This window comes from Amphritea sp., assembly GCF_048266285.1.
Lineage (GTDB): Bacteria > Pseudomonadota > Gammaproteobacteria > Pseudomonadales > Balneatricaceae > Amphritea.
Map to the genome: position 1 here is coordinate 1 of NZ_JBLWZV010000021.1, position 57,671 is coordinate 57,671.

At 46.9% G+C, this 57,671-nt stretch carries 45 protein-coding genes and 1 pseudogene (1 of these 46 running past the window's edge); 27 read left to right on the top strand and 19 right to left on the bottom strand.

Features of this window, described 5'->3' with window-relative positions:
• Positions 1 to 190 precede the first annotated feature (190 nt).
• Positions 191 to 289: pseudogene (locus ACN0T0_RS16865) on the top strand (IS5/IS1182 family transposase); the annotation flags it as partial.
• 229 nt (positions 290 to 518) lie between these two features.
• Here the strand turns inward: ACN0T0_RS16865 and ACN0T0_RS16870 are convergent.
• From ACN0T0_RS16870 to ACN0T0_RS16885, 4 genes are read right to left on the bottom strand one after another with little or no spacing between them, the layout of a single operon-like run.
• A complete protein-coding gene (locus ACN0T0_RS16870) occupies positions 519 to 2,018 on the bottom strand; it encodes a TniQ family protein (RefSeq protein ID WP_417227899.1) in 1,500 nt (499 codons plus the stop codon).
• An 18-nt stretch (positions 2,019 to 2,036) separates the two neighbouring features.
• A complete protein-coding gene (locus tag ACN0T0_RS16875) occupies positions 2,037 to 2,969 on the bottom strand; it encodes a TniB family NTP-binding protein (RefSeq protein WP_417227900.1) in 933 nt (310 codons plus the stop codon).
• A gap of 11 nt (positions 2,970 to 2,980) precedes the next feature.
• The gene (locus tag ACN0T0_RS16880) at positions 2,981 to 4,936 is read right to left on the bottom strand and encodes a hypothetical protein (protein ID WP_417227901.1); all 1,956 of its coding nucleotides are present in this window, start codon (positions 4,934 to 4,936) and stop codon (positions 2,981 to 2,983) included.
• A 45-nt stretch (positions 4,937 to 4,981) separates the two neighbouring features.
• Positions 4,982 to 5,590, bottom strand: a complete 609-nt coding sequence (locus tag ACN0T0_RS16885) for a TnsA endonuclease N-terminal domain-containing protein (RefSeq protein ID WP_417227902.1) — start codon at positions 5,588 to 5,590, stop codon at positions 4,982 to 4,984.
• Between the two features lie 1,194 nt (positions 5,591 to 6,784).
• Here ACN0T0_RS16885 and drt3a point away from each other — a divergent pair.
• The 13 genes from drt3a to ACN0T0_RS16950 all read left to right on the top strand — a co-directional run bounded on the left by drt3a (position 6,785) and on the right by ACN0T0_RS16950 (position 21,478).
• Positions 6,785 to 8,131, top strand: coding sequence for an antiviral reverse transcriptase Drt3a (drt3a, locus tag ACN0T0_RS16890; protein WP_417227903.1), 1,347 nt, complete (start codon positions 6,785 to 6,787; stop codon positions 8,129 to 8,131).
• On the top strand, positions 8,124 to 10,175 hold the full coding sequence (gene drt3b, locus ACN0T0_RS16895; protein WP_417227904.1) for an antiviral reverse transcriptase Drt3b: 2,052 nt from the start codon (positions 8,124 to 8,126) through the stop codon (positions 10,173 to 10,175). Before drt3a ends, drt3b begins: the two co-directional genes overlap by 8 nt.
• Before the next feature lie 1,298 nt (positions 10,176 to 11,473).
• Entirely contained in the window at positions 11,474 to 12,439 is a 966-nt protein-coding gene (locus tag ACN0T0_RS16900; RefSeq protein WP_417227905.1) for a bifunctional helix-turn-helix transcriptional regulator/GNAT family N-acetyltransferase, read from the top strand.
• A complete protein-coding gene (locus ACN0T0_RS16905) occupies positions 12,436 to 13,191 on the top strand; it encodes an AzlC family ABC transporter permease (protein WP_417227906.1) in 756 nt (251 codons plus the stop codon). The genes ACN0T0_RS16900 and ACN0T0_RS16905 overlap by 4 nt, the downstream gene beginning before the upstream one ends.
• The gene (locus ACN0T0_RS16910; protein WP_417227907.1) at positions 13,184 to 13,504 is read left to right on the top strand and encodes an AzlD domain-containing protein; all 321 of its coding nucleotides are present in this window, start codon (positions 13,184 to 13,186) and stop codon (positions 13,502 to 13,504) included. Before ACN0T0_RS16905 ends, ACN0T0_RS16910 begins: the two co-directional genes overlap by 8 nt.
• Positions 13,505 to 13,746: 242 nt before the next feature.
• The gene (gene hypF / locus ACN0T0_RS16915) at positions 13,747 to 16,101 is read left to right on the top strand and encodes a carbamoyltransferase HypF (RefSeq protein WP_417227908.1); all 2,355 of its coding nucleotides are present in this window, start codon (positions 13,747 to 13,749) and stop codon (positions 16,099 to 16,101) included.
• Positions 16,092 to 16,346, top strand: coding sequence for a HypC/HybG/HupF family hydrogenase formation chaperone (locus ACN0T0_RS16920; RefSeq protein WP_417227909.1), 255 nt, complete (start codon positions 16,092 to 16,094; stop codon positions 16,344 to 16,346). Before hypF ends, ACN0T0_RS16920 begins: the two co-directional genes overlap by 10 nt.
• On the top strand, positions 16,343 to 17,491 hold the full coding sequence (hypD, locus tag ACN0T0_RS16925) for a hydrogenase formation protein HypD (RefSeq protein WP_417227910.1): 1,149 nt from the start codon (positions 16,343 to 16,345) through the stop codon (positions 17,489 to 17,491). Before ACN0T0_RS16920 ends, hypD begins: the two co-directional genes overlap by 4 nt.
• A gap of 88 nt (positions 17,492 to 17,579) precedes the next feature.
• Entirely contained in the window at positions 17,580 to 18,626 is a 1,047-nt protein-coding gene (gene hypE, locus ACN0T0_RS16930) for a hydrogenase expression/formation protein HypE (protein WP_417227911.1), read from the top strand.
• 223 nt (positions 18,627 to 18,849) lie between these two features.
• On the top strand, positions 18,850 to 19,092 hold the full coding sequence (locus ACN0T0_RS16935) for a hypothetical protein (RefSeq protein ID WP_417227912.1): 243 nt from the start codon (positions 18,850 to 18,852) through the stop codon (positions 19,090 to 19,092).
• 187 nt (positions 19,093 to 19,279) lie between these two features.
• Positions 19,280 to 19,753 (top strand): peroxiredoxin, encoded by a 474-nt coding sequence (locus ACN0T0_RS16940; protein WP_417227913.1) that lies wholly within the window; start codon positions 19,280 to 19,282, stop codon positions 19,751 to 19,753.
• 57 nt (positions 19,754 to 19,810) lie between these two features.
• Entirely contained in the window at positions 19,811 to 20,212 is a 402-nt protein-coding gene (locus ACN0T0_RS16945) for an SMI1/KNR4 family protein (protein WP_417227914.1), read from the top strand.
• Positions 20,213 to 20,521: 309 nt separating this feature from the next.
• Complete coding sequence (locus ACN0T0_RS16950; RefSeq protein ID WP_417227915.1) at positions 20,522 to 21,478, top strand: acyltransferase family protein; 957 nt, start codon at positions 20,522 to 20,524, stop codon at positions 21,476 to 21,478.
• Between the two features lie 141 nt (positions 21,479 to 21,619).
• On the opposite strand, the gene ACN0T0_RS16955 is transcribed toward ACN0T0_RS16950, so the two are convergent.
• Together ACN0T0_RS16955 and ACN0T0_RS16960 are read right to left on the bottom strand one after the other, a co-directional pair.
• Positions 21,620 to 23,422 (bottom strand): transposase, encoded by a 1,803-nt coding sequence (locus ACN0T0_RS16955; protein WP_417227916.1) that lies wholly within the window; start codon positions 23,420 to 23,422, stop codon positions 21,620 to 21,622.
• Between the two features lie 110 nt (positions 23,423 to 23,532).
• On the bottom strand, positions 23,533 to 24,726 hold the full coding sequence (locus tag ACN0T0_RS16960; protein WP_417227917.1) for a YbfB/YjiJ family MFS transporter: 1,194 nt from the start codon (positions 24,724 to 24,726) through the stop codon (positions 23,533 to 23,535).
• Positions 24,727 to 24,907: 181 nt separating this feature from the next.
• On the opposite strand from ACN0T0_RS16960, the gene ACN0T0_RS16965 reads away from it, so the two are divergent.
• A complete protein-coding gene (locus ACN0T0_RS16965; protein ID WP_417227918.1) occupies positions 24,908 to 25,768 on the top strand; it encodes a LysR family transcriptional regulator in 861 nt (286 codons plus the stop codon).
• Positions 25,769 to 25,828: 60 nt separating this feature from the next.
• On the opposite strand, the gene ACN0T0_RS16970 is transcribed toward ACN0T0_RS16965, so the two are convergent.
• Positions 25,829 to 27,574 carry a DEAD/DEAH box helicase gene (locus ACN0T0_RS16970; RefSeq protein WP_417227919.1) on the bottom strand — a complete coding sequence of 582 codons (1,746 nt, stop codon included), beginning with the start codon at positions 27,572 to 27,574 and terminating at the stop codon, positions 25,829 to 25,831.
• A 309-nt stretch (positions 27,575 to 27,883) separates the two neighbouring features.
• Between ACN0T0_RS16970 and ACN0T0_RS16975 the strand changes: the two genes are divergently transcribed.
• On the top strand, positions 27,884 to 28,693 hold the full coding sequence (locus ACN0T0_RS16975; protein WP_417227920.1) for a mechanosensitive ion channel family protein: 810 nt from the start codon (positions 27,884 to 27,886) through the stop codon (positions 28,691 to 28,693).
• 61 nt (positions 28,694 to 28,754) lie between these two features.
• Here the strand turns inward: ACN0T0_RS16975 and ACN0T0_RS16980 are convergent, their stop codons facing one another.
• The 3 genes from ACN0T0_RS16980 to ACN0T0_RS16990 all read right to left on the bottom strand — a co-directional run bounded on the left by ACN0T0_RS16980 (position 28,755) and on the right by ACN0T0_RS16990 (position 32,896).
• The gene (locus tag ACN0T0_RS16980) at positions 28,755 to 30,968 is read right to left on the bottom strand and encodes a sodium:solute symporter family protein (RefSeq protein WP_417227921.1); all 2,214 of its coding nucleotides are present in this window, start codon (positions 30,966 to 30,968) and stop codon (positions 28,755 to 28,757) included.
• A gap of 105 nt (positions 30,969 to 31,073) precedes the next feature.
• Positions 31,074 to 31,343: a membrane protein insertion efficiency factor YidD gene (gene yidD / locus ACN0T0_RS16985; protein ID WP_417227922.1), complete on the bottom strand. Its 270-nt coding sequence runs from the start codon at positions 31,341 to 31,343 to the stop codon at positions 31,074 to 31,076.
• 167 nt (positions 31,344 to 31,510) lie between these two features.
• The gene (locus ACN0T0_RS16990) at positions 31,511 to 32,896 is read right to left on the bottom strand and encodes a PhoH family protein (protein WP_417227923.1); all 1,386 of its coding nucleotides are present in this window, start codon (positions 32,894 to 32,896) and stop codon (positions 31,511 to 31,513) included.
• A gap of 132 nt (positions 32,897 to 33,028) precedes the next feature.
• Here ACN0T0_RS16990 and cobB point away from each other — a divergent pair, with 132 nt between their 5' ends.
• The 10 genes from cobB (at position 33,029) to ACN0T0_RS17040 (ending at position 45,875) form a co-directional block, all read left to right on the top strand.
• Positions 33,029 to 33,736 carry a Sir2 family NAD+-dependent deacetylase gene (gene cobB / locus ACN0T0_RS16995; RefSeq protein ID WP_417227924.1) on the top strand — a complete coding sequence of 236 codons (708 nt, stop codon included), beginning with the start codon at positions 33,029 to 33,031 and terminating at the stop codon, positions 33,734 to 33,736.
• 193 nt (positions 33,737 to 33,929) lie between these two features.
• Positions 33,930 to 35,312 (top strand): nucleotide 5'-monophosphate nucleosidase PpnN, encoded by a 1,383-nt coding sequence (gene ppnN, locus ACN0T0_RS17000; RefSeq protein WP_417227925.1) that lies wholly within the window; start codon positions 33,930 to 33,932, stop codon positions 35,310 to 35,312.
• A gap of 294 nt (positions 35,313 to 35,606) precedes the next feature.
• On the top strand, positions 35,607 to 36,548 hold the full coding sequence (locus ACN0T0_RS17005; RefSeq protein WP_417227926.1) for an AEC family transporter: 942 nt from the start codon (positions 35,607 to 35,609) through the stop codon (positions 36,546 to 36,548).
• Positions 36,549 to 36,570: 22 nt separating this feature from the next.
• A complete protein-coding gene (locus ACN0T0_RS17010) occupies positions 36,571 to 37,320 on the top strand; it encodes a TIGR00266 family protein (RefSeq protein ID WP_417227927.1) in 750 nt (249 codons plus the stop codon).
• A gap of 117 nt (positions 37,321 to 37,437) precedes the next feature.
• Positions 37,438 to 38,397 (top strand): peptidoglycan DD-metalloendopeptidase family protein, encoded by a 960-nt coding sequence (locus tag ACN0T0_RS17015; protein WP_417227928.1) that lies wholly within the window; start codon positions 37,438 to 37,440, stop codon positions 38,395 to 38,397.
• Positions 38,337 to 38,798, top strand: coding sequence for a bactofilin family protein (locus ACN0T0_RS17020; RefSeq protein ID WP_417227929.1), 462 nt, complete (start codon positions 38,337 to 38,339; stop codon positions 38,796 to 38,798). The genes ACN0T0_RS17015 and ACN0T0_RS17020 overlap by 61 nt, the downstream gene beginning before the upstream one ends.
• Positions 38,799 to 38,801: 3 nt before the next feature.
• Positions 38,802 to 39,596 (top strand): class II glutamine amidotransferase, encoded by a 795-nt coding sequence (locus ACN0T0_RS17025; RefSeq protein ID WP_417227930.1) that lies wholly within the window; start codon positions 38,802 to 38,804, stop codon positions 39,594 to 39,596.
• A 31-nt stretch (positions 39,597 to 39,627) separates the two neighbouring features.
• Positions 39,628 to 43,548, top strand: coding sequence for an ATP-dependent RNA helicase HrpA (gene hrpA / locus ACN0T0_RS17030; protein ID WP_417227931.1), 3,921 nt, complete (start codon positions 39,628 to 39,630; stop codon positions 43,546 to 43,548).
• A 487-nt stretch (positions 43,549 to 44,035) separates the two neighbouring features.
• Positions 44,036 to 44,983 (top strand): porin, encoded by a 948-nt coding sequence (locus tag ACN0T0_RS17035; protein WP_417227932.1) that lies wholly within the window; start codon positions 44,036 to 44,038, stop codon positions 44,981 to 44,983.
• 193 nt (positions 44,984 to 45,176) lie between these two features.
• A complete protein-coding gene (locus tag ACN0T0_RS17040; RefSeq protein WP_417227933.1) occupies positions 45,177 to 45,875 on the top strand; it encodes a VacJ family lipoprotein in 699 nt (232 codons plus the stop codon).
• A 141-nt stretch (positions 45,876 to 46,016) separates the two neighbouring features.
• On the opposite strand, the gene tal is transcribed toward ACN0T0_RS17040, so the two are convergent.
• Genes tal through ACN0T0_RS17055 form a run of 3 tightly spaced genes read right to left on the bottom strand, consistent with a single transcriptional unit; the run spans position 46,017 to position 48,629 of the window.
• Complete coding sequence (gene tal / locus ACN0T0_RS17045) at positions 46,017 to 46,973, bottom strand: transaldolase (protein WP_417227934.1); 957 nt, start codon at positions 46,971 to 46,973, stop codon at positions 46,017 to 46,019.
• Between the two features lie 20 nt (positions 46,974 to 46,993).
• Positions 46,994 to 47,983 (bottom strand): tRNA dihydrouridine(20/20a) synthase DusA, encoded by a 990-nt coding sequence (gene dusA / locus ACN0T0_RS17050; protein WP_417227935.1) that lies wholly within the window; start codon positions 47,981 to 47,983, stop codon positions 46,994 to 46,996.
• A gap of 28 nt (positions 47,984 to 48,011) precedes the next feature.
• Positions 48,012 to 48,629 (bottom strand): hypothetical protein, encoded by a 618-nt coding sequence (locus tag ACN0T0_RS17055; protein ID WP_417227936.1) that lies wholly within the window; start codon positions 48,627 to 48,629, stop codon positions 48,012 to 48,014.
• A 40-nt stretch (positions 48,630 to 48,669) separates the two neighbouring features.
• On the opposite strand from ACN0T0_RS17055, the gene ACN0T0_RS17060 reads away from it, so the two are divergent.
• Positions 48,670 to 49,065: a diacylglycerol kinase gene (locus tag ACN0T0_RS17060; protein ID WP_417227937.1), complete on the top strand. Its 396-nt coding sequence runs from the start codon at positions 48,670 to 48,672 to the stop codon at positions 49,063 to 49,065.
• A 5-nt stretch (positions 49,066 to 49,070) separates the two neighbouring features.
• On the opposite strand, the gene ACN0T0_RS17065 is transcribed toward ACN0T0_RS17060, so the two are convergent.
• The 6 genes from ACN0T0_RS17065 to ACN0T0_RS17090 form a co-directional block, all read right to left on the bottom strand.
• Positions 49,071 to 51,719: a molybdopterin-dependent oxidoreductase gene (locus ACN0T0_RS17065; protein WP_417227938.1), complete on the bottom strand. Its 2,649-nt coding sequence runs from the start codon at positions 51,717 to 51,719 to the stop codon at positions 49,071 to 49,073.
• A 70-nt stretch (positions 51,720 to 51,789) separates the two neighbouring features.
• Positions 51,790 to 52,125 carry a nitrite reductase small subunit NirD gene (gene nirD, locus ACN0T0_RS17070; protein ID WP_417227939.1) on the bottom strand — a complete coding sequence of 112 codons (336 nt, stop codon included), beginning with the start codon at positions 52,123 to 52,125 and terminating at the stop codon, positions 51,790 to 51,792.
• Positions 52,126 to 52,141: 16 nt separating this feature from the next.
• Positions 52,142 to 54,688, bottom strand: coding sequence for a nitrite reductase large subunit NirB (gene nirB / locus ACN0T0_RS17075; protein ID WP_417227940.1), 2,547 nt, complete (start codon positions 54,686 to 54,688; stop codon positions 52,142 to 52,144).
• Positions 54,685 to 56,019, bottom strand: coding sequence for an NAD(P)/FAD-dependent oxidoreductase (locus tag ACN0T0_RS17080; RefSeq protein ID WP_417227941.1), 1,335 nt, complete (start codon positions 56,017 to 56,019; stop codon positions 54,685 to 54,687). The genes nirB and ACN0T0_RS17080 overlap by 4 nt, the downstream gene beginning before the upstream one ends.
• 441 nt (positions 56,020 to 56,460) lie before the next feature.
• Complete coding sequence (locus tag ACN0T0_RS17085) at positions 56,461 to 57,390, bottom strand: ABC transporter ATP-binding protein (RefSeq protein ID WP_417227942.1); 930 nt, start codon at positions 57,388 to 57,390, stop codon at positions 56,461 to 56,463.
• A gap of 22 nt (positions 57,391 to 57,412) precedes the next feature.
• Positions 57,413 to 57,671 carry the final stretch of an ABC transporter permease gene (locus ACN0T0_RS17090; RefSeq protein ID WP_417227943.1) on the bottom strand. It continues 725 nt past the right edge of the window, so the window shows 259 of its 984 coding nt (coding positions 726-984); the start codon falls outside the window, past its right edge — the gene reads right to left on this strand; its stop codon occupies positions 57,413 to 57,415.

Genomic DNA, 57,671 nt, shown 5'->3' on the forward strand with positions numbered 1-57,671 from the left:
CCTTATTGCAAACTTTCCGCTTCAGAGAAAGACAATTATAAATGCTCAATAGATGCGTTGGTAAACTGTTATGAGAATTTCTGTGATGAAGCGTTTTGTGGTACGGCAAAGTAAATTGATGCCACCCGACTTGATAAAGTTCAACGCTAGACTTGGAAAGTTGCTACGTCACCGTCGAAGAATAATCGATGTTATTGAACCCTTCTATCCCAAAGCAGGGAAAGGAAGGAGACCTGATCCGCTATCAACGATGTTTTGTATTCACTGCATGCAGCATAGACATTCCATAGAAAGTCTTGGCGATGCGCCTAGACAAAAAGTTGTATCTTCCTGCCTCTAAGATATTGTGACTTATTCAGTGCTATAGAGGTTTTTCGAAAAGGGGTAGCTTGTCACTAACATGTAAGCGTAATAGTTTGGTCGTATCAGTCTTTTTCGTTTGGTTGGTTTCATTGCCTGCATCAATCTCATCTCGCATTACCGTAGCTAGGTTGTGTGGGAAAATTCTTATTGCTCAGTCAATCATTAGCCCCTGCGGGCACAGATAGATCCATAGGGCGTTGCAGTGACTTAATTAATTGATATTGAGCACCCGCCATACCCATCACTCCTTCTGTTGTATACATGTAATGCAGAAACTCATCATTAGGGCAGCCAAAAGTGCGTTTCATTTTTTTAGCGCTAATGGGGGCGGAGCATGCTTTTTTTAATTGCACATCTAGCCAGTTGCGATAGTTCTCCGCTGAAATATATACCCGCTTGCTATCCAGTCTTTCGAGCGATCCCTCAACGACATCGATTAAAACATCTAAGATTAAATGGTTAATATTGGTTAAATGTTGCGACAAGCCAATGGACTTAGGTTCTACAATGATTTGCTGCGCTGATCTATGACGTACTTTATTGGCTAATGTCGAAGCAATGAACTTCAGATCGATAATCTCAACGGGCTTTTGAGGGGGCTGATGAATGATGCTTTCATTATGCGTCGTTATAAAGCGTTGAAAGGCATGAGGACTCAACGGCAATAGTTCTCTAAGGAACCTTTTAGGTATTTGATAACGTCTATCATCAACTGAAGTCGTAAGTCTCAGGCGTAAGGGCTTCAAAAATTCTTGGTATTCCGGTAGCAAGGAAAGTGGTTCACTTTTTTTATCTGCGATAAAAGGCGTCAAAGACATTGGGTAATGACCTAGCTGTCGGAGCCAATTATTGATTGGAATATATATGGCTTTATCGCCTAGTGGCATCAGACCGCTTCGTTGCTCAAAACAGGTACGTTGCCAATGTTTACGTGCCTTATCTGAAAAAATAAGTTCATATGATTTTGATACATGATGGGAGTATTCGCTGAAATGAAATACTCTTATTGTTTCTTGGTGGACTGAATCGTAAGGTCTGGCATAAATAGCAATGGTCGATGTAATGACATCCAAGAGAAATTGATGATCCGCTTGGGGGGTTGTCAATACTTGCCATAATTGCATTTCTAATGAAGATATCTTATGGCTTTCTAGAGGGCTATCTGACCAAGGATGATAGCAGTGAGGACATCCAACAAACAATTCACTAGAGAGTGAAAACGGCTGATCACAAAGGGGGCAACTGTCTAACAGTAAGCTATGGTGCTTAGGGCAGTGAGCAATATGAGCCATAGACCATTGAAAATCTAAATAGCCGTCGCTCACTATACAATGTGGGCATATACGAATATGTTGTGTTCGTAAATCTTGTATCATTCTACTAGGTTTATATAGCAGCGAGGCATCCGCTTGATTTTTAAAAGCGCTAACAATATCCGCAGCATCGCGTTTTAACAGCGGTGCTAATGCATCAGCCATTGATTCAAGCTGGTAAGGGCGAATGTGGCAAAGTTTCTTTTCGGAACTCTGAGAATAACCAAGTACTCGTAACATTGCTGTTATGTTGGGTATACCATTCAAACTAGCTAACCTTAACAGGTAGCTCGAAAGTGATTCTGATGGTTCGGGATAAGGGCGGACGCCAAAATGGCTCATAAGCAATACACCAGCTTCTTATTTTCGGTTAGACTTATCAAGCCTATCTCTGACCTTTATGATATCCGCCTTAAATGGATTAAATGTGCCTAAGTCAGGGTTAAGTTGGGCCTTATTATAGGCTTGTACAAAATCGTTAATTCCTAGTGTCTTGTCTAGGTCTCCAACAGATAATACTTTCTCCAATAAACGGTTTATTAGCCGGGGGACTCCTTGGGTAGCCAGCATTATTCGCTCCTGCATGGGTTTGCTTGAAAGGTCAATCGTGACGATACCTGACTCCTTTAAGATACGCTTATAAGTGTTGAGGTAGCCGCTGAACTGCCATTGGTCTTCTTTACTCTGTAAACTGAATGGACGAAGCTCAATATGTTCAGCAGTAAATCGTTGATACAGCTCCTCAAATTGAGTGATTGAGCTCTTCGCTTCGGGAAGGCCCGACATCACTATCGCTAACTTATGTTCATCCATTAACGTTTTGATATAGTTTACGACATTGCGGGTGATGACCTGCGCCTGTTCTTTCAATAAGTGTTGGCACTCATCAAATATAAGCATTTCCACACCTTGCTTCTGAATAAAACAGCCGAGGCGCGCATCTAATTGTGCTTCCGAACCCGATAAAGCAGGATGCCCAACTGTATTTAGAATCTTAATGATTAATCCTTTAACAGTCGGCTTGGAGGGTATTGATATCTTCACAATGGGGCATAGCGTTAGAGTGTCACTTTCGGTCTCTCCGTAGCCCTTCATATAGGTTTCTATATATTTTTCTATCGTCCTAGTTTTACCAACCCCAGGCATGCCTAGTAATAACATTCCAGAGCCTTCGGTACCCGACATATCATGTGTATTGCCAATGGCTTTTAATACAGAAAGGTGCATTTCGTATTGTATGGTGTGTAATTTAAGAGCTTTAATTATTTTGAGTCGCCGCTGCTTTTGATCCATCATTTTCTTTCCTACGAATAATTGAATTCATGATTAGAGTCGTATTTGGCCCCTTCATGTGGTGAGGTATCAACATCGTTTTTGTTTGAGTTGTTTGTTACATCAGGTGGTAGGTTTGAGTTGTCGCGACCTTCATGCATGGTTTTAGTCATTTCATCAATCTTGGCGGGTTTTGAGCGTTTCGCCTTCGGTTTTGTTTTTTGTGCATGCTGTTTTTTAACATCGTCTAGTACTTTACTTTTCGCTGCCACACGAGGGTGTCCAAAGCCTTTGTCTTTTCGCTGAGGCGGATACTTCGCTTGGTATTCGATCAATGACATACCTTCTGTAACCTTTTGATCAACACAATAGGCAGTATGAATTTCATCGGTCAACGGGTTAACAATACTGATTGAAGATATATCATTAGAGCTATAGTCACAGGTGATGACTGGCTTTTTATTCATGCTTGTAAGGCGATAGTAAATCTCTTTCAGATGGCCTTCAGAGTCGTTGTAGTGGATATTATTAATAACGACGCCTTGGTTGCCATGATCCCCTTGAATCGTTCGCTGGAAGGTCTCTCCTTTCACATAGCGAATCGCTTCAAAATTAGCAGGTAGCAGTGGAGGGAAATCCATAGCCCCCTTTTTCCATGTAGCATAAGGCGTCGGTGTTTTTGCACTTAATCCACTATGTTGAGATTGATGATATTCATCAATAATCCAATGGGTCAGCAATGATTCGAACTGATCGAGCGTAAGGCTAGCTTGCTCTTGAACATTTTTATCGATTTTTTGTTGGTTGGTATATTTTCCACAGTAGCCCGGTAGGCTGCTTGCAAATTGAACGCGTAGTGTGTTGAAAAATCGTTCGATATATGGTTTTTTCCACCCCTTCCCAGTAGGTACAATTTCGACTTGCGATTCGACCTGCATACAAAAGGACATCGTATTATTTGCGACATATCCTGTGCCGCCATCAACCACAAATTTTTCCGGTGACCCATACATCGGCCAGTCGTTGATTGCTTCGATTGAATAGCTGTCGCGAGGTTTAGGGCTGATAGCATGACGGTAACATTCGATGACGGATGCAGCAGATTCACCTCGACCGACTTGAACATTAATGCCGGTGATCGCTCGCGAATAGCAATCAATTACGGCATACAGCGTTACAGTTCCTAAGTAGTTAGCTTGATCATCAATGATTCCGACGGCTAAATGTACAGCATCGGCTTCTGCTCGTTCGTGGATACGATGAACAACGAGTTGCCTTTCCTGCTTTCTTTCCGCAGCCCGAAGAGCTCTGGTGCCTTCACGCGCCTTGATGATCTCTTGATAGCTAACCATCTCATTTATCCACATATTGAACGTCCCATAACAAGGGCGTGGAGTATCATTTCCTAGCGCCTCAATAAGATCTGGGATAAAGCAGTCATATGCGTACTGAACAGATGGCTTACCGGGACGTAAGTAATATTTATCAATTGATCCCAGTGCAATATCTCGGATTTCAGCTGAGAAGTTTGACCGACGAGTACGAGCTTTAAGGGGGAGCGTAGAAGCGCCACCCAAAGAGCTTTCGGTAGCTTTTTTATACCAACGGGCTAGCGTGGCAGGAGATGGCTTCTGGGTATCGCCTATCTTACGGCTAATATGTGCAATAACGGCCGACCGTAACGCCACACCGCCACAGCCACCGTTTGTTGAGACTCTCTTTAGTTCATTAATATAAGCATTACGACGATTCAGTTCTGAATGGTCTTTTTGCGTCAGTCCTTGCAGCTTCGGCTCGGGCTTTTTGTTGCTCCTCATGAATAACGTAGAATCGTAGCATTCATAAACTTGATCCTCAGTGAGGAACGCAGGATCTTTACCGGGAGCACTAAACGTTAGACAGAGGCCTTTATTAGGTAAGGCTGTTGCAGTGGCTTCAAGACCTAGGTAGATCACAGGCGTGTTAGGCGTATAAAGTGCTTTTAACATTGAGGTGCTCCAGTATAGAAATAAGATATAACTATCTTGCTAGGGTCACCAGCTCAGAACGATATCGGTCCATTTTTGGGTTAAGTCGGCGTTTATTAACTTGTGCGCGACGGCTCGGCCGCATAGATTTGGGTCTTGACCTGCTTGTTGCAATGCTTGCTGAAACTCAGATACCGTGCATTCTTGATAGGATAATGAATCCAGAAACCCAAGGATTTCTTGTGTTGGAGGCACTTGTTGAACTGCTCTTTGTAGATAACGGAGATTTTCAGCGCGCTCACCAAGGCGGATGTCTGTTTCGGTTATAACACGAAAGGTTTTATTCTTTTTTTTAAAATACTCCGTTAAGACGTAAACCTTGTCTATGAATGCAGGTTCAAGGGTGTCCTCGACATACTTAATCTCATCGACATAGACGGCTTCTACCATTTCAACTTCGAAATCTGGTGTATACCGTCGCTCTTTACCATTGATGGTGTAATAGATAGAAAACGGCTGGGCATTAAATCCTATGGCGCTTCGCTCAAAATTCAATAGGTTGAAATAATCGACTTCTAGTTGGCTCTCAAGTGCGTGAGCACATTGGGTTAGCTCTGAGAAGCCATAATGTGTCGATTTTACATAGGATTGCTTGCCGACTTTACGATCCTTCATAGAGGGTATCCTAGCTTCATGTTAGCCATCGTTTGATGGCCGAATGCCATGATCTGGTATATGGAGGAGAGCGCCAAGGTGAAAATACGGGGAGGCACATCAGGATTTGATAGTCGCTTACGACATAAGGGGATCTGATGAAATTTTCCTGTTGAACAATCAAATCGAACCGGGATGTATCGTTGTTGATTTTGCATAGCTAACGATCTCTTGATACTTGTGATACTCGTTGGGTTGCTCGATTCTGCTCTCCCTTCCGTTTTACTGAACAACAGTTGAGCATAAAGTATAAATTTGAGGGGTACGGTGTCAACTAGGCACCAGTATCCACTATGTAGAAATAAGCCTTTCCAAACAGACGCTTGCATCCTGTTTTCAAACACTAACTAGGGCTACAGATATCATTGCCTCCATGTAAGTAGATGCCATAGAGGTACAGCCCTCGGGGCTTCGTTCAGGTTTTGAACTGGGAATAATAGATAGAACTACATAAGGGAAATTGATTATTTAATATTAAATAAATTCACCAAAATTAAAGAAAAGATGAATTTAAATCACTCAAAAATAGGGTGGTTTTCCTAGATAAGGTACCGATTTTGCTTTTTTTAGGAGTATCTGATCATCATTCAACGCGGAACAATGTTTAAGGAACAGCCATGTGAGTTGAAGCTATACATCAATAGACTTAGGTGTTTCAGGTATGAATAATACTCGGTGAGAAGATGATAGTGAGGATCAAGACAATCAAGGAAAGCTCAAAATAGTTTGCTCGGTTCATTAGCCTTATTCAAGAGGGCCTTTCCTATGAATTCGAATAGTATTGAGCTAACACTTTGATTTGTCAGCATGTGGCTATTATGATTGTGGAAAGTTTATGACGTGGAAGCTGCATCGATAGGCGCTATAGTTATATGAACTGTCCGTTTATTAAGTTAAGGACCACTACGCAGGAGGAAATGGGAAAGGTTATGACCAAGGTTGTTATGCCGAAAATATGAACCACAAGCACTTTATTCGGAGCAGGCGACCAACTGGTCGCCTTTTTAACGTCAAACCAACGAAAAATCTGCCGTTGGAGTTATGCAGTATATCTATTACTGTAACGAGAATGGTAAAGTGATAGATAAGTGAAAATCATTATATTTTAACGCCATATGTATTTAGCGGGCTAAGGATAGAGTAAGGTGAGCGATTATGGAACAGTCTTTTTCAGTTAAAAATTTCCGGAGTATTTATGATCTTGATCTGCAAAATAGTGGAGATTTAGAGCGTGAATACTTCGAAGAAGCATATGCTGAAAGACTGAAAATTAGAAATTTAAAAAAATTGAAATATCGCATTTTATCAAGGTTTAGAAGATTTTTGATAACAAGAGAACTCTATGAAAAAAAAGTGGGATTAATCCGTGAACTATTGGAGATAAGAAAAAGTAGATACAATAATTGCGTAAATGATGAGATTGAAAAAATTTGCAATAAAGTAAATAGGAAGGGATATAATCTCCCATTATCGACGCTGCCCAATCAGATTGCTGGTAAAGATGTGTTTACAATTGGGAAAAGCGTGGAGAGTGTATTTGTTACAAGGCATTTACATAATATAATAAGAAGCACGTATAATATAAAGCAATCGCATCGAGACTTAATTGTTAGCAGAGTTAAGAGTGTTTGCTTAGATAAAAGCCCTAAATATATTATCAAAGCTGACGTAAAAAATTTTTACGAAAGTATTGAACATGAGCTTATTATAAAAAAGCTGCACGCATCCACAAGGCTGTCTGTATTGCCTAAGAGAATACTCACTCAACTTCTTAGATCATATGCTAAGTTGGTGGGGTGTGATAAAGGGCTTCCAAGAGGTGTTGGTTTAAGTGCCTATTTATCAGAAGTATATATGAAAGACTTGGATGATGAGCTGGTGAATAATCCGGATTTAACGTTTTATTCTCGTTACGTCGATGATTTAATATTGATATACTCTCCAGATATTATAAAGAATAAGTCTTTTTATCTTCAGATTGTAGATGAAGCTGTTGATAGGAAGAAATTGCAATTAAATAATAAAACAAAAAAAATTGATCTGACAGTAGGTAAAGCTCAAGAATTTGAATATTTGGGGTATAGATTTTCATTTAAAGATAAAGATGTAAAAATTCGGCTCAGCAGTAAAAGGGTTGATAAATATAAAGACCGTATCAATCAGGCGTTCGATAATTATTTTAAAAAATGCAAATACAATCCTGATGAAAAAGCTGACCTTCTAATAGATAAAATTCGGTTTTTAACTGGAAATACTCGGCTTTTACATGCAAAAAGCAAAGCGTTCACTGGTGTCTATTTTAATAATATGTATATAAATGACATTAGTGATCTGGAAGAGATTGATAAGTACCTGAAAAATAAATTGCTAGCAATAACAGATCAGAGATTGCGTAGGCGTCTAGATAAATTTTCTTTTATTGAGGGGTTTAAAAATAAAGTCTTCAGAAGTTTTACTACTGCTGACTTGAAAAATATAACTAGAGGATGGAAGGATGCCTAAGAAAATATTATCGATCAATTTCCCAATTGAGAGAGTGGTCCTTTCAGACTTGCTTCCATATGAGGTTCCGATAACATTTTCGAACAGGCATTTTTATAACTTCATAGTTGACAATAAAATAGAATGCTTGGGAGATTACTTTGTTTGGAGGAGGAAGGATGATGCATTCGATAGGTTGGTAATGCTCTTGTTGGGTGTTCCTAGCAAAAAGGAAGTTAAGATAATTGAGGAGGAAGGGCACAAATACAGCAAGGTTAAGTTTAAAGAAAACAAAGCAGCTACATTTACTGTTCCATTTGTATTCGGAATCTCACATAAAAAAGATCAATACAGACATCTCTCTTTGATTCATCCAAGATCTCAAGTTATTGCTGTAGAGTTTTATAAAAATAATAAAGATTTGATCACTTATTATTGCGACAAAAGCCAGTTTAGTCTTAGGTCGGCGAAGCGAGTTGCTGGTTGTACATATGTAGATAAGAAGTCACTTATTGAACAGTTTGATACTGATGGTGAAGTAATAGAGGTTGAAGGCGAGAATTACGAGAATTTGAAATCGTTTTTTGTATACGATAAATATAGCAGTATATTTAATTTTTACGAATCCGATGAATATCATGATTGCGAGGGAAGGTATAGCTTTTTATCAAAGCTTGATATCTCGAATTGTTTTGATTCCATTTATACCCACTCGATAGCTTGGGCTGTATACAGTAAAGAATATGCCAAAAATAATCTTAGTCAAATTAAGTCGACTTTTCCAGATGTCTTTGATAGTTTGATGCAGCAGCTTAACTATAATGAGACAAATGGAATTGTAATTGGTCCTGAATTGTCTAGAATATTTGCCGAAATTATACTTCAAGCTATTGATAATGATGTTGTCTCAGACTTGGAGGGAAAGAATGTTTTCTTTGGGGTTGACTACCATGTATTTAGGTATATTGATGATTTTTTTGTTTTTTATAATGACCAAGAGGTTTTCTCTAAAATAAAGTCTTCTATTAGTCTTTGTTTGACAAAATATAAGCTTAACCTGAATAAAAGTAAAGAGTGTTTTTTTAATAGGCCTGTGATAACGCCTATCACAATAGCAAAAAAGAAAATTGCTAATCTTTTGTCAGATAAGCTGAAGTATAAAGTGGAATATATAGATGGAACTAAGGAAATAGAGAAAGCTAGTTTGTATTTCAGGAAATCAAGTTTAATTACAGACTTTAAATCTATCCTCCATGCTTCAGATGTTTCATATGAAGATATACTCAACTACACCCTTTCTATTTTAGAGAAAAAATTAAGAAAGATATTGCTTGTTTATACTAAGATTTCTGAAAATGAAAATGAAAATGCTGATAAGCAGCTTGTGAACGCACTAGTTAGTTTGATTGAATTTTCATTCTTCATATATTCAATGTCTCCAAAAGTTAATGGAACCATTAAAATCTGTAGGATTATGCAACAGATTATTCTGTTTGTTAATGATCGTACTCTAGGTATTGAATATCGTGATGTAATATTTCGCTCTATATTTAATGGTTCTTGTTCTGTATTGGAAGACATAAAGGTAGGAAGTGAAACTCCAGTTGAGACATTGTACTTGCTTGTTCTAATGCGTCAGCTAGGGAAGTTCTATTGGCTTGATGAGTTTTCCTTATGCAAATACTTTGGGATTGTAAAAAAATCAGAAGGCATGACTGTTGAGAAAAATTTGAACTACTTTTCTATTATTGTCTTGCTTTTTTATATTGAGAATAAAAATCGGTATGATTTTATAAAAGAACCTATTGAAAAATACGTTTTGCAAAAATATATACAGAAGAGTGCGACTATAAATATTGATAGTGAGATTACACATATGACACTTGATTTAATTACGTGCCCATATGTGAGTGATAAGCTTAAGAATGAAATTCTAGAAAAAAGTGATGTACCTAAAGAGTCTAGAAAAAAAGTTATCAGCTATTGTTCGACTTGGTTCACTAAGTGGTCAGGGTATAATTTCGCTAAAGAGCTAGACGCTAAAGTGAGCCAGGATGTATACTGAGTGAAGTGCATCGTGCGACTTAATGGCTGTTTGCAGCTCACACACCAGCGCGCATGGGTACACATTGTCCTACGCATGGAGATGTATACCTGAGCGGTCCGCATGAGCCGCTCTGTCTCGGCAGTTCCACCCGACATTGAGGCGAGGCGAAAGCTAAGTCGCATGGAAGGTGGGACTGCTTAGAATTCTCTTATGTAGCCCTTGCTTGTATGACGCATAGTTTAGATAAACCTTCCCTCCCTGATTTTGGTTCTGATAGAAAAGAAGCTAAGGTGCGCATGCTAACCCCCGAATTATTTTATTCAGGAGTGGGGGAGCCATACTTGGGACGTAGCCGAAGAGAGTCCAATTACTAAGACGATGTGGTTAATTCTACGGACTTGACGATTGCTAAACTTGATGAGGGTTTTTTTAGAGTACGATTTGATAGGTTAACGCCCAAGGAAAAGACATACCTTAATTAAATGGCCATACTTAGGGCTGGGCTGCATCGTTCAGGCGATATTGCTTCTTCGATGAAGAAAAAAGTCTCTGATGTGGCTCCAGTTCGAAATAGCTTAATTAAGAAAGGAATGATCTGGGCGCCTAATCATGATGATACCGCTTTCACTGTGCTGTTATTTGATGAGTTTATACTGCGAATTATGGAAGAGTAGAGGAAGCGCAAAAGTAAGTCCTACTCTAACCAGCCAAACCATTAAAAAGCCCGCTTTCTAGCGGGCTTTTTTGTGCCTCCTAGTTTAGTTATTGGGCTGTGACTTGGCGTTTATGTTTCGGTAAGCCTATCGATATCAGCGTGGTGGCAATGAGAAAGGCAAATGACACCCAGAGGCAGGCGGAGAATCCTCATACTTGAAAGACCCAGCCGGAGAGTACGGCGTCGATCAAGCGTCCCAAGGCGTTGGCCATGTAATAGAAGCCCACGTCAAGGGGCACGCCATCTTCTTTGGCATAGCTTACGATTAAGTAAGAGTGCAGCGATGAGTTAACCGCAAACACAGCGCCAAATACTATTAAGCCGATAATAATCACCCTTAGTCTTTAATCTACCATCAGAGAAGAATCTCACATTAAATTTAAAAACGTTATTTTGAAAGTCAGTTAAAAAACGCCTACAGGTATTGGTATATATAGCCTGTAGCGATTTAAATAAGAGTGAGATCGAATCTCAATCTTAATTGAAATCAACAGGAGGATTCCATAATCCTCCTTTTTTATAGTAATATGCGTAACTAGTTACGTAATTGGTTTTGATTGTGTTTTATGTGCTGCTTGATACAGCGGAAAAGGTTGGGTCTATGGATTACATGAAAAGTTTTGGCAGCCTGTCGCTCGGCAGTCGGCTAAAGCGGCTGTCCGATAAATTAGTGCAAGATGTGATTCGGCTCTATCAAAGTCAGGGTATTGAGCTTAATCCGAGTTTTTTTCCGTTGTTTAATATGTTGCATCAACAGGGGCCGATGACCGTTACCGAAGCGGCTGAAAAGCTGGCGGTGAGCCATCCGGCGATCAGTAAAATTGCCGGTAAGATGCAGCAGCAGGGCTGGCTGAGCAAAACAGTAGATCCTGATGATGAAAGGCGACAGTTATTGGCGTTAACGCCACAGAGTGACGCTTTGTTAGAGCAGATAGCGCCCGTATGGCAGGCGATTGAAAATCACCTAGACGGATTGATTTGTGCTCAGCAATACCCGCTACTGGATTCGTTGGCCGAGTTTGAAACTTTACTCAATGAGCAGGGGTTCTATGAACCGGTATTGCAACAGTTAACAAGACGTCATGACAGTGAACAAGTGGTTATTTCGGGCTGGGATGATGGTTATCGCGAAGCCTTTAAACGGCTCAACTTGGCTTGGTTGACGCGCTATTTTGATGCTGAGCTGACCCCAAGGGATTCTGAGGCATTAGACAATCCTGAGGGTTACTACCTTGCTCGGGGCGGCTACATCTGGTTTGCCCGCCATCAAGCGGATAATAAAGTGGTTGGTTGCGTTGCACTGGCGCGGCATAGCGATGGTCAGTATGAAATTTCTAAAATGGGGGTGGATGATGCTTGGCAGGCGGTTGGTGTGGGGCGGCGGTTATTGCTGACGGCACTGGATAAGGCGCGCGAGTTAGGCGCGTCAGAAGTGTTTCTGGAAACCTCCAGTAAGCTTGAAAGGGCGCTGCAGCTATATCGTAATTTGGGATTTAGACAGGTCGCTCATCCGGCTGGGAACTCCTATTACAGTAGAGCCGATATCTATATGAGGTTAAGTTTGTGACTAGTCAGACCCAGGTCAACCAGGATCTACGTGCGATTCAGAGACGTGAGATGTTGGGTGGTGCTAAGGCGACCATCCCCTTGATTATTGGCGCCATCCCTTTTGGCATTATTTTTGGCACTTTGGCCGGCCCAAGCGGTTTATCGGCTTGGGGGGCGCTGGCGATGTCGGTGATTGTGTTTGCCGGTTCAGCCCAGTTTATTGCATTAGGGTTAATGGCGGCAGGGGCCGCGGTACCAGTAATTATTGCCACGACCTTTGTGGTTAATCTACGGCATATTCTCTATGCCGCTAACCTTGTACCCAAGGTGGCTCATCTGCCCCATCGTTGGCGGGTGATGATGGCCTTTGGTTTGACCGATGAAACCTTTGCTGCCGTCAGTAATCGTTTTATGCTGCAGCAAAACACCGAGCATGCGCACTGGTTTTATCTCGGTTCTTGGTTGGCGATGTATGGTAATTGGATACTCTGCACTGGTTTGGGTATTGCTTTAGGAGAGCTGTTTCCGGATATGATGGATTGGGGATTAGATTTTGCTATGTCGGTCACCTTTATCGGCATGGTGGTGCCCTATCTGAAAACCAAGCCGATGTGGGGAGCGGTGATTGTCTCTGGGGCGATCGCTATGGCTACTATCGGTATGCCTCACAAGCTGGGTTTAATCGTTGCGGCGTTGTGCGGAATCGCAACCGGCTTATCATTTCATCTCTTATTGAAGCGCTGTTCTGCACAGGAGACCCGCGATGACTGAAGTGTTGCTGATCGTCGGTATGTTCATGGCCACCTTTAGTGTTCGCTATGTGTTATTTGCCGTTGCGGGTAAGGTGCGTTTTCCGCCTTGGTTAACAACCGGATTGAGCTTTGTGCCGCCGGCGGTGTTAACCGCCATTATCGTGCCTGCGGTGCTATTACCTCGGGGTGAACTGTGGCTAAGATTTGATAATCCTTGGTTGTTGGCCGGGGTGTTTGCCGCACTGGTCGCTTTTTGGCGTCGGGATCTATTGACCACCATCGTGCTGGGTATGCTCTGCTTTATGCTGCTTCGCTTTGGCCTAGGGCTATAGGTTTTACAGTATGGCCGGGTGTTGTATGGCGAGGCGAGTAGCGATAATCGATTAACCGGTTAGGTGGAATACTGTATAGCTGCTTTCCATTAAATCTTAGGGCTCAAGCTGTAACCCTCCCCGTTACAGCGCTTCATGGGGTATATTCAGTAGGTTGGCATATAACTTGTAATATAACAGGTAGCTAGATAACAGGGCTTTTAATAAAGCCAATACGAGAGCCAGTATTAGAACCTACATCGATGCAGCAGGGGCGGGTTATCAATATTTCAGCGGTTAATATTCGGATTAGCGGCCAGGTGCAGGGAGTTGGTTTTCGTCCCTTTGTGTATAACCTTGCCCGCCGTCTGAAGCTGAAAGGAACGGTCGCTAATTCAGCCTTCGGGGTGGACATCTCTGTTGCAGGGCCGGCGGCAGCGTTGGCTCAGTTTCAGCAGTTGCTCGTCAGTGAGCAGCCGCCGATGGCGTTGATCGATCAGTTACTGGTTGAATCTGCCGCTGCTCAAGCGTATTCAGACTTTTCCATTATTAAAACACAGCAGGGGCCTTTAACGGTGGCGGCTACCCCGGATGCTAATGTTTGTTCCGCCTGCCTGCATGAGCTGTTTGATGCCGCAGACCGCCGTTACCTCTATCCCTTTATTAACTGCACCCATTGTGGCCCACGTTATAGCATTATTCGCGCACTACCTTACGATCGAGCGTTTACAACCATGGCTGATTTCGCCCTCTGTCAGCCTTGTCAGCAGGAATATAGCACCCCGACCCATCGCCGCTTTCATGCTCAACCTAATGCCTGCGCAGAGTGTGGGCCGCAGCTGAGTTTTGCTAACGCAGAGGGGGCGTTACAACCGGGCGACTCGATCGGGGCCGCCATAGAATTGATTGAGCAGGGCTTAATTGTTGCGGTGAAAGGGATCGGCGGGTTCCACCTGCTCTGTGATGCCCATAATCCCGAAGCCGTGGCACGACTTCGACAGCGTAAACAACGGCCCGTTAAGCCGTTTGCGGTGATGGGGTTAAACTCTCCATCTTTGGCGGCCATTGTGCAGTTGAATGATGTCCGTGAGCATCGGTTACAGGCACAGGATGCCCCGATCGTGCTCTGCCCTGCGACCACTGAGCTACCCACCGATATTGCACCGGGGCTAGCGTGGTGTGGCGTAATGCTACCCCATACACCGTTACACTATCTGCTGCTGCATCGCTTATGTGGTGCGCCGACAGGAGAGAGTTGGTTAACCCAACCGCAGTCACCTCTTTTAGTGATGACCAGCGCCAACTGCCGGGGGAATCCGCTGGTCACTGATAATCAGCAAGCACTCCTTGAGTTGCAAGGTATTGCTGATGGTTTTGTGCTGCATAACCGGGATATTCGTATCCGTTGTGATGATTCGGTAGTCAATGGGTTAGCGGATGACATGCCCTTGATTCGTCGGGGTCGCGGATTGGCACCGCAGGTTATACGTTTACCGCAAAGCGGCCCATCGACGCTAGCGGTGGGGGCGTTTTATAAGAATACCCTCTGTGTTACCCAAGGCGATAAAGCCTATGTGTCCCAGTATATTGGTGATTTGGATAATCCCGATTGTTGTCAGGCATTAGCCGAACTGACCGAGCAACTAACTCAGTTATTAGAGGTCACGCCAGAGCAGGTGGTGTGTGATCTACACCCGGATTTTTACAGCAGCCGATTTGCTCGGGAATATGCCAGTCAGCATAAGATTCCGTTGTACTCTGTGCAGCATCATCATGCGCATATCGCCTCGGTGATGGCAGAGCAGGGTCTGCGTGAGCCCGTATTGGGGTTGGCTCTCGATGGATTAGGATTAGGTATCGACAATCAGCTCTGGGGTGGCGAACTGCTCTATGTGGATGGTCATCAATACCGGCGTTTAGGTCATCTGCCTGAACAGCTTATTCCCGGTGGTGATCGGGCGGCCAGAGAGCCTTGGCGCTCGGCCGCTGCGGTGTTGTATCAGCTACAACGGGGTGATGAGATTATCAGTCGTTTTAATCAGCCGGCAGCGATCACGGTTAAGCAGATGTTGCAGCAACAGTTTAATTGCCCGCCAACCAGCAGCGCCGGGCGTCTCTTTGATGCGGTGGCGTCGTTGTTGGGTATCTGTCATATCAACAGCTTTGAAGCGGATGCCGCGATGCAGCTTGAAGCCTGTGCTTACCGTTATCTGCAGCAACATGATTGGCCTGATCTGCCGCCGATGGTCGACTTGAGTACCACCGGCCAACCATTGCTGCAGCCTTTACTGGCGAGGTTAGCCGATGTGCAAGACCCTGAGTGGGGAGCCGCATTGTTTCACCGTCAATTGATTGATGGCTTAAGCCGATGGGTTATACAACATCAAGGCAGTACTCGGCTTGCTGTGGTGTTAGCGGGCGGCTGTTTTCTCAATCAGTTGTTACGAGAAGGGCTCACCGAGCAGTTACAGCAGGCGGGGCTGAGGGTTTACAGTGCAGCATTGCTACCCTGCAATGATGCCGGTATTAGCCTAGGGCAAGCGCAGATCGCGCAGCTTTTGGCGAATGACAATAATAAAGACAAGCAAGTGGCAAAGGGGTTATTCCAATGTGTTTAGCAATACCCGTAGAGGTGGTTGAGATTATCGATGATGATACGGCCATCGCCGATATTGGTGGCGTGCGTAAAACGATCAATGTTGCGCTGATTGCCGATCTACTCGTAGGTGATTATGTGATCCTGCATGTCGGTTATGCGTTGAATAAAATTGACCCAGAAGAGGCTGCCAAAACCCTAGCACTGTTTGCTGAACTGGGTGAGTTAGATGCGGCAATGGATGACAATCAGCAGGTGATCTCATGAAGTATGTCGAGGAGTACCGGGATGGCAAAATGGCCCGCGAGATTGCCGAGCGGATTCGTCAGGAGGCGCTGCCGACGCGGGAGTATAACTTGATGGAGTTTTGTGGCGGCCATACCCACGCGATCTTCCGCTACGGTATTCCCGACCTGCTGCCGGATAATGTCAACATGATCCATGGTCCCGGCTGTCCAGTGTGTGTCTTGCCCATCAGTCGCTTGGATACCGCTATCGAACTGGCCGTGACCCATGGGGTTATTCTCTGCTCCTATGGCGATATGATGCGGGTGCCGGGTTCGCGTAAACGTAATCTATTAAAAGCTCGGGCGGCCGGGGCCGATGTGCGCATGGTCTATTCCTGCATGGATGCCTTAAAACTGGCGCAGGATAACCCCGATAGAGAGGTGGTGTTCTTTGCCATCGGCTTTGAAACGACAACGCCACCGACGGCTTTGGTGATTCATCAGGCGAAGCAGCTGGGGCTGACCAACTTCACGGTTTTTTGTAACCATGTGCTCACCCCCGCTGCCATCAGCAGCATTCTCGATTCCCCAGAAGCGGGCGAGTTAGGTTTGTTATCCTTAGATGGTTTTGTTGGCCCGGCGCATGTTAGCACTGTTATCGGTAGCCAACCCTACGAGCGCTTTGCCACTGATTACAACAAGCCGATTGTGATTGCCGGTTTCGAACCCTTGGATCTGCTGCAAGCGATTTTGATGCTGATCCGACAGTTGAACGATGGGCGCGCCGAGGTTGAAAACGAGTTTTCCCGGGCGGTCACCCGGCACGGCAATGAGCGTGCCAAGGATATTGTCGCTAAAACCTTTGAAGTGCGTGATGCTTTTGAGTGGCGCGGCCTAGGCTTTGTGCCTCACAGCGCCTTGAAAATTAGACCGAAGTTTGCTCAGTTTGATGCAGAACTTCGTTTTCCAGTTGATTACCATAGCTCTGCTGAAAATGCCGCCTGCCAGTGTGGCGCGATCCTGCACGGGGTGAAATCGCCCCGCGATTGCACTCTATTTGGCGGTGCTTGTACCCCAGAAAATCCATTAGGCCCCTGTATGGTCTCCAGTGAGGGCGCCTGTGCAGCGTATTATAGTTATGGTCGCCACCAAGAATCGCTAATCGTCACCGATAATGCCGAATAAAGAGCAACTTAGCTGAATTGAATACGCTCGGCGTAGTTAAGCGCACTAGGTTAAATCAGTACGCCGTGTGAGAAAGGGTTTACATACCATGACCAAACAAACTGAATACAGTCATCCTCTCGATTTACAACATGGCCGGGTTGAAATGGCCCACGGCGGTGGTGGTAAAGCGATGGCGCAGTTGATAGACCAGCTGTTTCTACAATCTTTTTCTAACCCTTGGTTAGAGCAGATGAATGATCAAGCCTGTTTTAATCTGCCGCCGGGACGAGTCGTGATGGCGACCGATAGCCATGTGATCTCACCGTTATTTTTCCCCGGCGGTGATATCGGGGCGCTGTCTGTCCATGGCACGGTTAATGATGTCGCCATGTCCGGTGCTGTACCTAAATTTCTTTCTGCCGGTTTTATTTTAGAAGAAGGTTTCCCTTTGGCGGATCTTCAGCGCATTGTTATTTCCATGGCACATGCGGCAGAAGCCGCCGGTGTCGCCATTGTGACCGGTGATACCAAAGTGGTGGAGAGAGGTAAAGGCGACGGCTGCTTTATCAATACCACCGGTATCGGTGTAGTACCTGAAGGGCTTAACTTGTCGGGTAACCGAGTGCAACCGGGGGATAAAGTACTGCTGTCCGGCACCTTAGGGGATCACGGTGTTGCCATCATGTCTCTGCGCGAAGGGCTAACCTTTGAAACCTCTATCGAATCCGATAGCCAAGCGCTGCACGACCTCGTCGCCGCCATGGTAACCGAAGTCCCCGACATCAACTGTATGCGTGATCCAACCCGGGGTGGGCTGGCCGCGACCTTGAATGAAATCGCCCAAAGCAGCGGGGTAGGCGTGTCCATCGCTGAAGCAAATATTCCGATTAAGCCGCAGGTTAGCGCCGCCTGTGAGTTTCTTGGGCTCGATCCGCTCTACGTTGCCAATGAAGGCAAGCTGGTCGCCTTCTGCCCGGCGGGTAAGGCAGAACAGTTATTAGCTATCATGCGGCAGCATCCGCAAGGTGCAGAAGCCGCCATCATTGGTGAGGTGACCGCCGATCCCCTCAAGTTTGTACAGATGGAAACGGTGTTTGGTGGCAAGCGAATGGTGGATTGGATATCGGCTGAGCAACTGCCCCGCATCTGCTGAGGCTTTGCATGGAAACGGCATGCTGCGTTTACGCTCGTTCGTGTAAGAGCGCTACAGGTCGCTCGCTAAGCCTTGCCTGCCGATCCGCTGATAACACCTTGCAGAATCCTGCTGGCGATGAGGCGACACTTGAATAGCGACGTTCCATTGGCCGGCATTGAAGGGTTGATAATCTGCTATTGTTGATAGAGATTTTAGTTGTTGTACTGCTATTGGAGGGGATATGAAATTCATCATATTGATGATTGTGTTATTGGTTGTCGGGTTGCTGAGCATGCAGCAGATGGCGCCTAAGGAAGCCCCGTTAAGGTCGATGGAACAGGATTCTACCCATTCAACTTCAGATATTCCCAAAATCCCGACACGTCCCGATGAGGTTAAGCAGTTTGCTGAAGATATTAATCATTACGTTCAGCAAGAGGCAGCCAAAAGAGCGGTGATGCTGGAAGAAGCAGAAAAACACTAATATCGGTGGATCACCGGGTTTATCTTAGCCGGCTGATGCTGGATTTTCAGCCGCAATGCTTCCCTTAGCTACTAGGTGCTGCTTGGGTTCTGTTTCGCTTTCTTTATGCAATAAAATACTGGATGATCTGCTTCTATGCAGTATCGGTGTAACTATGCACTCAATAACATCTCTATAGGTAACGGTTATGATTCAAGTAGGCGATAAAATTCCGGCTATCAGTGTTAGCACTATCTTCGCGGGTGAAACGGCGGCGGTGAGCACTGAGCAACTTTTTGCGGATAAGAAAGTAGTATTGTTTGCGTTACCCGGCGCGTTTACGCCGACCTGTTCGTCATCCCATCTGCCGGGGTACATTGTTAAGGCGGATGATATTTTAAGTAAAGGCGTTGATCTGATTGCTTGTCTTTCTGTTAACGATGCTTTTGTGATGAAAGCTTGGGTCGAGTCGCAAAATGCTGAGCAGATTACTATGGTGGCTGATGGCGGTGCTGAGTTAACCAAGGCGCTAGGACTGGAGATGGATAGCGGTTCGTTTGGTGGTGTGCGTTCACGTCGCTATGCAATGATTGTTGAAGATGGCGTAGTCACCGCCCTCAATATTGAAGAGCCTAAAACCTTTGAAGTCAGTAGTGCCGAAGCTATACTTGAATTGCTCTGAAACGATTCAGTTTAGTATTTTGTCAGTGATCAATACGTAAAGGTTTGTGGAAGAATTATGCAAGATGTAATTGATGCGATACGTGACGCTAATATTGATGTTGTGACTCCTTTAGAACTGCCGGATTTTGATGATGTCGTGGCGGCAGAGGAAGAGATCTGTGTACCGCTTTATCCGGATTTTAAAGAGTTTCTCTTGACGGTGAGTGATGTTGTCTGTGGCTCTATAGAGCCGGTGACCGTGGCTGACCCATCATCCCATACGCATCTGCCGGAAGTGGCGGCTTATGCTTGGTCGATTGGCCTGTCCCGTGAGCACACGCCGATCTGTGCTCATGACGGGGGCTTTTATGCGGTCACGATTGAGGGTGCCGTGGTTTACTGGACACCGGAGAGTGGTGAAATAGAGGAGTGGACAACAGTTTGGGAGTGGGCTAGGGAAGTTTGGCTAGTTAGTTGATTTATATGTATTATTCAATGAAAAATGGCTCCTAGGAGCAAGCTATTTACCTTTTGTGTGGTTCTAAGCTGAATTATGAAAAAGGCTGATGTTAACCCATCAGCCTTTTCTATTTGAGCATTGTGACACGATAGGCAATGTCTACTTAGTGCCAAAAGTGACGTATAAACCACTTTTCATTTATGATGAAAGCTGCTTTCATATTGATCAGGTTTTTTGAGCTTAAGCACAGGTGCTAACAACCTAAACCATTTCAAATAACATAAGCGAGCTAACTGCGTGCTTTTCTTAAGGGACTGAATTGAATCTATGGAAAGAAATATTGCGTTAGATCTCCTTAAATTATCTATGGCCTTCATGGTTGTAGGGCTTCATGCAGGTTTTTTGGGGGAATTCACATCGCTAGGGCAGTATCTAACTGTAAATGGTGTTTTTAGAATTGCCGTACCTGTTTTCCTTCTCATTAATGGTTTCTACTTCCATCATATTCTTAAAAATTCTGGACAGCTTAATTGGCTTAAAAGGGTTCTTATATTATATGCAGTTTGGATGATTTTTTATTCGTACTTTTGGTTTTCCGTGCCCGATATTTCTTTGGTCGGTCTTATTAAATTTACGAAAGATATAATAATTGGCTACCACCACCTATGGTATATTTCAGGAATGTTTGGTGCCGCTATTATTCTGATAATCCTCAGGGGTTGCTCATCGTTTACTCTGGCAACAACCGCTCTATTATCTTTCTTGGTTGGTGTACTAATTCAGTACATTGGAAATTACCATTATTTTGAAGGAAGCGTTGTAGATAAACTTTTTAACATGCACTGGTTTCATCGCAACATGTTCTTTTTCTCCTACCCATTTTTCTGTATTGGTTACTTAATACATAAACACTCTGTGCATGAAAAAATCACACTAAGAAATGCAGGAATCATGAGTGCTTTGGGTATGCTGGCCTTGTTTGGGGAGTCATATGTAAACTATCACCAAAATGGCAGAGATGGTGGTTTTGACAACTTCCTATCTCTTTTGTTTGTCTGCCCTTTTGTTTTCTTGCTGTTCATGAAATTCAATATTCAAGGTTCTAGCAAGAATATTTCCCTATTATCCTCCGCAATTTATTTTATTCATTCGTTTTTTCTTAGTGTATTACGTAAGTTTTTCGACTTAGAAGCGACTCTATTAACGCTTGCTGCTATTCTGCTTTCCATTATTGCTTCTTATGCCATTATTAAAATTAACAATAGGCTAAAGTTTATTCTGTAATTGGTTTTTTTGTTCAATCTAAGACAACTTCTGCTTTGAGTTATTCATGAAAGCACCATGAATTCACCGCAAAATTTTATTGGTGCCAAAGACGAAGTTTGAACGATTCTAGCGTCTCCTTTGGGTTGTAGACTTTTTTCATTAAGGGTACAAAATTCGCCTGATTTCCACCTTTCCCTTAGCCAGTCCAATCCTCTCAGCAGGGGTTAATTTGTCTTTTTTACCAGGTACACAGTAGTTGTAATAGGTACGAAGTATCTGGAGTAATTTATGCACCATTGCAGGGTTATATGGACTGTTGCCTGTCCAAATTCGCCCTGCATTTGAGGGTGAATGGACTGGTCGTTCTAGCATTGAGACACGGCGTCGAACAATTTCAAAAAAGCTATCAATAGGCTGTAACGAAGCATCCATTAGCAGAGCGATTATATCGTCCTGAGTAAGTCTCTTAGCATCCGTCAACAGTGCCACGTACTTCTCGGCCTCATTAATTCTATGGATAGGAACGGAGTACCATTGTTCAGGAGAACCTGGGTATTCATATGTTCTTTGAATTGCTGTCTGAACTATCAGCTGCCTTGCATGAGCTTCATCTATAGCTGTCCCGTCTTTAAGCATTTTATTGATCAGCTTTTTCAAGTAATTCACCATTTGGCGTCGTTCATCTACGGTCAGCTCTTTATTAATTCGAACAAACGCTGCATGACAACGGCCCTCACTGATTTGTGATGAAAATGCTAAGCAACAAGCTCGGTTTATACCTGGGTCTTGATCAAGATAAAAACGTAAAGCGGGAGCATGGCCAATAAGTGATTCTAGCTTAATGAAATGACTATACATCGTGTACTCAGAGCGAACTTGAGCACCCTTATTCATCAGAATTGAGGTGTATCGGGTTTGTTCATCAACCTCAATGCCGTATTCTACGGCTACTTCTTGACGAATATTTGCAATAGCAGCTTCGCTCAAGGGTAAGGAAACGTCGTTAGGCAATATTTTTAGTGCTTTTGCCACCTTCTTGTTGAATACGTCGGTAGCATCAACTGCTTGAGTATAATCTCTTCGTGTCCAAATTCTGGCAAATGTCCGATTGTAGTCTTTCAATGCTCCATCGGCTTTATATGCTTCTGTTTCCGTAATAGCTTCAACATCAATGCTAGAATCAAAATTCACATCCATACCAAAAACATAGCGACTTACCTTGTCAGCAGTGCCTATGGCCGATAGCATCACATTGCGTTTATCTTTCCTCTTCAGCCAATTTACTTGGTATTCTTGCCTGTCTGAAGCCAACCGCATCCAAGGTAGTTCCATATGCTTTAAACGCTCTTCTCGTGTTGCCAAAAAGTAGATGCAACGTTCATAAAACATATCAATTTTTTTATAGATCGCATTCGGAGACAGGCCTGTTACTTCCATTGAGCGATTTATGCCTGTTTGGTTGACTAGCTGCCTAAAAAGCTCTCCGTTGTCATGTGTACGTGCCTGAGGGTGTGATTTACGTTTTTCTGAGCCACGGGTGAAGGATTTACCGCATCTTTTGCACTTGTACCTCTGATTGCCTTTACTGGTCTTTCCTGCACCAGAGTAATGCTTGCTAGGAATTTCTGCATAAATGCCAAAATTTTCACAGGAGAGGTTGCTACAGCCATAGCCATCTTGGGAATACACCTTAGCAAGCTGTTGTTTAAACTTAGCTCTTTCAAGTTCTTCAGCTATCGCTTTATTACTTTTGACTGTGTAGTGGCTGCTGCATTGCTTGCACTTTATAGATGAACCACGCTTTTTGTTGCCTACAATTGTGTAGCAAGGGTCAGCACGGTTGTTTGTAGCGGGGATATCGAAATTAATACAGGTAGGCCTAGAGCACCTGTTAACATTAACCCCATTTTCTGGGGCGGGTACTCTCGGTTCAGACCCTCTGCCAAATATTTGTTCAGCCATTCACTCTATCACCACTGTCTATTTTTACAGTAGTGTAGAGGAAAAACTGCCCAAGAGCCATTCATCAAAACAACACAAAAGGTAAATAGCTTGTCCTAGGAGCCGTTTTTTTATACCGCTTTCAAGGCCAGTTCCTGTTTTTCGCTGGCTTTGAGTATCAGAATCATACCGGCTCCCAGAACAGAAATAGCAGCGGCGATATAGAGTGAGTCGGCATAACTACCGCCCCTATCTGCAATGATCCCCGCAATGGCTGGCGCGCCAATCTGGGCAATACCGTATAGCAGCGTGAGTTTGCCCATCAATTTGGCCGGCTTGGTTGGGTAGAAACGCCCGGCCATGGCGAGCACTAGGCTAACGATACCGATAAAACTACCGCCATAGAGAACGGCACTGACTAATACCACCCAGAGTGTGTCATTCACGGCGGGCAGAATAATACCGATAATCTGTATTAAAAAGGCGATCAATAGGGCGTTAAGCTCTCCCTGTTGACGGGCGATACGATCCCATAGAATCACTGCGGGTGTGGCGCTCAGACCAACAAAGATCCAGACGATTTGGCCATCTCCTTGAAGGCTTGGTTGGGCTTCGACAATAGCGACCAGAAATGTAGCGCTGATCACGTAGGCATAGCCGGCACAGAAATACATCATCCCTAACAGTAGCAACCAGCGACGGCTAGGGGGGTTATCTTTTAAAGGCACACCCGCTTTGGTTTGATGGCTGGTATCAGGGCGGGGTAGCCAGCGCCATGCTGGAATGGCGATCAATGCACCGAGAATACCTACCGTTAGCCACTGCTCATGCCAGTCCAGCCGGCCAATCATCAGTTCGCCGGCGAGACCGCTGACGATAATACCCAGACCTGCCCCGGCATAATGGATCCCCAGTTCGGGGCGATGTCCGTGACGCAGTAGCCAATTCATAATTAAACCGGCACTGATTAACATGCCGCTGGCGCTGCTTAGGCCGGAGAAAAAGCGGAGTATGCCCCAAGCCCAGATATTATCGGTAAATGCCATGGCCAAGGTGGTAATCACTGCGGTGATTAGGCCTGCGCGGTAGAGTCGATCTTTGATTTTTAAATTACCGACAGTGGCAGCGAGCAAAGCACCACACATATAGCCGATATAGTTAATGGTGGCTAGGTATCCGCCCGCTAAGTCGGTTAGACCCGCTTGCGACTGCATTTCGGGTAGCAGGGTTGTATAGCAAAAGCGAGCGATACCGATGGTTAAAATCAGCCCTAGCAGGCCTGATCCCAGCACCTTCATGTGCTGCTTGTTATCCGTTGTGTCCATTCATGCGCTGCCTATTATTGTTATAGTGATAAGCGTATATATTTATATTATTCTTTACAAACGAATTATAGAGATAAAACGTTCTCTAATTGAGAATGATCTGTTGCTGACTCGACTCGGCTATTCACACCATTGTATGAGCCGTTACTGTCTTGATGGCAGGCGGTCTGCGGGAGATGTTTTGGAAATACTGGCACTGAAAACCTTCGAAAAGGTGGCTAAAGAGGGGGGCGTGTTGGCCGCCGCTAAACAGTTAAATACAGTGCAGTCTAATGTCACTACACGTATTCAACGTTTGGAAGAGGAGTTGGGTACTCGATTGTTTTCCCGAAAGGGGCGGGGATTGGAATTAACCCGGCCGGGGCGGGTGTTGTTGGACTATGCCGAACAGATTTTACAGTTAGAACGTCAGGCGGGGGTGGCGGTCCGATTGGCAGGAAAAGGCGCGGCGGAAATTAAAATCGGAGCCATGGAGACTTTCACGGCTACCCATTTACCGCCATTGCTAGGTGCGCTGAGAGAGTGTTGCCCTAAGTTGAAACCACAGGTAATGGCGGCGACCACGGCGGAACTTGTGCGGGCAGTGCTGGATCATCATATTGATTGTGCCTTTGTTGCCGGACCGATTAATCACTCTGATTTAATCAGTATGGATGTATTGAGCCAAGAGTTGGTGTTAGTGCAACCTAAAAAACTGATAGCGGCAGAAAATCTTGTGCTGTTTCGCGAGGGCTGTGTGTATCGCAATAAAGCGCTACAGTGGGCGCGTTATTATCGGGATAACCGTTATGGGCTCAGTGAACTGGGTACATTAGAGGGGATTCTTGGCTGTGTTGCCCAGGGGTTAGGGGTCACGCTGATGCCACGCAATGTGGTAGCGCTATCGGTTTATCGTGAGCAACTGACGTTAGAGGCGCTGCCGGATGAGCTAGCTATAGTGCCGACGGTTTTGATCCGTCATCGTAGCACGCCTCGGTTAAAGGTGATCGAATCCCTGTTGGATTCGTTGCGCTGGTTGCCGGATCAGCCCGCGGTGGGATAGCAGCCGTCGTGTAATAAAGTGTCAATCAGAGGTTGTCTCGGGTAAGCCCTAGTGCGTATCTTAGAGCTGATTGGCTTTACGATAATTACCCTGATAATCAAAGACTCGTTCTTGAACGCGCCAGAATTGACCGGATTTTCGTGCCACGACAAAATCGGGTGCGGTGAATAGTGGGGCAACCGCTAAGACTTCTTCGAGTGTTTGAAACGTTCGCGGGGTTAGGCTTTGAGCAAAACGGCGGCCATATAGGGTGTTAAAGCGTTTGCGCTGCTGACTATTGTGTAAATCAAACAGCTCGCTGAGCTCCTCCCCCTGCTCATCGTGATAAAGGATTTTCAAACGGCCCTTCGATTCGGTCATTGAAATACCTGCACAGCGGATGACTCGCGCATCTTTGAGTTTAAGTGCTGCTTTAAGTTGATCGTCTGGATCGATAATGGCGTGACCACATTGATGACAGTTGCGCGCGGCAATATCATTTTCTGCATTGCACTGTGGGCACTCCTTAAAACGAAAACGATAGTCGCACTGGGTCATTGCCCCGTTTTCTTCCGGCAGTGTACCCTGGCAGCGTCGGCCAAAATGCTCAATCACATGACCTTCGTCGTCGGTTTTACCCCAGAAAATATTGGCAAATTCACAAGCGGGGCAGAACACCTGCACCGGTACACTGCTGCTATCGGGTTTTGGTTGCCCCACTTCGGGGGCGAATAGGTTGAAGCCGTTACCCGCGTAATCCATCACCAGACAATTCTCTTTACCTTCTGCTAATCTGAGCCCTCGACCCACGATCTGTTGGAACAGTGATACCGACTGAGTGGGTCGTAAGATGGCAATAAAATCCACATGTGGCGCATCAAACCCGGTGGTTAACACTGCCACGTTGACCAGATACTTAATCTGTTTCTGTTTAAATTGCTGAATCCGTTCATCCCGTTCTGCATTGGCGGTGGCGCCGGTGATCAGTGCGGTGGTTTCGTCGGGCAGATAGCCGCAGATTTCGTAAGCATGTTTGACCGTGGCGGCAAAAATCATCACCCCTTGGCGTTCTTGTGCCAGTGTTTTGATCTGCTCACAGATAGCCTCGGTTACTCGAGGGTGGCTGACTAATAACTGGTTAACCTCGGCTTCGCCGTAGCCACCGAAACGATTGGCTTGCAACGCGGAAAAATCATACTGGGCGATCGGCGCATCGACCATATTAGGCGGTGTAAGAAACCCTCGCTTAATCATGTATTGCAGGGGTAGTTCGTAGATACAGTGTTCGAACGGACGTGGTTCACTGCTGCGGCAGAAGCCGCGATAGTGATAACGGTAGATCCAGCCCATGCCCATACGGTAGGGCGTGGCGGTTAACCCTAAGAGCTTCAGTTGTGGGTTAAAGCTTCTCAGTTGGGTAAATATCTGTTGATATTGGCTATTTTCATCATCGCTGATCCGGTGGCATTCATCGATAATGACCAAAGAATGTTCAGTCGCAAAGTCTTGTAAGTTGCGAACCACCGACTGCACGCTGGCAAAGGTAACCTGAAAATGGCTTTGCTTTTGCTTTAAACCGGCGGAGTAGAGGCCGCCCTGCAAACCATAACTTAAGTATTTATTGTGGTTTTGCTCAACCAGTTCTTTGACATGGGCTAACACGAGAATTTTACGGCGTGCTAAACGGGCTAGCTCGGCGATCACCAAGCTTTTGCCCGCGCCAGTTGGCAAGACAATAACGGCAGGGTCATTCGTTTTACGAAAATGTTGTAGGGTGGCATCGACAGCATCGCGTTGATAGTCGCGTAGTTGAAATTTATCCGCCATTGAACGGCCCCAAGATGTTGTTAATAAGGGGGTTAGTTGAGACGACGTGCTGCAGTCGAATATCGGTTATTCTGAATCGCTTAGCGAAGGCTGATGAGCTGAGTATTCGTGCATTTTCGTGGGCCGCTGTCATACGACTATTGTAGCGTGGAAATAACTGATTTAAACGGGCTTTTTGGCATGGATTATGAGATATTTCAGCCAGCAGAAGAGCGGCCATTCAGAATTATTTCTGATAGATCAGTCTTATGCGTCTATTCTAAATATACATTCTGAAACACACTGCTTAAAACAATAGAGGAAAACACTATGGATCTATCTTTTATCGATATTTACGTCATCCCTTGGGCTATCAATATAGCGATGGCTGCGGCCATCTTTATCATTGGTCGGATGGTTTCTAAATTCCTTGTTAATTTACTGGGCAAAGTCCTACGTAAAGGGAAAATGGAAGATATCCTGGTGAACTTCATCAGTGCTATCGCCAATATTCTGCTGTTGTTGGTGGTAGTCGTTGCATCATTAGATCAGTTGGGCGTTGATACAACATCAATGATTGCGCTGGTGGGTGCTGCAGGTTTGGCGGTTGGTTTGGCTTTGCAAGGTTCACTGCAAAACTTTGCTGCCGGTGTGATGTTGATTGTATTCCGTCCGTTTAAAGAGGGTGACTTCATTGAAGCGGCGGGTGTTGCTGGTGTGGTTGAACATATCAGTATTTTCAACACCATTATGCGTACTGGAGATAACAAAGAAGTAATCGTCCCTAACGGTAATATCTACAGCGGTGTTATTACTAACTACTCTGCGCGTGATACTCGTCGTGTGGATATGGTCTTTGGTATCGGTTATGGCGATGATCTGAAGAAAGCTAAAGCACTGTTAGAAGAGATTGTGACCAGTGATGAGCGGGTTCTACAAGATCCTGCACCGGTGATTGCAGTATCTGAGCTGGCTGATAGCAGTGTTAACTTTGTGGTTCGTCCATGGGTTAAATCGGCTGACTTCTGGGCGGTTAAATTTGATACCACGGAAAATGTGAAATTACGCTTCGATCAGGAAGGTATTTCGATTCCTTTCCCACAGATGGATGTTCATCAGTACAAGCACGACAACGATTAAACCTATCTTTAAGGTTTATGGTTAAACGAAACAGCCGCTTATGCGGCTGTTTTTACATCTACTAGTTCTCTTCATCCCTTGGCGTGTCTATATCAAGGGATTGCTCAATTTGACGTTTCAGTGCTTCGTTTTCTTGACGTATCTTCTGCGTTTCAAGGCGATAGCGGAAGATGTCCTGAACCCGCACTTCCAATTTGTTTTCCAAGCCTTCAATCCGTTTATCCTGCAGTTTAATAATGTGTTGGTACTTCTTGACCTTCTGCTGCAGGTTATTGATTAGGCCGTAATTCTGCATCCCTGAGCGATGGTTATCGAGATTCCCATGTTCAGGGTGGTGTTGCTGACTTAGTTCGGTCACTAGATGTTTGTATAGGGCTTTAAGGTCAGTGGATTCGCGGGTGTTATAGCGAATGTTGTTTTCCACGGCTTTATGAGCGCTGGCCGAGCCAATCGAGCCGGCGAGCGTATGTTCCAGCATCCGGTGAAATTCGAGTAGCTCGATAATGGCGATATGACTTTTGCCCGTCACTTGCAGATCATCGGTGATTTGTGTCAGTGCGGCTTTGGCCTTATCGCTACTGAGATAGCCTTCGAGCAGTGTTTGGGCTTCATTGAGTTTCTCATTGAGCGATATATAGCGGTCGAGTCCAGTGGGACGGGCTTGCCGGAATGGCGCCGGCTGCATAGCGGAAAGAAACTCGGTGGTCAGGTTACGCTCTGCTTTGTGGGGGTGGTAAAGCCATGACCCGAGAATATAAAAACTGATATTGACCAGCATTGTCCAAAACACGCTGTGCGGAATAGAGCCAATATCGTCGAAGCCAAATAGTGCTTCGGGGCGAAGCAGGGCAAAGCCAAGTAAACCCTCCTGTAGCAGCCTGTCGGATAACCAACCGTGTTCGATGAAAGCGGGAATTATGAGGGTGTAGGTCCACATAATAAAACCGGCCAATAAGCCCAGTAAGGCCCCGGCACTGTTGCCCTTGCGCCAGAAAAGCCCGCCCAATAGCGCGGGGGAAAACTGCAGTACGGCGACAAATGAGATCAAACCAATGGTGACTAAAATATAGGAATCACTGAACTCGATGGCAAAACCATAACTGCCAAGCAGAATTAGCGCCGCCAGAAACCAACGAATTTGCAGTAACAATGGTTTAATAAAACGGCAGCTGGGCATTCTTTCGATAATCGGCAAAATCAGATGATTAGAGGCCATGGTGGAAAGTGTCATGGTGGTGACGATGATCATGCCGGTGGCGGCAGAAAAACCACCAATAAAGGCCAGCATTGTTAGGCCGTTATTGCCGGCTAGTTGGGGCAATAGGAGAACATAAAAGTCGGCGGACTCTTCTGGTAATCCCATTAATAAACCGCCGGCGGCAATGGGCACCACAAAGAGGTTAATGAGAATCATATACAGCGGTAACATCCAGATAGCCGCTTTAATATGTTTGTGATCGGCATTCTCTACTACCGCGACATGGAACATTCTGGGTAGGTTTTGGATGGCGGCAAAGCTGAGTACGATCAGTGTTAACCACATCACTCCCGAATCTCGGGTGCCGGTTACTTGAATAACCCGCTCGAATCCCTGTTCAAAGAGTTGTTCGGTAATATCATCAAAGCCATTAAAGAGGCTGAAGCTAACGAACAGGCCGATCGCGATAAAGGCAACCAGTTTGACCAAACACTCAACCGCCAAGGCCGTCATCATCCCTTGATGTCGTTCGGTCGGGTCGAGTCTGCGCATACCAAACATAATGGTAAATGCGACCATAAAGAGTGTGATCAATAGGCCGGACAGATCCCAGCTCATCGAACTGTCATCATGGGCGGTAATTAACTGAAATGAGCCTACCACGGCTTTTAGTTGCAATGCGATATAGGGCAGTACGCCAAACAGGGCCATCAGTGTGACGAGTGCGGCAATGGCTTCGGAGCGGTTATAACGGGTAGAGATGAAATCAGCGATGCTGGTGATGCGAAAGGTCTCTTTGGCAAAGACCATGCGTCGCAGGGTGATCCACCAAAAGGCGATGCCGAGTATCGCGCCGATATAGACGCCTAAAAATTGTAATCCAGAACTTGCCGCGAAACCGACACTGCCATAAAAGGTCCAGGACGTATGGTAGACCGCCAGTGACAGGCAATAAACCCAGGGGCTTTTAAACCCCTCCCCGCGGCGGCTGATGCGTCGTTCCACTATTTGGGCGATACCGAAAAGTACCGCCATATATAAAGTAACCGTGAGAATAACGGTAAGTGTGCTAAACATCCTTATCCTTTATATCAGCAATTATATCAAACGGGATTATAAATCAGATAGTTAAGCTATAGCTGGCTTCATGGCTCCGGTCAATGAAAAGAGGCTAAGTCGGGCCTATGGAGGGTCGGTTGGCTTGTCATCGGTGATTGGCTTAGCACCGCAACATGCCGGTGGCACCGGGTCGAAGCCTCCGGGGTGACCGGGGTGGCACTTGCCTATCCGTTTTAGGCCGAGCCAGCAGCCTTTTAAAATGCCATGGGTTTCAATCGCTTCAAGGGTATACGCCGAACAAGTCGGATAGAAGCGACAGTTAGGCCCCAAGAATGGACTAACCAGATATTGGTAGGTGCGAATTAAAAAAATAAAGCAGCGGCGTAAAATCATGATGGAAGTGTAGCGCTGTGGGCCAGAGAGTTACAAGCAAAACCGGCATGAAGGGGTCTGTTGTTGATCTCTGCCATATTGATAAAGGTATAGCGAGTAGCGGAATAAAAGAAAGCCGCTATACAGATAGCGGCTTAAGGTGTCTAACTGGAGTGATTAACGCCGTATTAGAGGTGTTCTTCAGCGTATTCGGCCAACCTCGAGCGGAAAATGCCTTCTAAATGAACAGTGGAAGCACCTTCAAAACCTTTGAATCGCTCGACCACATAGGTTAAACCGGAGGTCAGGGCGGTCAGATAGTTTGAATCGATCTGGGCCAAGTTACCCAGGCAGATCATCTTACTGTCCTTGCCACAGCGGGTGAGAATCGTTTTCAGTTGTTGCGGTGTGAGGTTTTGTGCCTCATCAATGAGAACCACCGCATTTTGGATACTACGGCCACGGATAAAGTTAAGCGATTTGAACTGAATGTTCGCTTTCTCAATCGCATATTTAACACTGCTTTGCGGCCGCTCATCACCTTCGTGCATTGCTTCTAAATTATCGTGAATAGAACTCAACCAAGGGGTCATTTTCTCTTCTTCGGTGCCGGGTAGGAAACCGATATCTTCTGCCACCGGTGGGGTTGAGCGGGTGACGATAATCTTGTTATAGCGATTCTGTTCGATCACCATTTCAAGTGCACAGGCCAGCGCGATCAGTGTTTTACCCGAACCTGCTGCGCCATTGAGCAGGCATAGGTCAATATCCGGGTCCTGAATCGACTGCATGGCAAACGCTTGGAAAATATTGATGGGATGAATGCCCCAGCACTCTTGCTGCATCAACTTATCGTAGCCTAGATCGAGCAGTATAATCTCTTCGTGATTAACCGAGACCACCCGCGCGGCAAAGTCTTTTGAATCGTCATAAATATATTGACAGGGGTAGGCATCCGGCAGTAGATCAGGACTGACTTTATGGTAAGTATTAGCGCCTTCTTGATAGCTCTTAACCTTATCAACGTTTTCCCAGAAATTACCGTCAATATGAAAGTGGCCTGAGGGCAGCAGATCTAAATCCGATACCAGTTGATCTTTGCGGTAATCTTCAACTTTTTGTAATCCGGCACCGAGTGCCTTGAGGCGCATATTGATATCTTTGGTGACCAATACGATTTCGCGATGTGGGTCACTGCCCTGTAGGTGCAGAGCGCAGTTGATAATATGGTTATCGTTGTTCTTGTTATCCGGCAGGAAACCCTGACGAGTGGTGAGTTCGTGATCGGGGAAAATACTTAGTTTCCCCAGTTTAGTGGCATCATCGGTGCCGGGCACTAAAATCTGGACCCCTTTGAGAATCTGTGAGGGGGTGGCAGCACTGAGGATATTGTCGATGGCTCTGATAACGTGACGGGCTTCCTGTGCCACGCTTTGCTTGCGGTCCTTAATATTGTCCAGTTCCTCTAGGACGGTCATCGGGATAGCGACATCCTGCTCTTTAAATTCGTACAGGCAGTTAGGATCATGCAGTAAAACATTGGTATCGAGGATATAGAGTTTATCAGCACTCATACGGGTTTCCTTCTCGAGCCGACTCAGATGTTTACACAGTTGCCGGTAAAAAAACTGCCGGTCTGTATGGTTAGTTAAGCAGAAGTTGGCGTAGGATTAAAGCCGTCGATAGCATTTTTAGGGAGATGTGCTGTGCTATATCAGAATATTGTGATTCTCACCGGTGCGGGAATTTCCGCTGAGTCCGGTATCAGAACATTTCGTGCAGCGGATGGTTTATGGGAGGATCATCAGATTGAAGATGTCGCTACCCCCGAGGCCTTCGAGCGAGATCCTGGGTTAGTGCATCGGTTTTATAATCAGCGCCGAAAGCAGTTGTTACAACCAGATATTCAACCTAACTTGGCCCATCAGGCGTTGGCTCGATTAGAGCAGCAGTTTACCGGTGAGTTACTGTTGGTGACGCAAAATATCGATAATTTGCATGAACGGGCGGGGAGTCAGAATTTGATTCACATGCACGGAGAGTTGTTGAATCTTCGGTGTACTACCTCGGGTCAGGTGTTCTCTCATCACGGACCTGTGTTACCCGATGCCCGTTGTCAGTGTTGCGATCATCAAGGTACGCTGAGACCTGATATTGTCTGGTTTGGTGAACTGCCGATGCAGATGGAGCTGATCTATGATGCCCTCGAAAGCAGTGATCTTTTTATCGCTATCGGCACATCTGGTCATGTTTATCCGGCGGCGGGCTTCGTTGAAATGGCCAATCGTGCAGGAGCTGAAACGGTTGAAATTAATCTTGAACCTTCAAAAGTACAATCGGCCTTTGATCGTCACTTGTATGGCCCTGCTAGCCAAGAAGTACCTCGCTTTGTTGATAGTTTATTTGGTAGTTGAGTAGGTGGTTAATGCTTCTTTTTCAATAAGTTACTGGAGTGGTGTCGAGTTTTTAACTATATTGTAACCTGAGTTAGATATTTTTTAGACGGATCAGGCCGGTCACAGCGGCCGGTGATAATCGATCTGCTAAGCCCTGTATACAGCCGAGAACTCTCTCTGCGCTGGGGTGTTTATTTAGAGGGGCAGGACCATGATGACAGAACAGTTTGTAACGGCCAATATCACGCCGTTAGATAGTATGGATACACTTTCGCCTTATGAAGTGGCCAAGCTGCAAGACCGCAACGAAGCGGGTTTATATCCCTTATTTCGACAGTGCGCCTTGGCGGTACTGAATTGCGGTAGTGAATTGGATAGCACCAAGCAGGTGCTGGAAAAACATAAAGATTTTGATATTAAAGTCAGTCAAAAGCACCGTGGCGTGCAGTTAGAGTTGATCAATGCGCCTGCGAGCGCCTTCGTGGATGGTGAAATTATTCAGGGGATACGTGAACACCTGTTTTCAGTGTTGCGGGATCTACTCTATGTTGGTGATGGCTTCGTGCAATGCTGCGATGGCATTGCCGAGGGTGAGCAGATTACCAATATGGTGTTCCATATTCTGCGTCACGCAAAGGCGATTGAACCCCATGTTAAACCTCATTTGGTGGTCTGTTGGGGCGGCCATTCGATCAGTCGAGAGGAATATATTTACACCAAACAGGTCGGCTACGAACTTGGGTTGCGAAGCATGAGTGTCTGTACCGGCTGTGGTCCTGGCGCGATGAAAGGCCCCATGAAAGGGGCTACGATAGGTCATGCGAAGCAGCGGATGAGCGACGCTCGCTATGTGGGGATTTCTGAACCTGGCATTATTGCGGCAGAATCGCCCAACCCCATCGTGAATGAACTGATCATCATGCCAGACATTGAAAAACGCTTGGAAGCCTTTGTCCGTTTAGGACACGGTATTATCGTTTTTCCTGGGGGGGCAGGCACGGCAGAAGAGATTCTCTATATGCTGGGGATCTTGCTGCAAGAGCGTAACAGTACTTGCCCATTACCGCTGATTTTTACTGGACCTGAGGGCAGTGAAGCCTACTTTGAAACCGTGGATAAGTTTATTCGTGCAACTCTGGGTGAGCGAGCTGCAAGCCTGTATGAGATCATCGTAGATGACCCATATGAGGTGGCATTGAAGATGAAAGCGGGGTTAGAACGGGTCACTGAGTATCGTAAAGCGACAGGTGAGTCTTTCCATTTCAACTGGCAGTTATATATTCCAGCCGAACTTCAACTGCCATTTGAGCCGACCCATGAAAATATGGCCGCGTTGGATTTAACTCGCGATCAGCCGGATTATCTGTTGGCAGCAACGCTGCGTAAAGCGTTATCGGGGATTGTGGCGGGTAATGTAAAAGAGCCGGGTATTCGTGCTATTGAAGCCTTTGGTCCATTCGAGTTAAGTGGTGATGCTGACCTGGTCAATGAGCTCGATTTGTTGTTGGCTTCGTTTGTGCAGCAGCGTCGGATGAAAATTGACTATGAGGAATACCGTCCCTGCTATCGGTTGGTTCAGGCGAAAACGGCTTAGTCGTTTGAGTTTTCGTCGTGTATAAAAAGCCCGGGGTGATACGATCCCGGGCTTTTTAATTATTGTTTGCTAGCGCCTGTCGCGTTGGGTGTGACGACCGTTGCTCCTGAACTGCCGAATTTTATCAACGCCAGGGCATAACCGTTGCTTCCTTTGTTTCTCTATTATCGGCGAACCAGAAACCAAGTGCGGCGAGGTGAATTATTTTATCCTCTGTCGGTCTTTAAGGCTCTCGCCAACGGCTGAAATATTGATAACATGACGGCCCTATCGTTAACCCTTTGAGACACTCTAATGCAGTTGTTGTTTGATATTGTTATACCTGTTTTTATTCTGATGGTGCTGGGCTGGGGCTGTTCCCGCTGGGGCTTATTGGAAGAATCGAGTGCATCGGCGCTCAACCGTTATGTGTACTACATCGCCGTGCCAGCCTTGATGTTTACCTCTACGGCAACCGTTGATATTCAAGCGGTATTACAGTGGGATTTTATCGGCGTCTATATCGGTGGTTCGTTGATCGCGATACTGATGGCTTTTTTGGCTTGGCGCAAAATGCAGCTGGGCAAACCCCTTGATTGGACCGTGATCGCACTGAATGCCGCATGGGCAAACACGGTCTATATGGGGGTGCCGATCTTTTATTTCATGTTTGGTGATCGGGGTGCTTTGCCGGTCATTATTGCTACCTTGGCCAGTAATCTCGTGTTCATTCTGGTGTTGGCGCTGATGTCTGAACTGCAGAACAGTGAAGGGGGCATACTCAGCAAGCTGAAAACCCTATTGCTGCAAGCTTTGTTGAAAAATCCGGTCATGATGGCCCCATTGCTAGGGATGGTCGTATCGATTAGTGGTGTTAGCCTGCCAGCGATGATTTTAACGCCGCTGCAGATGCTTGCGCCCTCAGCCGCGCCGGTAGCGTTATTTGCGTTGGGGATCTCACTCAGTGGACTCTCTGTGCGCAAGGGTAGCTTCGAATTGACCTGGCTAACGCTGGTGAAACTAGTCTTACATCCGTTGGCTACCTTTGGTTTAGGGTTATGGGTTGGGCTTGAACCCTTTTGGCTTGCCAGTGCGGTGGTGTTGGCGGCACTGCCGACCGGTGCGATGGTGTATGTGTTGGCGCAGCAGTACAACACGAGGGTGACACTGACCTCCGCAACGATTATGGTGACTACTTTAGTCTCTATGGTGACGTTGGCGGTATTACTACCACTGATGAAACAATGGGGCGGCTAGCAGGTTATTAAGGAGAAAAATAATGCAGTGTCATAAAGTGGATTACGAGATTATTGGCGACTCAATGCCGATGCTGGAAGTGGAGCTGGACCCAGGTGAAACGGTGGTAGCAGAAGCCGGTTCAATGAACTACATGGAGCAGGACATCGGTTTTGAAACCAAGATGGGGGATGGCGCCAACCCTGAAGAAGGGATGTTTTCAAAACTGTTCTCGGCTGGTAAGCGTATGGTTACCGGTGAATCATTGTTTATGACCCATTTCTCCAACCACGGCGGGCAGAAACGTAAAGTCGCATTTGCCGCGCCTTATCCCGGCATGGTCGTGCCCGTGGATATGTCACAGACCGGTGAGCGATTATATTGTCAAAAAGATGCCTTTTTATGCGCAGCGCTAGGCACCCGTCTATCCGTGGCTTTCTCGCGCAAGCTTGGAGCAGGTTTTTTTGGCGGTGAAGGGTTTATTCTGCAAAAGTTGGAAGGCGACGGCATGGCCTTTATTCAGGCCGGCGGCACGGTCGTGAAAAAGGAGCTGAATAATGAAACCCTGCGTATCGATACCGGTTGCTTGGTGGGGTTCAGTGAGGGCATTGAGTATGATATCGAGATGGTTAAAGGATTGAAGTCGATGTTCCTCGGTGGCGAAGGATTATGGCTGGCAACACTGTCTGGTACCGGCACTGTCTGGGTTCAGAGTTTGCCGTTCTCGCGTTTAGCGGATCGAATTATTGCAGCAGCCCCAAATATCGGCGGTAAGAATAAAGGCGAGAGTTAAATTATATCCACTCAAAGTCATAGAATGGCGTGATTTTCATGTCATTTTTATGACTTTTGGCCTCAATAAAGGTATATTTCACCGACATTTCTTATCGTGTTGTTTGGTTTTTCGGTCATGCTGCGTAAAAAATTAGTGATTACATTAACAACTGCGCAGGGATCTCGGCAGTACACCTTGGGTCAATTGGCCCGGTATCTGCTTGTCCTCTTTTTGTTACTATCGATCTGTAGTTTCTTTATTTCCAATCTTTTGTTGGCAAAAACATCCGATGAACTCGATGAATTGGAACAGGGTATTAACTCCCTCTCTAGCCAGTATGAGATGACTCTCGGCACCCAAGAGTTGCAAAAAGGCCAGCTCGATCAGCTTTCTTCTACCTTGCAGGAATTAAAGGTCGAACGGGATAAATTGCAGGAAGAAAACCTGCGGATCGGTGAACTCAACGAAACCTTGGATGCGAGTTTATTTGGTCTTGAAGACCTACTTGGCTTGCCGCCCTCGAAGGATATGACCTCAAACCGTGCCGATGCGCTGACGGTGATGACCAATCAACGATTATTTTTTCTGAGTGTGTTGCCCAATGGGGAACCTATTGACGGCCTGCGTATCAATGATTCTTATGGTATGCGGATGCATCCGATACGTAAGAAAAAAATTATGCATAATGGCATCGATTTTAAAGCCAAAGTGGGCACCCCCGTTTATGCCACGGCAGATGGTGCGGTGGAATACGCGGGGACACATAAATCGAGTGGCTTTGGTAAACTGATAATACTGCAGCATGCGCTTGGGTTTAAAACCTATTACGCGCATCTGAGTGATGTAAAGATTAAAAGCGGAACCTTTGTTAGCAAAGGGCAACTGATCGGTTTAAGCGGTAATACGGGAAGCTCGACGGGGCCTCATCTTCATTATGAAGTGCGTTACTTATTCCGGCCAGTCGACCCCAAGCCTTTTATCGCTTGGAATATAAGTAATTTCGATTCACTGTTTGCAGAAGTAAAAGGTGTAAAATGGGCTTCTTTACGAAAAATGTACCCGCTAAATCAGGTGCTGGAAACGGCTCAGCAATAACGATTATCGCTGAAGGCAATAAATTTAGTGGCGATATGAGTATCGTTGGCCGTATGCACATTGACGGTACATTTGAAGGCAATGTCTCTTCGCTCGACAATATCTCAATTGGTAAAAGTGGCCATGTTCACGGCGTAGTAAAAGCCAATCACATTACCGTATGCGGATTGCTCGAGGGCGAAATTATATGTGATGAGCTAGAAATAGATCGCGGCGGCAAAGTGGTTGCAACGGTGATCAGTAAAGTGATGGCGATTCATCCCGAGGGCAACTTTATCGGTGAGCGACGCATGAAAGAGGTGGGTGTGTTAGATCATACACCGACGATTGAGTCCGGTATTGATGCTATTGATTCGTTACCTGATAAAGTCACCCTTAACTCGACTAAGGAATCTATCTAAACAATGTGTGAACTGCTCGGCATGAGTGCCAACGTCCCGACCGATATTTGCTTTAGCTTTAGTGGCTTGATGCAGCGCGGTGGTGAGACCGGCCCCCATAAGGATGGCTGGGGAATTGCCTTTTATGAAGGTAAAGGGTTGCAGGTGTTCCATGATCCAGCCCCGAGCTGTCAATCTGAGATAGCACAGCTGATCAAACAGCATCCGATCAAGAGTAAAACCGTGATCAGTCATATACGCCAGGCGAATGTCGGTAGTATCTGTTTAGAAAATACTCACCCATTTACCCGTGAACTCTGGGGCTTTAGCTGGACCTTCGCCCACAATGGTCAGTTAGATCAACGGTTGTTTGATCTGCCGTTAGATTTTTATCGCCCGGTCGGTACCACCGATAGTGAGTATGCTTTTTGTTGGTTGCTTGGGCAGGTGAGAGCGCGTTTTCCTGAACGTCCAACTGATTTTGCTGCGGTGATCGAGCTGATTCACTGCTGCTCTGATCAGTTACGGGAACTCGGGGTCTTTAATATGCTGCTGACCGAGTCTGAATACCTACTGGCTTACTGCTCTACTAAACTTTCGTGGATTACCCGGCGGGCACCCTTTGGCCGCGCTCGGCTGACAGACGAAGAGCTAACGGTGGATTTTTGTGAAGAAACTACGCCAAACGATATCGTGACAGTGATTACCACCGAGCCATTGACTGATAATGAACATTGGCGAAAGCTGCAAACCGGCGAGATGATCGTCTTCCGAGAAGGTGTACAACAGCCGTTAAGTCGCTGTTTTGGCCACGCCTGATTTAAACCGCTTGTAAATTGACTACCCCATTGTGACTGCCACTATTAAGCAACTATATACCCGGTTGGATAACTGCCTAATCGCCGATCGTTTTGCGATTCGCAAAAAAATCCAGCAGCTGCAAAAGCGCCTCCAAGAACAGAAACCGGCTGAGCGGCTTCGGGATGATGTCGAGGCGATGTTATCGCGTTCAGAAGAAAAGGTCGCACGGCGCGATTATAGTCAACCGATTCGCTATCCCGATTTACCGGTCAGTGGGCGGCGGGAAGAGATCGCCAAGGCTATTGCTGAACATCAGGTGGTGGTCATCGCGGGTGAAACTGGCTCGGGTAAAACTACTCAGATCCCCAAAATCTGTCTGGAATTAGGCTTAGGGCGGGTCGGATTAATCGGCCATACTCAGCCTCGTCGATTGGCAGCGAGAACGGTTGCGAACCGTATCGCGGAAGAGCTACAGACGGCTTTGGGTAGCACCGTAGGTTATCAGGTGCGCTTTACCGAACAGGTCGCGGACAATACCCAAGTTAAACTGATGACCGATGGTATTCTGCTGGCCGAGACGCAAAATGATCGTTACCTCGAACGTTACGAAGTCTTAATCATCGATGAGGCTCACGAACGCAGTCTGAATATCGACTTTTTGTTGGGTTATTTACACCGTATCTTACCTAAGCGTCCAAACCTGAAAGTCATTATCACCTCAGCAACCATCGACCTTGAACGGTTCTCAAAACATTTCAATAATGCCCCAGTGATTGAAGTATCTGGGCGCACGTTTCCGGTTGAACTGCACTATCGTCCATTGGAGGAGATGGACGGCAACAGCGAAAAAAGCATTCCGGAAGGGATCGTTTGTGCCGCTGAAGAGCTAGTTCAGTTAGAGCGCAAGAAAGGTATTACGGGCGCAGGTGATATTCTGGTATTCCTCAGTGGTGAGCGGGAGATCCGTGAAGCTGCCGAATATCTTCGTAAAGCGGTACAGCAAGGCCGTTTAAGGCATATTGAAGTGATGCCGCTCTATGCCCGTTTGAGTGTGGCCGAACAGAACAAAATATTCTCGTCGGTTCGGGGCGCGGGGCGGCGCATTGTGCTATCGACCAATGTGGCGGAAACCTCATTGACGGTGCCGGGTATTCGCTATGTGATTGATCCAGGGTTGGCACGTATCAGCCGCTATAGTTATCGCTCAAAAGTACAACGTTTACCGGTCGAGCCGGTATCTCAAGCCAGTGCTAATCAGCGCAAGGGGCGCTGTGGCCGGGTGGCCGAAGGTATCTGTATTCGTCTGTATTCCGAAGAGGATTTTAACGCTCGGCCTGAGTTTACCGATGCTGAAATTCGCCGGACGAACTTGGCCGCTGTTATTTTACAGATGCTCAATGTGCGGCTCGGTGCCATTGATGCGTTTCCTTTTATTGATCCGCCGGATAGCCGTTATATCAATGATGGCTTTAAACTGCTGCAAGAGTTGGGGGCGGTGGATGATAAACGGCAACTGACTCGACTCGGCCGGCAATTGAGCCGTTTGCCGGTTGACCCGAAAATCGGGCGGATGTTGCTGGCCGCGGTCGATAATAACTGCTTGAGCGAGATGATTATTATCGCTAGCGCGCTCAGTGTGCAAGACCCTCGTGAACGGCCGATGGATAAGCAGCAAGCAGCGGACCAGAAACATCGAGAGTATGCCGACGAAGAATCGGATTTCGTCACCCTGATCAACCTGTGGAATCTGCATGAAGAACAGCGTCAGGCGCTGAGTCAGAACCAGCTAAGAAAGTATTGCCAGAAACAGTTCCTCTCCTATATGCGGATGCGTGAATGGCGGGATGTGCATCGTCAATTACACCTTATCTGCCGTAATTTAGATTACAAAGAGAACAACCAGCCGGCTAGTTACGATGCTTTGCACAAATCGTTGTTGACCGGTTTGCTGGGTAATATGGGCTTTAAGCAAGAAAATAAAGAGTATCTCGGGGCCCGTAACCGCCGTTTCAGTATTTTTCCCGGTTCTATGCTGTATAAAAAAGCCCCTAAGTGGATTATGGCGGCTGAATTGGTCGAGACCAGTCGGTTATATGCCCGTATGGTGGCGTGTATCGATCCTCTATGGGCGGAGGCGTTAGCCGGTCATCTGGTTAAACGCAGTTATTTGGAGCCTCACTGGGAAAAGAAAAAAGCTCAGGTGGTGGCGCAAGAGCAAGTAACCCTCTATGGGCTGATTATCGTGCCAGGACGTAACGTGCATTATGGCCGGATTGATCCAGAGGTTAGCCAGCAGATTTTTATTCGTAGTGCGCTGGTGGAGGGTCAATTTAGCACCCAAGGTAAGTTTTTCAGTCATAACCGCAGTTTGCTGAACTCTATTGAAGGCTTAGAAGCGAAAACCCGCCGGCGAGATCTGTTGGTAGACGAAGATACTCTGGCCGAGTTTTATACGCTGCGATTGCAAGAGAATAATGGCGCAGCGGTGGTCAATGGTGCTGGTTTTGAAGCGTGGCGCAAAGAGGCTGAACAGCACAATGCTAAGATTCTCTTTATGCAAGAAGAAGACCTTCTGCAGCGTTCTGCCGATCATGTCACCCGGGCTAGTTATCCAGAACAGTTGATGCTTAACGGCGCAAAGTTAAAACTTAGTTACCATTTTGAACCGGGCGCGAAAGATGACGGAGTGACTCTGCAGGCGCCTTTAGTACTGTTGAATCAAATCTCTGCTGAACGGCTCGAATGGTTGGTGCCGGGTATGCTCAAAGAAAAATGTGTGGCGCTATTAAAAGGACTGCCGAAATCGCTCCGTAAGAATTTCGTACCGATCCCTGATTATGTCGATGCTTTTGTTGAGGCAGCGGTATTTGCCGAAGGCTCATTGAATGAAGCGCTGGCATTACACCTTAAGCGTATGACCGGTGTACGGATCAGCAAAGATGATCTGGATGCGGTTAAGCTGGATGACCACTACCGGGTGAATATTCGCTTGCGCGGTGAAAAAGGTAATACCGTGACTGAGGGACGTGACCTGCAAGCGTTGCAACAGAATTTCGGCGCTCAGGCCCGACAGGCACTGACGCAAGCACCATCGGAGAGCTGGGGACGTAAAGGGATTACCCTTTGGGATTTTGGCGATCTACCTGCTGCGATTACCTTAAAGCAGGCGGGCGGGTTAGAGCTTGAAGTCTATCCGGGATTGCAAGACTGTGGCGACAGCGTTGAACTCAAAGTATTTGATGATCGGGCGATGGCCGTGCACCAAAACCGCATAGGCTTGGCACGTCTTTTTATCCTGCAATTGGGTGAGCAGGTTCGCTTCGTCAAGAATCGCCTGCCGAGATTCCAGCAAACGGCTATCTTGCTGGCCAAGGTTCAGAGTCGGAATCAGTTACACGAGCAATGTTTATTAAGTGCTGTGGTTGCCACCTTCCTAAAAGATGATGTTGATATCCGCACGCAACAACAGTTCGAAGACAGTCTTAATCGCTACCGAAGTGATTATTGTCAGCAGGCTGAACAGCAGGCCGAACTGTTAGGGGTGATTGCTAAACACTATCATGGCATTCAAAAGCAGCTTTCAGGCTCTGTTAATCTTCAGGCCGTTACGATACTTACCGATATTCGTCAGCAGTTAGAGGCTTTGGTATGCAAAGACTTTCTACTGCGGGTGCCGAGTGACGTGTTGCCATCGTATCCCCGCTATTTAAGCGGGATTGAGCAGCGGCTGGAAAAATATCAGCGAGAGTTGCCTCGACAACGCATGTTAAGTGAACAGTTACAGCAGCTGACTCGCCAGTATCGAGGCCAGGCGGAACTCAATGCTAAGCATAACCGTTACAGTGACGAACTCGATAGCTATCGCTGGATGCTAGAAGAGTATCGCATATCACTGTTTGCTCAGCAGTTAGGCACTCGGATGACGGTTTCTGAAAAACGGTTGAAACAGTTATGGCAGCAGCTTGAATAAAGATCTGGATTAGTCGATTAAGGTCTAAAAAGTTTATGTTTAGCTCATGATGTTGAAGGTTGCAGAGTATACTTTTTGATCTGTATCAGTCTTAGTGAATGACGTAGGCTTTTAACGCTTTAACAAGCTAAAAAATAAGGTTAAAGAGTTGCCAAGCGCTTGCTGCTATGTTGTAATGCGACAAATTTAATTAAGGGCGGTTTTAAAACTTAGGTTTGAAACGGTTTTTCGCCTATAATGAAAAGGCTAAAGCATTGCTAAACTTCGGTTTGTCAATTATTTAAGCCACACAAGATACTAAGGGCTGTTTTAGTAGTCAGCCCGACAGAATAGAGACCATGTGGGAATTTATTTCACACATGGGATTGATATATTTCTGAATTATAGTATTTTTCTTGTTAGCTGAGCGTAGTTGATGACGTAAGGCCAACAAAGAAATTATAAAGTTTAACTACTAGTACGTTAAAATATTGAAGGGGAAATGTTAATGAAAAAGTCTCTGATCGCTCTGGCTGTTGCCGGTGCTCTGACGGCTCCAATGGTTGCTCAAGCTGACGCTACTCTGTATGGCTCTTTGCGTGTACAAGGTACTTCTGAAGACAACAAAGACTTCACTATCGGTGATAACACTTCACGTATCGGTATCAAAGCGACTTCTGAGCTGTTCTCTGGCGCTACTGCTATCGCTCACTTTGAAACTTACGTAAACACTGAAACTGGTGCTTTGGGCGTTGCCAATGGTAACAAAGGTCGTTTGGCTTACGTTGGTGCTACCGGTGATTTCGGTACAGTAACTGTTGGTCGTCAGTGGTTGCCTGCTTACCTGTGGACTATCGGTAAAACTGATATCATGGCTGCAGCTAACACTGAAACAACTCACAGCTATACTACTGGCGGACGTCAGGGTAACTCTGCTGCATACGTAACTCCAGACATGAGCGGTTTTAAACTGGCTGCTGCTGTTGTTGCACGTAACAATGCAGGCGTTGATGCTGGTGATACTGGTGAAGATGTTGATGCAGTTCACGTTGCAGCTAACTACTCTATGGGTGGTTTCGGTGTTGCACTGTCTACACTGCAGTACAAAGGTACTGTTGATGAAAACATCAACTCTCTGGGTGTAAACTACTCAGCGGATAACTTCTACGTAGGTCTGTCTGTTGAAGACGACGAAGTTAACCGTAAAGATGGCGATGCTGTAGTTGTTCTGGCTGGTTCTTACTCTATGGGTAACACAACTCTGCTGGGTTCTTACACTGCTTTCGGTGATAACGCTGCTGATGTTGATGAAGGTAACCGTTACATTGCTGAAGTTCAGCAAAAACTGGGCAACCAAGCATTCGTATTCGCTAACTACATCGAAGCTGATGGCGATGCTGAAGATGCTGGTAGCGCTGCAGATACAATCGCAGTTGGTTACAACGTAAGCTTCTAATCTTTTTATAAGATAAAGCTTGAGAAAAGGGCCCTTTGGGGCCCTTTTTGTTTGTCTAGATTTTGTTTGTTGTTTACTCGTAGATTCGACGATGCTTTGGTGGCTTGGTTTTTAAGGCTATTTGGTAGTCGCAATCGTTTATGTTGTGATGCACAATGGGGTCGGTGACTGTTTTTGGTTAGGGATGCTGTTTATGTCGATGTTCAAACGTCTATTTTTGACTGCTTATATCCTTCAGCTTTCATTGCCTGCATTGGCTGAGCAGCAAGCTGAAGTGGATCCATGGGAAGGGTTTAACCGGGCGATGTTTAGTTTTAATGCGGCGCTTGATCGCTATGCATTGAAGCCCGTTACTCAGGGGTACCAAGCGGTTACGCCAGATATTATTGAAACTGGGGTTGGTAATTTTTTCGGAAATCTCGCTGACGTTGGTAGTATTGTCAATAATGTACTGCAGTTTAAGCCTGAAGCGGCAGTGAAAGATTTTTCTCGAGTTGTATTTAATACCACTATTGGTTTGGGGGGGCTTATTGATGTTGCCACCCCTATGGGGCTGCCTGAGCATAATGAAGATTTTGGTCAGACATTGGGGTATTGGGGGATGGAAACCGGCCCTTATTTAGTGCTGCCCTTTTTGGGACCATCCAACGTTCGTGATGGTATTGGCCGAATACCGGATTCTATGGTTGATCCTGTCGGGGAGGTTAATCCTATCCGTACTCGTAATCAGCTGTACGGATTAAGGGTTGTTGATACACGGGCAGGGTTGTTTGCGGCGGAAGAGTTGTTGAGTGGTGATCGCTATATAGCGATGCGTGATGCTTATCTGCAGCGGCGTGAGTTCTTAGTGAATGATGGTCAAGTTGCCGCCTTCGATGAAGATCAGTTCTAGTCGGGACGGGTGAAGAATGCTCCGCATTCTGGCTGCCTAAATTTTTAATGATCGTTCATTGAACGATAATGTCTATATATAAAAAACGCATCCCAAAGGATGCGTTTTTTCGTTAATGGCAGACGCTATTAATTTCGAAGTTTAGATCTTCAGAAGGAGCTGCTCCAATTTCACTTGGTCGGCGGCAAAGTTACGGATGCCTTCCGCTAGTTTTTCTGTCGCCATTGCATCTTCGTTCATTGCCCAACGGAATGCTTGCTCGTTATTCTCGAGCTTAGCTTCATTGCACAGCGGGTTGTCGGCAAACAGTTTTTGGTCCAGCGGTAGTTGGGTGTCGGCCAGTTCTGAGATCAAGGCTGGGCTGATGGTCAGGCGATCGCAGCCCGCCAGTTGACGAATCTCCTCGCTATTGCGGAAGCTCGCACCCATGACGACAGTGTTATAGCCGTGATGTTTGTAATAGTTGTAGATACGACTCACGGATTGTACACCAGGATCTTTTGCGCCGTTGAAGTCTGTGCCTTCAGGGTTATGGCCTTTATGCCAGTCGAGGATGCGGCCAACAAAAGGTGAGATTAAAAAGGCGCCAGCATCAGCACAGGCAACCGCCTGAGCGAAACCAAATAGCAGTGTTAGGTTGCAGTTGATACCCTCTTTTTCCAGCTGTCGTGCCGCTTCGATGCCTTCCCATGTAGAGGCTATTTTTATCAGCACTCGATCATTACTGATACCTGCCTCGTTATATAGGCCGATGAGCTTTTTAGCTTTTTCGATCGTTGCCAAGGTATCAAAGGAGAGTCGTGCATCGACCTCAGTGGAGATGCGTCCAGGGATCAGCGAGAGAATTTCACACCCGGCTAACACCGCCAGCTTGTCGGTCATATTGGCTAGCTGTTCTGCATCACTACCGGCTTGGCTCAGTGCCCAGCTTTTAGCCTGTTCAAGATAGGGGCGGTAAGCAGGATCTTGGCTGGCTTTCAGTAACAGTGAGGGGTTGGTGGTTGCATCAACGGGTCTCAGGTCTCTGATCGCATTGATATCGCCAGTATCGGCAACAATGGTGGTCATTTTTTTGAGCTGATCCAGCTGGCTTTCCATGTTTAGTTTTCCTTAATCTTTTAGATAGATATGACTTTATCAACGGCACGTTTTAACACATCGACATCAGCGCCGGCTTTATGGGCATTTTCACTCAGATAGCGACGAAATTGACGACCGCCGGGCTGACCGTGAAACAACCCTAGTAGATGGCGAGTGATATGTCCTAGGTAGCAACCCTGTTTTAATTCGGCTTCGATATAGGGGTACATCTGTTCGATAATCTGCAAGCGAGTTTTTACCGCTGCGTCAGGCTGATACAAAGCATCAACTTCCGTCATCATATAGGGGTTGTGATAGGCTTCGCGGCCAATCATGACGCCATCAACATGCTGTAGGTGTGTACGGCTTTCTGCCAGCGTTTTAATGCCGCCATTGATCAGTATTTCCAATTCAGGAAATGCCTGTTTAATCTGGTAGACCCACTCATATTTTAGCGGCGGTATATCCCGATTTTCTTTTGGGCTTAAGCCTTGCAGTATCGCCTTTCTGGCATGGATTATAAAGGTTTTACAGCCAGATTGGCTGACCGTTGCGACGAATTGATGAAGTGCTTCGTAGCTATCCATATCGTCAATTCCCAAGCGGTGCTTAATAGTGACAGGTATGGCTACGGCGGCTTGCATGGTTGCGAGGCATTCGGCGACTAATTCAGGGTGTGCCATGAGGCAAGCACCGATCATATTGTTCTGTACCCTGTCGCTGGGGCAGCCGACATTGAGGTTAACCTCATCATAGCCGGCATCTTCGGCCATGCGGCTGCAACTGGCGAGCTCTTGCGGATGACTGCCGCCAAGCTGAAGTGCGAGCGGGTGTTCCGGCTCGCTATAGCTTAGAAACCGTTGTTGATCACCGTGAATCAGTGCGCCGGTGGTTACCATTTCGGTATAAAGCACCGCGTTGTCGCTGATCAGACGGTGGAAATAACGACAATGTCGATCAGTCCACTCCATCATAGGGGCAACGGTGAATGTTCGGTTAAGCTGTGAGGTCTGTTTTTCTACAGTCATGTTGAGCATCGGGCCTAAATTATAACGGTCAGCGTTTGGATATTTCCCGCATCAGACCGCTGAGATCCAGTCCCTGCAGTTCTGCCAGTTTTTGAATATCATTTTGGGTGCGGGGAGGAAGTTTGCTGGCCGCTTTAATGGCCTGCTTTTTGTCTGCGACTTTTTGATTAAGTTTTTCCAACAGATTATTTAATTGTGCCAGACTCAGCAGGCTCAGCTGTTCATCTACTTTATGATTAAGCATCTGATAATGTAATTTTCCAGAGAGAAACGATCTATCCTTACGACTTCTGCGGTGAAGGCAGATTATAACTACATCCGTTGTCGACAGCACAACCGCTGACAGAGTCAATCTTTCACTTGCTGCTAAGTATGCTCTGAGTGAGGCCTGTGCGGGGCTAACTATAGCATTCAACGGATTGCTTTTTAAGCGGATAATGCTGCGATGAGTTCTCTTGAGTGGCTTTTGCTGTGGGATGTCCGCACGGAAGTGATTTCGGCGCTGCTTTTTGTTGAAATACGGTACTGTTTGAGTATTTTTTGAACTTTGAGCCTGACAGAAATCCAAGAGAGGCAAGAGCGAAGCAGGGCTTATTGCATCTTTGTTAAGCTGTCTTGCGAGCCGTGGTATGACCCTTCTTTTCATGTTTTAATGCCAGCTTCACAAACCAGAAGTAGCCATTCAGATGCATCAGATTAAACGTACCGGCATTACGCGTTTCTATTATGCCACTAAATATTCACTGCAAGGTATTAAGGCGGCTTGGGTTGAAGAGCCGGCCTTCCGCTATGAGGTTATGGCGGCGGTGGTGATGTTTCCGGCAGCTTTTTGGCTGGCGGAGTCGGGTATGCAGCTAGCGCTTTTGTTAGCCTGTTGCTTTTTGGTCTTGGCGTTTGAAATTGTTAACTCGGCTATCGAAGCGGTGGTCGATCGTTGGGGGCCTGAATATCATGAATTGGCTGGGCGGGCCAAGGATATGGGCTCCGCCGCGGTGTTTATGATGCTCAATATGACCTGGGTCGTCTGGGCGGGTGTTGCCTGGGATAACGGTTATCTGGATGGCATCAAAGCGCTGTTTTAACTCCCTTAGCTCAGTATCGCTCTGATCTCTGGCAGGCAAGAGCCACAGTTGCTACCACACTTTAATTGTGCGGCCAGTTTGTCGGTGCTGTTAGCCCCTTGACGGATTGCTTGGCGAATCGTGTGTTCACCCACTTCAAAGCAGCTGCAGATGATGGCGCCGCACTCGTCTTTGTTGTCCATCGGTTTACCGGCCAGTAACGACATTCGTTGGGCAGGGGTATCTATAGATTGCTGAAACTGTTTGCTTAGCCAAGCGCTGCTGGGTAGCGCTCCGGTAGAGGCAAAAAAGAGTTGCGTGGGGCGCTGTTGCTGAAAACTCACCATGCGGTAGGTTGAGGCGCTATTGAGTTCGATGAGGTCGTCGCAGGGCTCAATAAGCTGGGCTAACCAAGATTTCCAGTCGGCGGGTAACTGCGCCCCGCTCAGTTCATATCGAAATCCATTTGGTAGCGGAATTTTACACCAGTATTCACAGGGCAGCGTCGCCAGTGATTGCTCGGTGATCAGAACAGCCTGCCAATGGCTGTCAACTTTACCTATCTGGACAGGGCAGTGCTTGGCTTCAGGCTGGCCGGATAGAGGGTCCTTAATCGATGTAAATAGGCTATCCACCCTTGCTGCCGAGGCAAATTGTGCACTCCAATGGATCGGCATGAACACCGAACCAGGCCGCTGATTTGAGGACAACTTGGCTTTTACGAGGCAGCGACCCTGGGGACTGCGGATTTCAACCAGGTCTTGCTCAGCGATACCGTACTCTTCGGCATCGGCTAACGCGAGTTCGATATAGGGTTGGTCGATATGGTTCAGCAAGCGGCTAGTTTTGCCGGTTCGGGTCATAGTGTGCCATTGATCCCGTATGCGACCGGTATTGAGTATTAGTGGATACTCTTCAGATAGTTTATTAAGCGGTGCTTGAGGGGTAATCGGTAGCATGCGCGCCCGGCCTGAGGGAGTATTAAAGCGTCCGTCGCTGAACAGTCGAGGTGATTGCTCTTGCTGGCCTTCGATGCAAGGCCACCTTACCGGTTCTAGCTGTTGATACTGTGTTGCTGAGAGGTGTGCGAGGCCGGAGATATTAAAGTATCGCTGACCCTTATTTTCATAGCCAGAGAGTGCTGCATGTTCGGCAAAGATCTCGCTGGGGGAGTTAAACGCAAAATCCTGTTCAAACCCCATCGCACGGGCGACCGCGCAGATAATCTGCCAATCGTGACGGCTCTCTCCGGGAGGCGCTAAAAAGCCGCGTTGGCGGGAGATAACGCGTTCGGAGTTGGTCACTGTGCCGTCTTTTTCAGCCCAGCCGGTGGCGGGGAGTAATACATTAGCACAGGCGGTAGTGTCGGTTTTTGCCATACAATCGGAAACCACTACCTGTCCGCATCGTAATAGTGCCCGGCGAACTAAATCGGCATCGGGCATGCTGACCACGGGGTTGGTGCCGATTATCCAGATCGCTTTGATGCGGCCCTCGTCGACAGCCTGAAACAGATCCACGGCTTTTAGGCCTTCAGTGCGAGCGATTTTGGGTGCCTGCCAAAACCGCTCAACCCGTGCGATATTGGCTGGATCGCTAAAGTCCATATGGGCGGCCAGTTGATTAGCGAGGCCTCCGACCTCTCGCCCCCCCATGGCGTTAGGCTGACCGGTAATCGAAAAAGGGGTAGCGCCCGGTTTGCCGATACGGCCGGTGGCGAGGTGGCAGTTGATAATGGCGTTGCCTTTATCGACCCCAGATGACGATTGATTGATGCCTTGAGAAAAGAGTGTGACGACTTTATCGGTACGGCTAAAAAGTTGATAAAACTGCTTAAGGCTTTGCTCATCTAAACCGCAGTGTTGCGCCGTTTGTGACAGGCTCGCAGTAAGCGTTTTCGCCGCGTCTAGGGCGTTATCAAAGCCTTCGGTATGTGTTTGAATATAGTGTTTGTCGAGCACGTCATGATCGGCCAGATAGCTCAACAAACCGGTAAATAGATAACCATCGCTACCGGGCGTGAGAGGTAGATGTAGATCAGCCATATCACAGGTGGCGGTACGGCGAGGATCGATTACGACAACGTTCATTGTTGGACGTTTTTTCTTTGCCGCGAGGATGCGTTGATAGATTACCGGGTGTGCCCATGCGGTATTAGAACCGACCAGCACTAACAGATCTGCCTGCTCGAGATCGTCATAGCAGCCGGGTACTAGGTCCGCACCAAAGGCTCGCTTGTGTGCTGCCACTGCGGATGACATACAGAGGCGCGAATTAGTGTCGACATTGGCCGATCCGATAAAGCCTTTCATCAGCTTATTGGCGACATAATAGTCCTCGGTCAGAATCTGTCCTGAAAGGTAGAACGCCACTGAATCGGGGCCATGCTGTTCAATCGTTTGACGAAAGCTCTGCGCGACATGGTTAATCGCTTGCTCCCAACTGGCCGTTTGGCCATTAATTTGGGGGCTGAGCAGCCGCCCATCTAAATCGGTGGTTTCATGTAGAGCAGAGCCTTTGACGCAAAGACGTCCGAGATTGGCGGGGTGGTCTTTGTCACCGCTGACCGCAATCAATTGGTTATGACTGACCGTAGCGTTAACGCCGCAGCCAACGCCACAATAAGGGCAGGTGGTTTTTACCTGACAGGTTTCCGGCTTGGCTGCATGGGTCATCGATAGGCTTCCTGTGTGGCGAAGGTTAGCTGAGTTTTAGTGGCTTTTATACCGTGTTTATCACTAGCGCTTAGATCAGTACCTCGACCTGACCATTCTCGATACGGGCCGGCCACACTTGGATGCGGGTGTTCTCATCATCGAGGCAGCGTCCAGTTTCAAGGCAGAAGTGCTGTTTGTAGACCGGTGAGGCGACAAATAGTTGATCACCCTTTGAGCCAACTAATCCCCGTGACAGGACATTGGCTTGACTAAAGGGGTCGTGGTTAGCAATGGCAAAGACGGTCTGCTGTTGCTTGATATAGAACAGGGCGACCTGGGTCTCTTTGATCAATGCGCAGATGCCTGAATCAGCGATTAGGTCATGTTGGCTGCACACCGCAGTCCAGTGAGTATTTGTAGTCATTCGGCTGTCCTCTGTATTAACCAACCAACTTGATCGGTTCGGCGGCGATAAGATTTTTTTCGTCAGCGGTGGCTGGGCGAATCTGCTGTCGTTCTTCAACAAAGAGAATATTGCTGTCCTGCGCCTCGGTATTCACAAAGTGACGGAAGCGCTTAAGAGCCTCGGGATTTTCCAAGGTGGTTTTCCATTCACACTGATAACGGGAGACCACCAATGCCATCTGCTGTTCTAGTTCTGCCCCTAGCTTGAGGCTGTCTTCGATAACCACCTGGCGTAGATAATCCAGCCCGCCCTGCATATTTTCCATCCAAACGGAGGTGCGCTGCAGACGGTCCGCTGTTTTGATATAGAACATCAGAATACGGTCGATGTAACGGATCAGGGTGTCGCGATCAAGATCGGTGGCAAAGAGATCACCGTGGCGGGGTTTCATGCCACCGTTACCACAGACATACAGGTTCCAGCCTTTTTCGGTGGCGATAATGCCGATATCTTTACTTTGTGCTTCGGCGCATTCGCGAGTGCAGCCTGAAACTGCAAACTTGATTTTATGGGGGGCACGCAGGCCCTTGTAACGGTTCTCCAAGTCGATCGCTAAGCCAGCACTATCATCGACTCCAAAACGACACCAGGTGCTGCCGACGCAGGATTTAACAGTCCGCAATGATTTGCCGTAGGCATGACCGGTTTCGAAACCCGCATCAATCAGGATTTTCCAGATCTCCGGCAGCTGTTCCAGACGGGCGCCAAATAGATCGACTCGTTGACCGCCGGTGATTTTACTGTAGAGGTTATACTGTTTGGCCACTTGCCCGAGTACGATCAGTTTATCGGCGGTTATTTCACCGCCAGCGACTCGTGGCACCACTGAATAAGTGCCATCTTTCTGCATATTGGCCATAAAAGTATCGTTGGTATCCTGCAGGCTTACGTTCTTCTCACTGAGAATATAATCGTTCCAGCAGGAGGCCAACATGCTGCCAACGGCGGGGCGGCAGATTTCACAGCCGTGGCCACGACCCTGTTGTTCTAGTAATTCATCAAAGCTGCGGATCTCTTCAACGCGGATAATGTTGTAAAGATCCTGACGTGAGTAGGGGAAGTGTTCACACAGGTCGCGATTAACCTCAACGCCCAGCTCTTCTAATTCATGATTAACTAAGTCCGTCAGCAGTGCTGCGCAACCGCCGCAGCCAGTGGCCGCCTTGGTGCTACCCTTTACATCGGCTAATGAGCAACAGCCGCCATCGAGTGCTGCCCGCACATCGGCTTTACTGACATCATGGCAGGAACAGATCTGCGCGGTTTCCGGTAGCGCGGCCACGCCTAGACCGGTTTGTTCATCATCGCCACGGTGGGGCAAAATTAATGTGTCGGGGTATTCGGGTAGCGGAATACCGTTAAGCATGTATTGTAATAATGTGCCGTAGTTTTCCGCTTCGCCTACTAAGATGGCTCCGAGTAACTGCTTACCATCGTCTGAAACCACCAGTTTTTTGTACACCGCTTCACGCTCATCCACGAAGGTGTAGTTACGTGCGCCGGGAGTACGGCTATGGGCATCGCCAATACTGGCAACATCAACACCCATCAGCTTGAGTTTGGTGCTCATATCGGCACCGGTAAAACTGTCGTTGCCACCCCTCAGGTGAGAGACCGCCACTTTAGCCATCTGATTACCCGGCGCGACCAGACCAAAGATCTGTTTATTCCATAGGGCACATTCACCTATGGCATAGATGGCTGGATCCGAAGTTTGGCAGTGATTGTTGATGACGATGCCACCACGTTCGCCGACTTCAAGCCCGCTCTGGCGGGCAAGCTCATCCCGAGGGCGGATACCGGCCGAGAAGAGGATTAGATCGGTTTCTAAGACTTCACCATCGGCAAAGTTCATTTTATGAAAACAGTGTTCGCCATCATCGATCAGTTGAGTATTTTTTTCCGTATGTACGCTGACTCCCAGCGCTTCGATTTTTTGCCGTAGCAGGGCACCGCCGCCATCATCTAGCTGTACCGCCATCAGACGAGGGGCGAATTCAACTACATGGGTTTTGAGTCCCAAATCGGTTAGTGCTTTGGCCGCTTCCAGCCCGAGTAAGCCTCCACCGACAACCGTACCCACCGTGGCATTTTTGGCCGCAGCGGCGATGGCGTCTAAGTCATCAAGGGTACGGTAGACCAAACACTGTTGCCGATCATGGCCGGGTACGGGAGGCACAAAAGGATAGGATCCGGTTGCCAGTACTAATTTGTCATAACTCAGGTGCTGGCCTTTATTGGTGGTCACCGATTGCTGGTCTCTATCGATGGCAGTGACTTTTTCATCGGTGAGCACGGTGAGCCCCCAGCGGCGATAGACCTCGGCGTCCCCCATCGCTAAATCGTCAGCCGTGGCACCGGAAAAATAGGCGCTTAGGTGAACACGATCGTAGGCCAGTCGGCTCTCTTCACAGAAAACGGTGATATCAAAATGTGCTAACTGGTCATTGTCGGCCAGGCTTTGCAGAAATTGATGGCCCACCATGCCGTTACCGGCGATGAGTAGTTTTGTTTTATTCATGAGGTCGCTCCTGTTGCCAAGCTTAATGCGGGGGCTGCGGTGTCAAAATGAGGGACAGCGGCAGGGGTTAATTGGGCGATTGATTCAGCGTTGCAATAACGTCGGCCGAAGATCATGTCTGGGGCTAGGTGTTGTGCTTTTTGCTGGGCCTGAATCAGCTCGAAATACCAGTTACCTTCGTTAACAGCGCCAAACAGCACTGCACCGGCCAGTTTTTGTTGCCGGAAAATAAGTTTGCGATACACACCGTTGGCCGGGTCTTGATAGACAACGGATTCGCTCGCGGGGCTATCGAGATATTCACCGGCGGAGAACAGATCAATACCGGATACTTTGAGTTTGGTGGCGCAGGGTTGCAGGCTGAAACGCTGGTCGGATGTTAGACAAAGTTGATCAGCGAGCACACGGGCCTGATCCCAAATAGGCGCCACTAGGCCAAAGGTGTGTTGGCCAAACTGTGAGCATTCACCTAAGGCGTAGACGTTTGTTACTGAGCTTTGCAGCTGGTCATTGATTAGGATGCCTCGATCGCATGCTAGGCCGCTACGTTCAGCCAGTGCATGGTTAGGGCTGATGCCGATGGCAATCACGGCGAGTCCGGTGTTAATAACCACGCCATCCTTTAAGATGATTTGACTGATTGCGCTTGATGACGCTGAGTCACCTTGTATCTCGGCGCTTGGCTCAGAGGCAAACTTGTCTATCTCGGCATTTAACTGAAAATGGATGCCACGGGATTCCAGTGATTGTTTTAAGTATTCACCGGCGGTGGCATCAAGCTGGCGATTCAGTAACCACTGTCCACGATGAATAACGGTTACCTCTAGCCCCTGCTGACGTAATCCCCAAGCGGCTTCTAACCCGAGTAGGCCACCACCGATAACGGTGGCATGCTGAATGTGAGGCACTTTAGCCATGAGCTGATCAATATCGGCGAGCGAGCGAAAAGTTAAGACGCCATCGAGGTCATTACCACGGATGTTAGGCATGATCGGGTTAGACCCGGTGGCCAGTACCAGTTTGTCATAGCTGAACGCTGTGCCGCTTTGGCAACGCAGGGTTTGTTTAGCGGTATCGATGGTGCTGACCGGGTCGTTGCTATGAAGTGCGATATGGTGATCCTGATACCACTGTTCTGAGTGGGTCACTATATCGTCTGCCTGCATCTCACCGGCGAGTACTGTGGAGAGCATAATGCGGTTGTAGTTGGCATAGCCTTCTGCGCCAAACACGGTGATCCGGTACTGATCCGGATTCCGTTTTAGAATCTCGTCCAGCAATCGGCCAGCAGCCATGCCGTTACCAATAATGATGAGATGAGCTTTAGGCATAAAAAAAATCCAAAAAAAAATGGCATTCACCAACCAGTACAAGTGCGAAGTACTGGAGGATGAACACCATTGTCCAAAAAAAATATGAGAAGCCTAAGATAGGCGCTTAGTATATAGCAGAGAACGTGCCTGATTTATAAATACTGTTAATATTCAACAGTTTATATGTTTTTGTGGGCGGCTTTCTCGTATAGGTTACATATTTGCCGCACTGAGTTGGGGCGAAGAATAGGGTGGTTTACGAGGTGGTGCACCCTAAGGAGTCCCTCTTATTGGGCAGTGGCGATGGCATCGGTATGTTGAGGGTCGTGATGTTCTTGCTGTTACGGGGTGGTTTGCTCAGTTGTATAGAATAGGTTGCAAGAAATAGGACGGTGAAGGGCGAAGAAATAAAAAAGCCCGACAATCGCCGGGCATAAGCTGTTGACGTTTATTAAGAGGTTAGGCTGCTTGTTCATCCTTTTGTGTTGCGGTTGTGTCAGTCTTGCTAGCTGCAGGAATTGATTCAACGGCGGCTGTTTCAGCCGTACTTGGTGTTACTTTGCTGGTGGGTTTGCTCGTGGGTTTAGCCACTGCGTCGCCTGGGGTTCGCTGTTTCTCATAAAGAAAGCTTAAAACCGCCGCCCGGTAATGGTTGTATTGCGGATCATCGGCTAATTCAAGGCGATGCCGGGGACGCTCTAAGTTCACCTCCAATATTTCACCGACAGTGGCGGCAGGGCCGTTGGTCATCATGACGATGCGATCGGACAATAACACGGCTTCATCAACATCGTGGGTAATCATAATCACGGTGTTATTTAAGTCAGCTTGAATCTCCATGAGAGAATCTTGCAGGTGGGCGCGGGTAAGGGCATCCAAGGCACCAAAAGGTTCATCCATCAGCATGACGGTTGGCTCCATCGCCAGTGCTCGGGCGATGCCGACTCGCTGCTTCATACCACCGGAAATTTCATCTGGGCGTTTATGCATGGCATGATCCATATGCACCAACTGTAAGTTGTATTCGATCCAGTCTTTCATTTCCGCTTTGGTTTTGGTTTTTTTAAAAACCTGTTTGACCGCCAGTTCGACGTTCTCATAAGCGGTTAACCAAGGCAGTAAGGAGTGGTTTTGAAATACCACCGCCCGTTCGGGGCCGGGTTCATTTACTTCTTTGCCATCCAATAACACGCCGCCTTGGGTGGCCTGGTATAAACCGGCAACAATATTTAGAACGGTTGATTTGCCGCAGCCTGAATGCCCAATCAGGGATACAAATTCGCCCCGATCAATCTTTAAATTAACATTACTCAGCGCTTTAAACGGGCCGCTAGGCGTCGGGAAGTCGATGTCGACGCCGGTAAGCTCAAGGTGTTTAGTGGTAGTCATCAGTTTTCTCCTTAATGCTGCCTTAGCGTAATTCGACGGATTTGTCCCAAGATACTTTTTTCTGCAGAACTAACATGATGCGATCGAGCATAAAGCCGATCAGGCCAATCACTAGCACGGCCACCATTATGCGTCCGAGGGAGTTGGAGCTGCCATTCTGAAATTCATCCCAGACAAACTTACCTAGCCCTGGGTTTTGTGCCAGCATCTCGGCAGCGATTAACACCATCCAAGCGATACCCAATGAGAGTCGAAGACCGGTGAAGATCATTGGAATAGCC

Excerpts from the sequence above, each read along its gene's own strand:
- ACN0T0_RS16980 (WP_417227921.1), bottom strand. The coding sequence starts at position 30,968 with ATGTTTAGCACACTTACCGTTATTCTCACGGTTACTTTATATATGGCG.
- ACN0T0_RS16880 (WP_417227901.1), bottom strand. The coding sequence starts at position 4,936 with ATGTTAAAAGCACTTTATACGCCTAACACGCCTGTGATCTACCTAGGT.
- ACN0T0_RS17065 (WP_417227938.1), bottom strand. The coding sequence starts at position 51,719 with ATGACCCATGCAGCCAAGCCGGAAACCTGTCAGGTAAAAACCACCTGC.
- ACN0T0_RS16900 (WP_417227905.1), top strand. The coding sequence starts at position 11,474 with ATGGATTACATGAAAAGTTTTGGCAGCCTGTCGCTCGGCAGTCGGCTA.
- ACN0T0_RS16975 (WP_417227920.1), top strand. The coding sequence starts at position 27,884 with ATGGATCTATCTTTTATCGATATTTACGTCATCCCTTGGGCTATCAAT.
- nirD (WP_417227939.1), bottom strand. The coding sequence starts at position 52,125 with ATGACTACAAATACTCACTGGACTGCGGTGTGCAGCCAACATGACCTA.
- ACN0T0_RS17055 (WP_417227936.1), bottom strand. The coding sequence starts at position 48,629 with ATGAAAAGAAGGGTCATACCACGGCTCGCAAGACAGCTTAACAAAGAT.
- ACN0T0_RS17085 (WP_417227942.1), bottom strand. The coding sequence starts at position 57,390 with ATGACTACCACTAAACACCTTGAGCTTACCGGCGTCGACATCGACTTC.
- ACN0T0_RS17040 (WP_417227933.1), top strand. The coding sequence starts at position 45,177 with ATGTCGATGTTCAAACGTCTATTTTTGACTGCTTATATCCTTCAGCTT.
- ACN0T0_RS16990 (WP_417227923.1), bottom strand. The coding sequence starts at position 32,896 with ATGAGTGCTGATAAACTCTATATCCTCGATACCAATGTTTTACTGCAT.
- hypF (WP_417227908.1), top strand. The coding sequence starts at position 13,747 with ATGCAGCAGGGGCGGGTTATCAATATTTCAGCGGTTAATATTCGGATT.
- hypD (WP_417227910.1), top strand. The coding sequence starts at position 16,343 with ATGAAGTATGTCGAGGAGTACCGGGATGGCAAAATGGCCCGCGAGATT.
- ACN0T0_RS17020 (WP_417227929.1), top strand. The coding sequence starts at position 38,337 with ATGGGCTTCTTTACGAAAAATGTACCCGCTAAATCAGGTGCTGGAAAC.
- ACN0T0_RS17035 (WP_417227932.1), top strand. The coding sequence starts at position 44,036 with ATGAAAAAGTCTCTGATCGCTCTGGCTGTTGCCGGTGCTCTGACGGCT.
- ACN0T0_RS17060 (WP_417227937.1), top strand. The coding sequence starts at position 48,670 with ATGCATCAGATTAAACGTACCGGCATTACGCGTTTCTATTATGCCACT.
- ACN0T0_RS17080 (WP_417227941.1), bottom strand. The coding sequence starts at position 56,019 with ATGCCTAAAGCTCATCTCATCATTATTGGTAACGGCATGGCTGCTGGC.
- ppnN (WP_417227925.1), top strand. The coding sequence starts at position 33,930 with ATGATGACAGAACAGTTTGTAACGGCCAATATCACGCCGTTAGATAGT.
- hypE (WP_417227911.1), top strand. The coding sequence starts at position 17,580 with ATGACCAAACAAACTGAATACAGTCATCCTCTCGATTTACAACATGGC.
- ACN0T0_RS16875 (WP_417227900.1), bottom strand. The coding sequence starts at position 2,969 with ATGGATCAAAAGCAGCGGCGACTCAAAATAATTAAAGCTCTTAAATTA.
- ACN0T0_RS16960 (WP_417227917.1), bottom strand. The coding sequence starts at position 24,726 with ATGGACACAACGGATAACAAGCAGCACATGAAGGTGCTGGGATCAGGC.
- ACN0T0_RS16955 (WP_417227916.1), bottom strand. The coding sequence starts at position 23,422 with ATGGCTGAACAAATATTTGGCAGAGGGTCTGAACCGAGAGTACCCGCC.
- dusA (WP_417227935.1), bottom strand. The coding sequence starts at position 47,983 with ATGACTGTAGAAAAACAGACCTCACAGCTTAACCGAACATTCACCGTT.
- ACN0T0_RS16970 (WP_417227919.1), bottom strand. The coding sequence starts at position 27,574 with ATGGCGGATAAATTTCAACTACGCGACTATCAACGCGATGCTGTCGAT.
- ACN0T0_RS17010 (WP_417227927.1), top strand. The coding sequence starts at position 36,571 with ATGCAGTGTCATAAAGTGGATTACGAGATTATTGGCGACTCAATGCCG.
- ACN0T0_RS16935 (WP_417227912.1), top strand. The coding sequence starts at position 18,850 with ATGAAATTCATCATATTGATGATTGTGTTATTGGTTGTCGGGTTGCTG.
- nirB (WP_417227940.1), bottom strand. The coding sequence starts at position 54,688 with ATGAATAAAACAAAACTACTCATCGCCGGTAACGGCATGGTGGGCCAT.
- drt3b (WP_417227904.1), top strand. The coding sequence starts at position 8,124 with ATGCCTAAGAAAATATTATCGATCAATTTCCCAATTGAGAGAGTGGTC.
- drt3a (WP_417227903.1), top strand. The coding sequence starts at position 6,785 with ATGGAACAGTCTTTTTCAGTTAAAAATTTCCGGAGTATTTATGATCTT.
- ACN0T0_RS17015 (WP_417227928.1), top strand. The coding sequence starts at position 37,438 with ATGCTGCGTAAAAAATTAGTGATTACATTAACAACTGCGCAGGGATCT.
- ACN0T0_RS17005 (WP_417227926.1), top strand. The coding sequence starts at position 35,607 with ATGCAGTTGTTGTTTGATATTGTTATACCTGTTTTTATTCTGATGGTG.
- ACN0T0_RS16885 (WP_417227902.1), bottom strand. The coding sequence starts at position 5,590 with ATGAAGGATCGTAAAGTCGGCAAGCAATCCTATGTAAAATCGACACAT.
- ACN0T0_RS16870 (WP_417227899.1), bottom strand. The coding sequence starts at position 2,018 with ATGAGCCATTTTGGCGTCCGCCCTTATCCCGAACCATCAGAATCACTT.
- tal (WP_417227934.1), bottom strand. The coding sequence starts at position 46,973 with ATGGAAAGCCAGCTGGATCAGCTCAAAAAAATGACCACCATTGTTGCC.
- ACN0T0_RS17025 (WP_417227930.1), top strand. The coding sequence starts at position 38,802 with ATGTGTGAACTGCTCGGCATGAGTGCCAACGTCCCGACCGATATTTGC.
- ACN0T0_RS16940 (WP_417227913.1), top strand. The coding sequence starts at position 19,280 with ATGATTCAAGTAGGCGATAAAATTCCGGCTATCAGTGTTAGCACTATC.
- ACN0T0_RS16910 (WP_417227907.1), top strand. The coding sequence starts at position 13,184 with ATGACTGAAGTGTTGCTGATCGTCGGTATGTTCATGGCCACCTTTAGT.
- ACN0T0_RS16920 (WP_417227909.1), top strand. The coding sequence starts at position 16,092 with ATGTGTTTAGCAATACCCGTAGAGGTGGTTGAGATTATCGATGATGAT.
- yidD (WP_417227922.1), bottom strand. The coding sequence starts at position 31,343 with ATGATTTTACGCCGCTGCTTTATTTTTTTAATTCGCACCTACCAATAT.
- ACN0T0_RS16945 (WP_417227914.1), top strand. The coding sequence starts at position 19,811 with ATGCAAGATGTAATTGATGCGATACGTGACGCTAATATTGATGTTGTG.
- ACN0T0_RS16950 (WP_417227915.1), top strand. The coding sequence starts at position 20,522 with ATGGAAAGAAATATTGCGTTAGATCTCCTTAAATTATCTATGGCCTTC.